This window comes from Mesorhizobium sp. B2-1-3, assembly GCF_006442495.1.
Taxonomy (GTDB): Bacteria; Pseudomonadota; Alphaproteobacteria; order Rhizobiales; family Rhizobiaceae; genus Mesorhizobium.
On record NZ_VFWL01000008.1, the window covers coordinates 168,196 to 225,866 of the forward strand.

The following is a 57,671-nucleotide window of genomic DNA, read 5'->3' on the forward strand; positions in this document are numbered from 1 at the left end:
GCCGCCGTCTGCAAGGATGCGGTCGCATCAGTGCGGGTCGTTGCGGGGGCCGCTACCGAAGGTTGTAGTATCGTGACCTTGTCAACCTCGAAGCCGAGTCCGCGCAGGGACTTGACGATGGCATCGCTATCAGAGGACAGCCGGTGGTAGGCGTCATGTGTTTGAGGCTTCAACTCAATCGAAAGTTGTTCTCCGGAGAGGCGAAGATTGGCGGTGACCATGCCAAGTTCGGCCGGATGAAGTTCGATCTTCAACACATGTGTCGCGGCGGCAACAGGGCCTGTCAGTTGCGCAGTTGCGGAGTGTGTCGAAAGCGTCGTTTTCGGGCCACCATCGGCTGTTATGGCGCCGATCACATTGAGGGCGGCCTGGCTCATCGGCGCCTGCGGCGGGGCAGGGAAGCTGCGCTCGGAAACCACGTCGATGCGTCCTGCCGCCGAAGGTTGTTTTCCGGGCTCGGACCGCAACGAGGACTGAACATCGGCGATGGACCTCAGCTGCGGTGCCGCGTGCTTCGGATCCACGCCCGGCACTTCGGCCGGCGCCGTCTGGGGCAGCGGCCCGGCCGCGATCGTATTATCGCGTTTTGGCGTGCCGGCGGCGTCGTTCACGGTCTGGCCATCGAGCTTGGTCAGCGCCCCATCGACGAGCGATGTCCGCTCGGGCTTCGACATCGGTTCGAGGTCATCATGCCCGGCGGCGGATTTCGGCCGGTAGGCCTTCGGCAGGAACTGCCCGTCGAGCGCCGGTTCCTGTCCGGTTTCGCTCGTATCGGCCGGTCTGGCCGATGTCGAGAAATGGCGCAGGTCATGGAACGCGATCAGCAACGGCAGATGGTCCTCGAGCGGCGTCGTACCTGTCTCGGCCGCTGCGCCATCGGCGTCCTTGTCCGTCTCGGCGGTCTTGTCGTCCCTGGCTGCTTTCGCGGCCAGCATTCCGCTGGATGGGATCCTTGCCTTGCCAGCCGGCAGTGGCTCGTCCTTCTGCCCGGCAGGACCGGCGGCAAGCCTGCTCCAGCGCTCATCGCGCGATTCGGCCCCGGCTGCCGGATGCTTGTCCGGGTGGGCCGGGCCGGCCTTGTCGTCCAGCATCTTGCCGAAACCCGTGTCGTCATTCTTTCCGGTCGCCGCCGGCTGTTCCGCCGTCGTGCGCGCGGTGGTGATTCCCGGCAGCGCCGGACCGAGGCTGGGGGTCATTTCGGAGCGGCTCCAAGCATCTGGTCGATCAGGTCGAGCTGTCGACGGGTTTTGACCATCGCGGCATCGGTCGGGTCTGACGTGTCGGTGCTGGCCGCGGCCGCCGGCGCCGATGCCGGCAGGACAGTTGCCGCATCGCCCGGAGCCGGCGGGTTCGGCGCAGCTGCCACTGTGTCGCCGGATGGCGCGACGGCCGGCTGTTCGGAGACAGCACCCTCGACGGGCGGCAATCCGGCGGCGTCGGTGGACTGCGCGGCGGCAGGCTCGGGCTCGTGCGATGGTATGACCTCTGCAGGTGCCGGGCTGGCGGTCGGAAGGGAAGCGGGCGGCGCCACCACTTCGCCGGCGATGGCCTCGGCGGCGTCGAGCAGCGCGCGGTCGCCGTCCGACAGCCGGCTGCGGTCGATCTTGCCCAGCTTGGCGCGCACGTCCTCGATGGTACCCGATGTCACGGTGGACAGGCTTGAGTAGAGCAGGGCGCGCGGATCGCCCTGATTGGTGTTGCCGTCGCGGCCTTGCTCGGCCCGCGCCGAGGCGAAGGCGGACAGTTCGTTCAGGCCGTCGATCGCGGCGCGGCGGGCGATGCGCAGATAAATGACCTTCTCGCGCTCGGGATCCATCATTGAGGTGATATCGGCCAATTTGTCCTGGCTGATCGACATGTGCAGCTCAATCACGCCCGAGACGAAGGAGTCGGCGAACTGGCTGGCATAGGGCGAATAGAGATAGCGCTCGACATATTGTGTGGAGGCAAGCGCAAAGCGCGCCGCGTCGCGCTGCGCGACCGCAATGCCGACCGAGCGGCGCAATGCCGCCTCCTCGACCAGTGTCCCGGGGCCGAGCAATTTCGCCTCGTCGAGCAGCACCAGCGCCGCGGCCGGCTGGTCGCTGGCGAGCAGCGAACCCTTGACCAGGGCAAGGAAGGCGGCGAGGTCGCTGGGCTCCGCCATCGGATCGACCGGCTTCAAGGCTTCGATGGCCTCGCCGGGGCGGCCGTTCAGGTAATCGATGACGCCCCTGGCAAGGGCTAGGTCCCGCGCATCGGCGGTGGCGCGCGACACGGCCGCCTCGACGGTCACCGGGTTGCCGCCGCTCATGCCGTAGACCAGCAGCGCGCGAAAATTCTTCGGATCCCTGAAATCGTCCTTGTCCGCCTCGCGCAAGCGCGTATCGATCATCTCCAGCAGCTTGGACTGCATCGGCAGCGCGGCGTGGTCGCCGACGGCGATACGGTCCTGAATAAGCTGCAGCGAGCGCACCAGCTGATAGGGTTGCAACGAATCCTGCGCGAGGGCGGCCGTAGGCTGGCCGGCCAACAGCAAAAGGCCCATCAAGCGGCTGGTGAAGACCGCCCGCCTCATCCGCCGGTCGCCATCAGTATCTCGATGCGGCGGTTCACCGCCGACAGCGGATCGGCGGGGTCCTTCGGCTGGCGGTCGGCGAAGCCGGCGACTTCGGTGATGCGGCGCTCGTCGACGCCGCCGCGCACCAGCATGTAGTACGCCGAATGCGCGCGCGCCGTCGACAGCCGCCAATTGTCGTAGCCGGCGCTGCGGAACGGCCGCGCGTCGGTGTGGCCGTTGATGCTGATCGTGCCCTTCTGGCTGTTGACGATGCGGCCGATCTTTTCCATCGCGAGCACCAGCTCACGGCGCGGCATCGCGGAGCCGACCTCGAACATGCCGAAGTCAAGCTGGTCGGTGATCGAGATGAGGACGCCCTTGTCGGTGGCTTCGACCGAGACGCCGTCGTGCAACTTGTCGCCAGGTTTGAAGGCCTCGGCCAGCTGCTGCCTGACATCGGCCGCAGCCTTAAGCGCGGCCGCGCCCGGCTTCTTTTCGCCGGCATCGGGCTTGGCCGCCTCGGCGACGGCGGCAACCTTGGCGTCCGCGAGCCCGGCAGCGCCGGCTTTCGCATCACCCGCCTCGGCGATTGCCGTTGTGGCCTTGCCGTCCTTTGCCAGAGGTTCAAGCGGCGCCGCGATGACCGGCGGCGCAGGCGGCACGGCCTTGACCTTGGCGACCTGCGCCTCGGCGGCCTTGTCGCCGGGCTTCACCGGATCACCTTCGATCCTGGCGCGCTGCGCGCTGGCCTCGGCGCCCGGCGAGGCCACCTGCTGAGACCAGAAATCAGGCTCGAACGGATCACGATAGGAGGCGCCGCCGGAAGCGCCCGTTGCCGGGCCGGCACTCTGCGCGCCGCCATCGCCCTTCTGGCTGACGTTCTGCATGATGCCGGTGTTGGTGGCGATTTCCGAAAGCACCGCGTAGGGATCGGCGAACAGGTGTTCGTCGGACTGCTCCGACTGCTGCGGCTCCTGCTTTTCCTTTTTGGGATCGGATGAACCCGCGCCGCCGGCTCCATCCTGTCCGGCCTTGGTGGCCGCCTCTTCCGGATTGTCGGCGGTCAGCCCGATGGCGCGCGGACCGTCGCCGAGATCCTCCAGGCCCTTGCGGCTCGAGGTGCGGTCGACCAGCTTGACCGGATTGAAATAGCTGGCGACCGCCGCCTTGGTCTGTTCGTTGGCGGCGTTGATCAGCCACATGACCAGGAAGAAGCACATCATGGCCGTCATGAAGTCGGCGAAGGCGATCTTCCAGACGCCACCGTGATGGCCCTCCTCGTGGTCGTCATGGCCGCGACGCACGATAATGATCTCGTGCCTAGCCTGATCGGCATCGGCGACGCTCATGCCAACACCTGAGAGAGCGTTGCCGACCATTCGGCCATGCGCGTCTCGAACACCGCTTCGTCGATGGAGACCGTGAGATCGAAGCCGGGAGCTTCGAGGAAGTCGAGATTGGCGGCGCGCGCTCCGAGCGACGCCTTCAGCGCTTCGAAAAGGGAAAGCGGGCCGCGAACGACTATGCGCACCGCTTCGCCATCGCCGACCGCTTCGCGGACCGCACCGGCAAGCGCTTCAAGCGAGCGCTTTTGCAGGTCGTCACTGACGATGCCGCCGATGATGCGGGCGACCGTGGCGGCGACGAGGTCCGTCACGCGCGCCTCCATGGCATCAATGCGCAGCGAGACCGCCTCGCCGACATCGCCGCCGAAGCTCTCGAGAAAGGCCTTCGCTTCCTCGGCATTCGCCCGGCGTTCAGCGTCCATCGCTGCTTCGTGGGCAGCCGAAAGCCGCTCGCCGAGCGCCGCCTCCGCCTGGGCGACCGCTTCGGCAATCAGCATGCCGATATCGGCCTGAGGCGCGGCTGCTTCCGGCTCGTGGTCGGCGGGAGCCTTCGGCTGGCTGACACGTTGCGGGCGCGTGCCGAAATCCGGCAGGAGATCGAAAAGGGCTAGGGAAGGCATGGACTACACCGCGATTTCCTGGGCCGCCCATTTGCGCAGGATCTGCGCTGTGCGCTCCTCGTTGAGGTCGACCATGCGGGCAAGCCGCTCCTGCGGCGCGGGCCTGATCTTCTGGCGCAGGTCGTCGAGCGGCGTGGAGCCGGCCCGCACGCCCGGCAAGGCGCCGACGGCCGAGCCGGCTTCGGCGGAAGCCGTGCCCTCCGGCGTCGGCAGCGAGCGCTGGACCTCGTCGAAATTGGGACCCGCTATGGACGGCGTCGCCTTTGCTGTCAGGGCCGCCGCCATCGGGCGCAGGCCGAAGAAGGCCACCAGGAACACGACGACGATGAAAGCGCCGGCATTGATCAGCGTGCCGGCGTGCTGGCCGACGGAATCGAGCATTCCGGCCTGCGGGATCGCCTCGCCGTCGAGCCCGTCGATGAACTCGACCGCCGAGACGTCGATGACATCGCCGCGCTTGTCGTCGAAGCCGGTGGCAGAGGTCACCATCTTCTGGATGTCGGCGACGCGCTTGGCGATCTGTTCGGGCGTGGCGTCCTTGCCCAGGATCGCCTTCAGCCGATCCTGGTTGACGACCACGGCGATAGACATCTTGGTGACGCTGTAGCCGTTGGAGACGGTGGCGATCTTCTTGGAGTTGATCTCGTAGTTGGTGATCTCTTCCCTGCGGTCGTTCTGCGAGGAGGATTGCGGACCCTCGGTGGCGGTCGTCTGCGTCTCGGGGAGGTTCTGCTCGACGCTGGCCGGGGTGGAGGCCTGCTTCTGGTTGTTGTTCTCGTTGGCGCGCACCGACTGCACCGAACGCTCGACGCGCGACTCCGGATCGAAGATCGTCTCCTCGGTTTGGCGGGTATCGGTGTTGACGTCGGCCTTGACGCTGGCGCGGAAATTGTCCGGGCCAAGATACGGGGTGAGGGCGCGCCGGATGTTGTCACCGATCTGCGCCTCGACGGTCTGCTCGACGCCCAGCGTGCGGGCGGCACTTGTGTTGGAGGGATCATCTCCCGCCGCCAGCAGATTGCCGTTGGAATCGAGCACCGTCACCTTGTCGGCCGACAGGCCGGGAACGGCGGCGGCGACGAGATGGCGGATCGACATGGCGCTTTTCTCGGCGTCGATGCCGGCGTAGCGGATGACGACCGACGCGGAGGGCTGCTGCTCGTCGCGGCGGAAATTGGCACGCTCGGACATAACGATATGGACGCGCGCAGCCTTGACGCCCGCGATCGACTGGATGGTGCGCGATATTTCGCCCTCCAGCGCGCGCACACGCGTGATCTGCTGCATGAAGGAGGTCAGGCCGAGCGAGCCGACATTGTCGAACAGTTCATAGCCGGCATTGGCGCTGGTCGGCAGGCCCTTTTCGGCAAGCAGCATGCGGGCCTGCGCGGTGGTGCCGGCCGGGACCAGGACCGAGGTTCCGTCGGAGCCGACGTCGAAGCCGATGCCGGCCTCGCCCAGCACGAGGCCGATCTGGTTCACGTCGGCGCGGTCGAGCCCGACATAGAGCGTGTCGTAGGCCGGACGGTTGAGATAGACGGAAGCGACACCGATGACGCTCATCACCAATGCGGCGATGCCCGCCAGCATGGCCAGGCGCTTCACGCCAAACCCGCGGAGATTCGCGATGATGCTCTGGATCTGTTCCGGCACGGTCGACTACTCCCAGCATGACTGTCCGCTGGAACACTAGCCCTCGAAGCTTGTGCGAAAATGAAATCGGGCCGCGCTCGGCGCGCGGCCCGTCAACCTTGAGGTGAAGACGTCGAGTGGGCGGTCAGCTCTTGAACAGCGACAGGATCGACTGCGAGGAACTGTTGGCGATCGACAGCGACTGGATGCCAAGCTGCTGCTGCACCTGGAGCGCCTGAAGGCGGGTCGATTCCTTGTTCATGTCGGCGTCGACGAGCTGGCCGACACCGCGGTCGATGGAGTCCATCAGGCTCTGCGTGAAGGTCTTCTGCAGGTCGATGCTGCTCTTGGCCGAACCGAGGATGGTGGCGGAATCGGTCAGCTGGCTCATGACGTTGTCGATCTTGGTGATCATCTGGGTGATGATGTCGTCGGTCACGCCTGCCGCAGTGATGTCGAGATTGTAGGCGGAAATATTGTCGACCTTGGTAACCGCCCCCGCCGCTGTCTGGCCGGCGGTGTTGGCTGCGATATCCGTTGATCCACCCGCGATCGATGCCGCATAGGCGGTGTCATACAGGGTCTGCGCGGCCGCGGTCGAATAGACCGATGTCTTGCGGTCGAGAATGCCCTGGTTCTTGACCTCGCCGGCAAGACCGGAATCGAAAAGCTTGGTGCTCTCGACATCGATGTCAATCGTCCCGAGCTGGACGGCGCCGGACGAGGTGCGGTTGAACGAGGACACGATCTTGGAGTCGGGCTGGACGCCGTCATTGGCGGCCGACACCTGCTTGGAGATCACCGACAGGAAATTCGAACCGGAGAAGGTGGCGGCGTCGGCAAAGGATTTCATCTGCGCCTGAAGCGCCGTGATTTCGGTCTGCGTCTTTGCCTTGGCGGCATCCGTCTGGCCGACGGTCGAAAGCAGCTTGGTTTTGATCTTGCCGATCGTGTCCAGCACATTGTTCATGCCGGTATAGGCGGTGTCGACCTTCGAGGCGCCGAGGCCGAGCGCATCCTGCACGGTCGAGAGCGCCTGGTTGTCGGAGCGCATGGTGGTGGCGATCGACCAGTAGGCGGCGTTGTCGGAGGCCTCGGAGACGCGATAGCCCGTCGAGACGCGGGCCTGTGTCTGCTCGAGCGACTTGTTGGTGGCGTTGAGGCTTTGAAGTGCAGTCAACGCCGCAGCGTTCGTCATGATGCTCGCCAAGAAACTCGCTCCTTCTCTAAGCCGGCATGCCCACAGGCCTGGTCGGCCTGCCCATCGGCTGCGATCGTGCCGGTCGGGCCGATTCGACAACCTGTCGTAAGCTATTGGTTAACCATAGCTAGCGCGATATGGTTAACGCCCTATTAAAAGTCAGCTTTCGACAGTTAAGGAACGAGGATTGCGCGGGGCTGGAGCAAACGCAATCGGGCCGCGCTTTTGGCGCGGCCCGATATCTTGGTGCTGTTCGTGGATGGTGAAGGCGATCAGCCGCGGAAGAGCGACAGGATCGACTGCGACGAACCGTTGGCGATCGACAGCGCCTGGATGCCGAGCTGCTGCTGAACCTGCAGGGCCTGGAGGCGGGTCGATTCCTTGTTCATGTCGGCATCGACGAGCTGGCCGACGCCGCGGTCGATGGAGTCCATCAGGCTCTGCGTGAAGGTCTTCTGCAGGTCGATGGAGCTCTTGGCGGCGCCGAGCGTGGTGGCGGCGTTCGTCATGTCCTTGAGCGCAGCGTCGACGACGTTCATCATCCCCGAGATCTGGTCGTCGCTGAAGCCCTTGCCCGTTGCGGAGTCGAAGATCTTCAGGCTGGCGACCGAATAGGTGTCGCCGGCCGCAACGGTAGCACCAGCAGCCGGAGTAGCCGCCGTGGCGGTGACGCTGCCGTCGGTGCCCAGACGCGCGGCGTCGAGGATGCCCTTCGCGGTGCCGGCCGTGGTACCCGCCTCGTACAGCTTGGTGCTTTCCACGTTGACGTCGATCGTCGAGATCGATACCGCGCCGGAAGCGTCACGGTTGAAGGCCGAAACGATCTTGATGTCCGCCACGGACGTGCCCGTGCCGCTGTCCACGGACAGCATGTTGGTGCCGGAGAAGCTGGCGCCATCGGCATAGGCCTTCAGTTGCTTCTGAAGGGCGGCGATTTCGGTCTGGGTCTTTTCCTTGTCGGCATCCGTCTGGCCGTAAGAGGCGGTCAGCTTGGTCTTGATCTGGTTGATGGTGTCGATCGCGCTGTTCATGCCGGTGTAAGCGGTATCGACCTTCGAGGCGCCGAGGCCGAGCGCGTCCGAAACGGTCGACATCTGCTGGTTGTCGGAACGCATCGTGGTGGCGATCGACCAGTAAGCGGCGTTGTCCGAAGCCTGGGAAACGCGATAGCCCGTCGAGATGCGGGCCTGGGTGGTTTCGAGGTTCTTGTTGGTGGCGTTCAAGCTCTGCAGCGCGGTCAGCGCCGAGGCATTGGTCATGATACTGGCCATGTCTACTCGTACCTTACTTTTTACAGGTGTTTTTTGACATACCGGATTGGCCGGTATGACGGAGCGGCATCATGCCAATGATCTGTCTGAGACCCGATCACCCGCCATCTGCGGGGAATATGGCGGCAAGTCCCTACCAAAGGACTAAACCGGACGGTTAATCGAAAAATATTGTCGAAAAAACGGGAGGGCGCGGTTCGGCGCCGGGCGCGATCAGTTGAAGGAGCGCACCAGGCTGCCGACAAGCAGGTTCCAGCCGTCGATCAGCACGAAGAACAGGATCTTGAACGGCAGCGACACCACCGTCGGCGGCAGCATCATCATGCCCATCGCCATGGTGATGGTGGCGACGATCAGGTCGATGACCAGGAACGGCAGCACGATCAGGAAGCCGATCTCGAAGCCGCGCCTGATCTCGGAGATCATGAAGGCGGGCACCAGGATGCGCAGGTCGACGGTTTCCTTCGCAACGGTCTGGCCGCGTTCGCGCGCGAGGTCGGCGAACAGGTCGAAGTCCTTGTCGCGCACATTGTGCAGCATGAAGGTGCGGAAGGGATCGGAAATCTTCTCGAAAGCCTCGGTTTGGCTGATCTGGTTGTCCATCAGCGGCTTGACGCCGGTATTCCAGGCCTGGTCGAAGGTCGGCGCCATGACATAGAAGGTCATGAACAGCGACAGCGAAATGAGGATAAGGTTCGCCGGCGTCGACTGCAGGCCGATGCCGGCGCGCAGGATCGAGAAGGCGATGACGAAACGGGTGAAGCTTGTCACCATGATCAGCAGGCCCGGCGCCACCGAAAGCACGGTGAGCAGGCCGAACATCTGGATGATGTAGCCAACGGTGGTGCCGTCGGCCTTGCCGATGCCGCCGAGGTCCAGTTGCTGGGCCGTCGCGATCGATGTGGCGGCGCCGAGCAGCGCCGCGGCGAGAAGAAATTTCTTCATTCGAGCAGCAACGTCCTGATGAGTACCTCCTTGGCATGCCCCTGGCTGCGGATCGAGGCGCGCTCCTCGATATCGGCCTTCAGGTGCTGATAGCCGCTGGCGCCTTCTATCTGGTGCATCTTCAGGGTGCGCACGAAGGCCAGAAGATCCTGATGGATCTCATCCGACATTGCCGGCGGCTGCGGCGCGTCGTAGACCACCGACACTTCCATCCTGATCCAGGTCTCGGCGGGCGAGGCGATGTTGGTGGTGATCGGCGCCAGCGCGACGAGTGACGGTCCCGTGCCGGGCTCTTGCGCGTCGGCGGGCTTGGGCACCTTGCCCTCGTTTTCCGGCGCGACGGGTACCGATGCCGGTGCCCCCACACCCTTGAGATAGCCGCCGGACAGCCAGCCCATGCCGATGGCGGCAGCCGTCACCAGGAGCAGCATGGCGCCCTGGACGGCAAGGGAAGGACCCTTGCGAGACGGAACCTGTTCGACGCTGGCCACGGTGCTGCGGTCTCCAATGCCCTAGAATGGAAGAACCTGGTCGAGGATCTGCTGGCCGTAGGCCGGCTGCTGGACCTCGCTGACGCGGCCGCGGCCGCCATAGGAGATGCGCGCCTCGGCGATGCGTTCATAGGAGATGGTGTTCTCCGCGCCGATATCCGACGGGCGCACCATGCCGGCGATGGTGAGCACCCTGAGCTCATAGTTAACACGCACTTCCTGCGAGCCCCTGATCATCAAATTGCCATTGGGCAGGACTTCGGTGACGACGGCAGCAACGTTGAGCTCCAGGTTCTCCGAGCGCTTGATCTCGCCGTCCGCATTGGTTTCGGTGCTGGAGCTCAGGCCGGCGTCGCCCTTGCCGCTCGTGCTCTTGTCTTCCCATCCGAGCGTGACGTCGTAACCCAGCTTGCGCGAGGCGGTGCGGCTCCTGTCGTTCTGGTTCTTGAAGTTGGCCTTGTCGTTGAGCTTGATCCTGACGGTGAGAATGTCGCCTTCGCGCAACGCCCTGGGGTCGGTGAACAGCCGGCTCTGGCGATCGTCCCACAGCGAGAATTTCTTGACCGGCGCGGCAGGCGGCTCAGGATAGCTGTAGGGCGAAGCTCCTTCACTGCCGATGCCGGAACCGACCGGCGACAGTGAAGGCTCCCTGCCGATCTCCTTGAGATTGGTGCCGCAGCCGGACAAAGCTGCGACCGCGCACAGGATGAGCGTTCTGCGGATCATGACGGATCTACCCTTCGGGCTGCGCTGGCCATGATGCCGGTGAGCGTCGCCGCCGCCTTCTGGTCCATTTCGTTGAGGATGACGCCGGCCTTGCGCGAATCCAGCTTCATCAGGATGGCCGCGGCGAGATCGGCATTGACGATGGCCAGGCGCTCGGCCGCCGCGTCGGGCTTCATGCCGGCATAGATCTTGACGACGCTGTCCTCGGCCCGGGCCAGGAACACCTCGCGCCGCTTCAGCCAGGTCTCGTATTCGGCCCGCTTTTCGTCCAGTGCCTTCATGCGTTGGTCGATGCCGGCCTGGAGCTGTTTCAACTCCTCCGCCTGCAACACGTAGCGGCGGTCGCGGGCGGCGTCGGCTATGTTGGAGCAGAAGCGCTCGATCTCGCTTTGGTCGGGAGCCTTCTCCCGGGCCAACAGCTGCGGCGCGGGTGCGGGCGGCGCCCCCGACAGGACCTGGCGGACGGCTTCCTCGGCATGCACGCCGCTGGAAAAGGCCGCCAGAGCGCAGGCCGCGAACAGGATCGCGGCGGGGCGGCATCCTTGATGGAATGAGGGGAAGAAGATCATCGGCATCGCCTATTGGAGAACCAGATCGGCTTGCAGGGCGCCGGCCGACTTGATGCCTTGCAGGATGGCAATGATGCCGTCGGGCTTCACGCCGAGGCGGTTGAGGCCGGAAACAAGGGTTTGCAGGTCCGGGCCGTCGAGCACGGCGACGCGCGCGTCGGGCCGGCTGGCGTCGATGGCGGTGAACGGCTCGACGGCGGTTTCGCCCTTGGAGAATGGTTCGGGCTGCACGACGCGCGGCGCTTCGGTGATGCGCACCGTCAGCGTGCCGTGGCTGATGGCCACGCGTGAGATCTTGACGTCGTTGCCGATGACTATGGTGCCGGTGCGCTCATCGATGACGACGCGGGCCGGCGTATCGGATTCGACCACGAGGTTCTCGATCTCGGCGTAGAAGCGGGCCGCCGATACGCTTTTCGGCCGTCTGATTTGCACGGTGCGGGAATCGCGCTCGGCCGCCACGCGCATGCCGAAGCGCTGGCTGGTGTAGTCATTGATCGCGTCGGCGATGCGAATGGCGGTCGAGAAATCGGGATTGCGCAGCTGCAGCGTCAGTATCGGCTGGTCATCGAACTCGGCCTTCACGGCACGCTCGATGATGGCGCCGTTCGGCACGCGGCCCGCGGTCGGGACGCCTTGCGTCAACTGCTCGGCCTGACCCTGGGCGGTGAAGCCCGAAACGATGACCGCGCCCTGGCCGACGGCATAGATTTCGCCGTCCGCCGCCTTCAGCGGCGTCATGATCAGCGTGCCGCCGGCGAGCGAGGTGGCGTCGCCCATCGAAGAAACGTCGATGTCGATGCGCGCGCCCGACTGCACGTAGGGCGGCATGTTGGCGGTGACGATGACGGCGGCGACGTTCTTGGCGCGCGCTCTGCCGCCTTCGGTGGCGATGCCGAGATTCTCCAGCATGGCGCGGATCGACTGTTCGGTGAACGGCGAGTTGCGCAAGCTGTCGCCTGATCCGGCGAGGCCGATGACCAAGCCGTAGCCGACGAGCTGGTTGTCGCGCGAACTCTGCAGCTGCGCGACGTCCTTGATGCGCGAGGCGACCTGGCCTGGCGGCAGCGAGCTTGGCCCGGGCGAGACGCGGAACATGCGCGTGGTGGTGGCCGGATCATATTCAGGATCGTCATAGACGCCGCCATTCCTGGCGGCGAGTTCGCGCTTGGCCTTGGGCGTGAGGCCGTCGGCCAAGGCAGGCTGCAGGCCGAGCGCGGCTGCAAGCAGAAGAGCAAGCGGACGCATCATGAAGCGCTGACCTGGATGGTTCCGTCGGCCATCACCGTGCCGGAGAGAATCTTGCCGCTGTCGCTGTTGCGAACCTTGATGAGATCGCCGGCCGAGCCCGGCTGCAAGGTCACGGCGGTGGCCGATATCGTCAATCCGCCGGCGATGAAGAAGACCTGCACGGCTGCGCCCTGCTCGACCAGCCAGGCGTCGCGAATGGCGGCGGCGGGGATGTAGCGGCCGGGCAGCAGCGTGCGCTTGGCGATCTTGCCCTGGAGTTCCTCGGCGACGGTCGTCACCGCGTCGGGCTTGTGCTTGCCTGGGATGAGGGTCACCTGCTTGAGGGCCGCGAGCTCGATGGTCTCGCCGGGATAAATGACCCGGTTTGGGATCAGCACGACCTCGCCGGCAAGCTGGCTGCTGGCGATCTGCGTTGCCGACCGCTTGGCCGCATCCTGCGCGAAAGCTGGCATGCCGCCGGTCATCAGCGCAAGGACGAGCGCGGTACGGCGGAACGCGGAGCACGAGACCGGAGCGGCCATTGTCGTTACCTGATGTTCTTGGAGACGACCGAGGCCATGTCGTCGGCGGCCTGGATGACCTTGGAATTCATCTCATAAGCGCGCTGCGCCGAGATCAGTTCGGTAATTTCCTTGACCGGGTCGACGTTGGAGGCCTCGAGATAGCCTTGCTGGATGGTGGCGAAGCCGGGATCGCCGGGCACGCCGGCATTGGCCGGGCCAGAGGCGGTCGTTTCCTGGAACAGATTGTCGCCGAGCGGCGCCAGTCCCGCTTCGTTGGCGAAGTTGACGATCTGGAGCTGGCCGAGATTCTGCAGGTCGGTCTGGCCATCGATGCGGGCGAAGACCTGGCCCGTCTTGTTGACGATGACCTCGACGGCGTCGACCGGGACGTTGATCGCTGGAATGACGCTGGCGCCGTCCACCGTCACCAGCTGGCCTGTGGCGTTGGTGTTGAAGGCGCCGGCGCGGGTGTAGAGCGTGCCGCCATCGGCGCCTTCGATCTGGAACCAGCCCCTGCCGGTGAGCGCCATGTCGAAACTGTTGCCGGTGCTGGTCAGTTCGCCCTGGGTGTGGACGTTGCGCACGGCGGTGGTCTTGACGCCGAGGCCGATCGAGACGCCCTCCGGCACCAGCGAGGCGTTGGAGCGGTTGGGCACGCCTTGCGTGCGGTCGACCTGGTAGAGCAGGTCGGAGAATTCGGCCCGCGCCCGCTTGTAGCCGGTGGTGTTGATGTTGGCGATATTGTTGGCGATGACTTCCAGATTGGTCTGCTGGGCGTTCATGCCGGTGGCGGCGATGGCGAGTGCTTTCATGGCCGAACTCCTCAAATGCCCATGCGGCTGACTTCGAGATAGGCCGAGACGACCTTGTCGCGGATGGCGACGGCGGTCTGCAGCGCCTGCTGGGCGCTCATCACGGCATCGACGACCTGGCGGGTGTCGGCGTCGCCCTTGAGCGCCTGGACCGAGACCTGCTCGGCGTTCTGCAGCGTGTTGACGGTCTTTGTGGCCGCCTGGCTCAGCGCCTCGGCGAAGGAGGTGCCGAGGTTGCCTGCGGTCGCGGGCGCAACGCCGCCCTGAAGCAGCTCAGTCGCCGTGTCGCCAAGTCCAGGCTTCAGGTTTAGCGCGCCGATGCCGTTCACGATCATTGGTTCCTCATCAGGTCGATGGTCATTGAAATGAGATCGCGCGCCTGCTTCACGACTTGCAGGTTGGCCTCGTAGGAGCGGTTGGCCTCGGTCATGTCGGCCATTTCGATCAGCACGTTGACGTTGGGCATCTTGACGTAGCCCTTGTCGTCGGCGGCCTCGTTGCCGGGCTGGAATTCCACGGGAAAATCGCTGGGATCGCGGTCGATCGAGTTCACTTCGACCGTTGAGCTGCCAGTGGTCCGGTCGAGCTCCGAGACGAAGCTGATGGTCTTGCGGCGATAGGGGTCGGAGCCGGGGGTGGTGCCGGTCGACTGGGCATTGGCGAGGTTTTCGGAAACCACGCGCAGCCGCTCCGACTGGGCGCCGAGGCCGGAGGCTGCTACTTTGAGGGCTGCTGTGAGCGCGTCCATGGTCAGCTCTTCACCGCCATCATCATCATCGAATGGAATGCCTTGACGATTGCCGTGTTGAGCTCGAAGGAGCGGCGCACCTCACCGGCCTTGAGAAGCTGGTCCTCGAGCACGACGGTGTTTTTGGACGGCATGACGACGCCGTCGTCTTCCTGTGGCTTGATCGCGAAACCGGCATTGGTCGCGGCGCTGCCGAGATGTCCGGCCTGTGTCGTCTGCAACGACACCGCCGCGCGGTCGAGCACCTTTTCGAACGGCTCGACATCGTTTGCCGTATAGCCCGGCGTGTTGGCGTTGGCGATGTTGCCGGCGACCGCCGACTGACGCACGGCCAGCCATTGCGCCTGCTTGGCGGCGAGATCGAAAAGAGAAACGGGCTCCATGGGAATCTCCGGGCGTGTGCCCAAAGACTAGGCCGCCAGTCTTGCGCGGACCTTGCGGGCGGACGCAACCGGCAAGCGCGGCGAACTTATCTGGAAAGCTCGATCACCTGGTTGGCGCTGGTGACCATCACCCATTTGCCGTTGCGTTGCTCGATCGACGACACCTTGTTGGAATCCGGCAGTATCGAGCCGCGCTGGACCATCCACAGCCCGGTGTCGTCCTCGATCATGGCGCGGCCATTGGCGACGTGGACCATGCGGAATTTGGTGACGTCGGCCGGAAAGGGCTGGTCATCTGGTGCCGGGGCGGCGCTGGGATCGTCCTGCACGGTTCCGGTGGCAAGCAGGTCGATATTGGCATTCGGAACGTCCTTGGCCGTCAGCGGCGCGCTGCGCTCGGCAACCACGCCGCCGCCCTCGCGTCCAGAATTGGTGCCGGTGCCGCCGAACTTGATTGCCTGGACGCCGAACTGTTCCTGATTGAAGAAGATATACCAGGGGAACAGCGCGCAGATCAGGCCGAGCGTGATGCCGAGCGCGGCGATGACGAAATCGCTGCGCCGGCCGGCCTTCTTGCCCAGCCTGGGAAACGCGGTCTTGGGCGGCTGCGGCCATTGCGGGGCGGCGAAGAGCCCGTCGATGGCCGAGTTGCGGCTGGCTTCGATCTCTTCTTCGGCTTTCGCCTCGGCGATCATTTCGCGCAGGATACGCTCGGTATGCTGGAGCTCAGTCCCCTTGTTCGGCATTCTGCTTTCCCTTGAGATGGCGGGCGAGATCGGAGAACGGATCAGCGGACGGGCGGTCCTTCGGCGATTGCATCAGCGCCTCGTAGATCAGGGGTACCTGGCGCACCGCCATATCGAGTTCCACGTCGGCGCCGCTCTGGTAGGCGCCGAGCAGGCGGATGTCGCGCGTGTCCTCGAAGCGGGAGATCATCGACTTCAGCCGCGTCACCAGCGCGCGCTGCTCGACGCTCCAGGCCTTGCCGGCCAGACGTGATATGGACGACAGCGGATTGACCGGCGGATAGCGGCCCTGTTCGGCGATCGCGCGGTCGAGCACGACATGGCCGTCAAGGATGCCGCGCACGGAATCGGCCACCGGATCGTTGTGGTCGTCGCCGTCGACCAGCACGGAAATGATCGCGGTGATCGATCCTTTCCCTTCCACTCCCGGCCCGGCGCGTTCGAGCAGCTTCGGCAGCTCGGTGAAAACCGAAGCCGGATAGCCGCGCGCGACCGGCGGCTCACCCGTTCCCGTCGCCACTTCGCGCAGGGCGTGGGCAAAGCGGGTGATCGAATCCAGCACCAGAAGCACGCGGTGGCCCTGGTCGCGAAAATGTTCGGCGACACGCATCGCGGTGTCCGGCGCCCGCCGGCGCATCATGGCGCTTTCGTCGCTGGTGGCGACGACGGCTACGGTCTTGGCCATGCTGTCGCCGATCGTGTCCTCGAGGAATTCGCGGACCTCGCGGCCGCGTTCGCCGATCAGCGCCACGACCACGGTGTCGAAGGCGTCTGCGCCGGCGAGCATGGCCAGCAGCGTCGACTTGCCGACACCGGAACCGGCAAAGACGCCCATGCGCTGGCCGAAACAGAGCGGCGTGAAAATGTCGATGATCTTGACCCCGGTCATGAAGGCGGTGCCGACGCGCTGGCGCGCCATGGCGCCGGGCGTGGCGGCCCCGGACATGCCGTCGCCCCTGATCAATGGCGGGCCACCGTCGATCGCCCGGGTGAGCGCGTCGATCGTGCGGCCGCGCCACGAGGCATGCGGCGCCACGGCGAGCGGACCGCGACGGAAAACGGCGTCGCCTATGCCGGCATCGGCACTGCGTTCGAAGGGGGCCACGACAATCTCGTCGCGGCTGATCTTGACGATCTCGCCGCGGCGCGTGCCGGCATGGCCGCGCTGTTCGACAAGATCGCCCAGCCTGGCGAAATCCGAAAGGCCGCGCACCTTGTAATGCGTCGATGTGACTTCGGTGACGAGGCCGCCGCGTTTGAGCAGTCCCTCGGCATCGCTGAAGCGCCGCCATATCCGCTCCAGCGCGGCAAGCCGGTCTTCCGGCGTTGGCTGGGGCAGTCTTTCGGGTGCGCGCAGGGTTGGCTGGTCGAGCGACATGCTACTTCGAGCCGAGCGTCTTGATCGCCTCGTCGGTGGAGGAATCAGTCTGCCGCATCAGGGCGGCGGTGTTCTCGAAAGCGCGCTGGACCATGATCAGCCGCGTCATCTCCAGCACCGGATTGACGTTGGATTCCTCGACGAAGCCCTGGGCGACGCCGATATCGGCGCGATCGGTCACCGGCTCGGGCGTGCGCGCCGGCACGATGCCGGAATTGCCGTAGCGCACGAAATTCTCACCCGGATCGAAATTGTACAGGCCGATGGAGCCTACCAGCTGATCGTTCTGGCGCAACGATCCGTCGGCTCCGGCCTTGGGCGGGCCGTTGCGGGGGTCGAGCTGGATCGGTGCGCCGCCGGCGTCGAGCACGGGATGGCCCTCGACCGACATCAGCTCGCCATTCTCGTTCATCGAGAAGCGGCCATCGCGGGTCATGACGGTGCCGACCGGCGTCTCGATGGCGAACCAGGCGTCGCCCTGTATTGCGAAATCGAACGGATTGCCGGTCTCGGTCAGGGAGCCATGGGCGCCGGAAAGGTAGGTCTTGCCCGAGGAGGCGAAGGACACGGATTTCGGCCCGGTGCCGGACACCACGTCCTCGAACTTCACGCCGGTGGCGCGAAAGCCGACGGTCGAGGCGTTGGCGACATTGTCGGCGATCGTGTCGAGCCGACGCTCGAGCGCGATCTGCGAGGAAAGGGCGACGTAGAGACTGTCCCGCATGGTCAGAACTTCAACTTCTGCATGGCCATCATCAGGTCGGTGGAGATCCCCGCCGTGACCGGCTTGGCGAAGAGCACGCTGATCGACGACACGGCTGACGAGGTCGGGTGGTTGATCTCGTACATGGAGGTGAAGCGGGTCAGGAACTTGCCGAGCTTTTCGGGGTCGGAGAAATCGGAAATGTCGAGCTTCTGCTCGAACAGCTGCGCCTGCTTGTCGACGTCGGCGGTGGCGAAGGAATCGGGCAAGCCGAGCACGGTGCGCACCACACTGGCAAGAGCGGTGTCGGCGAGCACATTATACCAGCTGGTGATATCGGGCGCCTTGCGCTGGAAATAGAGCGCCAGCCGTACGCCCTCGTTGGTTTGGCCGGCATCCTCCTCCAACGTCTGGCGCATGTATTTGTCGACGGTCGGCTGCTGTGCTGGATTGGTCGTGGTGGCCGCTTCGGCGTATTGTTCGAAGTTGAAGGAGGAGGCGAGCCCGGCATAGGCTTTGTTGGTCATCTTGTTGGCGACGCTGTCGGGGTCGCGGACGCCACCGGCCAGGACGCTGCGGATCAGGTCCTTGCTCTCTGTCGCCGGATCGAGCGCGTAGGCCGAGAGGGCATAATTGTACAAGCGGCTGTTGGCCATCAGATCGTCGATGGATTTCACGTTCGTGATGTTCGCCAGGTAATATGCGGTCTCCGACTTGATGTAGTCCGCATTCGGCTTGATCAGGCCAAGCGCCGACTCTGTCGTGTAGATTTTCGGCGTATCTTTCAGCACTGCGTCGCGCGAGGTTGTCTGATCGCCGTATTGGGCAAAATCGAAGGCCGTGACGAAGTTGGCGTATCGTTTATCGGTCAGCTTGTTTGCAGGGCTGTTGGGATCGCTCACGCCGCCCTCGAGCATGGCGCGGATCTGCCGCGGGGTTTCGGTTGACGCATCCAGTCCATAAGACGCCATGGCGAATGTAAGCAGGCGCTTGTCCGCCATGAGGTCGTCAATCGACTTCACCTTGGAAATGTTTGCCGCGTAGTAGTCGGCCTCGCCCTTGACGTACTGCGCGCTCGGCTTGATCAACGTCAGCCCGGCTCCGGCCATGTAGCCCTTAGGCACCGCCTGCTGGACGTTGTCGCGCGTGGTCGTCTGATCGCCATACTGGGCGAAGTCGAACGCCGAGACGAAGTTGGCGTAACTCTTGTCGGTCAGCTTGTTGGCGGGACTGTTGGTATCGCTGACGCCACCTTCGAGCATCGCCCTGACCGTTGCGGCCGGTTCGGTTTCGGCGTCGAGCCCGAATGCGGCCATCGCGTATGTCAGCAGGCGGCTGTCGCCCATCAGGTCGTCGATCGACTTAACCTTGGAGATGTTGGTGACATAATAGGCGGTTTCGCTCTGATAGTAAGAGAAGCCCGCCTGCGAGGCGCCGATCTGGACTTGCAGCGCATAGTTGCCGGTCACCAGCTGCTGCGCCTTGTTGTAAACCGTGGTATTGGCGCCGTTGGCTGCGAAGTTGAAGGCGCTGACAAATTGGGCGTAGCGCTTGTCGGTCAGCTTGTTGGCGAAACTGTCGGGGTCGGAAACGCCTTCCTTGAGCGCCTTGACCATGAACGCCTTGGCGTAAGCCATGTCCTCCAGGCCGTAGGCCTTCATGGCATATTTGAACAAACGGTCATTGTTGACGAAATCGTCGATCGATTTCACCTTGGTGATGTTGTCCAGATAATATTTGGTGTCGCGATCGACCGTCGGCTGCTTTTCGATGCGGTCGATCGACTTGTCGATGTCCCTGGTGATCAACTGGTAGCTGGTATAGGTACTGAGCAAGGACGCGCCTCCGGCCGAAGCTATGCCAGCACAATAGACTCACTTCCTTGCGCGAAACTGAATCGCGCCGATCGGCTCGATGCCGCTCCGATTCAAGCCTCACACAAGGCACGGGGACTATCCCTTGCAGCTGACTTGAAATGCGGAAGGACCTCTCGTGGGCATTCTGATTGGACTGGTGGTGACGCTCGGCTGCGTCCTTGGCGGCTTCATGGCCATGGGCGGGCATCTGCATGTGCTGATGCAGCCCTGGGAAGCGGTGGTCATCTGCGGCGCCGCACTCGGCACCTTCCTCGTCGCCAATCCGATGAAAACGGTCAAGGACACCGGCAGGGGCATCCTCGAAGCCTTCAAGCAGGCCGTGCCGAAGGAGCAGGATTATCTGGAAACGCTCGGCGTGCTGCACAGCCTGATGCGTGAACTGCGTTCGAAGTCGCGCAGCGAGGTCGAGGCGCATATCGACAATCCCGAGGAATCGGCGATCTTCCAGGCATTCCCCACCGTGCTGAAGAACCACGACCTGACGCATTTCATCTGCGACTATTGCCGGATCATCATCATCGGCAACGCCCGTTCGCACGAGATCGAGGCGCTGATGGATGAGGAAATCCAGACCATCAAGTCCGACAAGATGAAAGCCTACCACGCGCTGGTGGCGGTCGGCGACGGCCTGCCGGCGCTCGGGATCGTCGCCGCCGTGCTCGGCGTGGTCAAGGCGATGGGCGCGCTCGACCAGTCGCCGGAAATCCTTGGCGGCCTGATCGGCGCCGCCCTCGTCGGTACCTTCCTCGGCATCTTCCTGTCTTACGCGGTGGTCGGGCCCGTCGCCACCAAGATCAAGACGGTGCGCGAGAAGAAGAACCGGCTCTACATCATCGTCAAGCAGACGTTGCTCGCCTACATGAACGGCGCCCTGCCGCAGGTGGCGATCGAGTTCGGCCGCAAGACCATATCGTCCTATGAACGGCCGACCATCGACGCCGTCGAGCAGAGCACGATGAACACCGGCTCCGCCGAGAAAAGGGCCGCCTGAGCGATGCGCGACAGATCGGTGCCGACATTGTCATGACCAGTCCCGGCAGTCCCTCACAAGCGCGCTCGCTGATCATCGAGCGCCTAGTCGGCGACAGCGGCGAGGCCGCCCAGGTCATCGGCACCGGCCGGGGCATGGCAGAGCGCGCTGCGCCGCTGCTGCAGAAGAGCCTGACCAGTGAGCTTGGAGTTCCTGTCACCGTCGATCTCAGGGGCGTCGAGGTCAGCCGCGTCGCGGAGGCCCGCTCCCGTGCCGGCGATACGTTTGCCATGACCATCGTTGCGTCAGCCACGTCCTCTGATGCCATGACCCTGGTGATCGATGCGCCGGCGATCGCGGTCACGCTTTGCACGCTGTTCGGCGGCGACCCGGAGATGCCGGCATCGCCGATAGAGCGTGATCTGTCGCAGATCGAGGTCGATGTTTCGACCATGATGTTCCAGCAGGTCGCGCAGGCACTGAACGGATCGGGACGACGGTCGCTCGACCTGCGCCTGCCAGTGCCGCGGGCGATGTCGGGCACCGAAGCCAAACGACACGTGTTGCGCGATGGCGCTGCAATCCGCATCGTCTTCGGCATCTCGACGCCGGCCGACAGCGGCACCGTCACGGTTACGATGCCGCAGCGTGTCGTGCTGGCCAGCCGGGACAGCGCTGCTGCCGGCGGCGAGAACGATCAGGGCGCCAGCTGGCGCGCGCGCTTTTCGGAAGAAGTGATGCGCTCCACGGTAGCGCTCGAGGCGACCATGCCGCTGGCCCGACTGACGCTCGGCGATCTTGCCGATTTCGAAATTGGCCAGATCATCGAATTCGAGGAAACGGCGCAATCGCAAGCGCGTATCGGCGCGCGCGGCAAGACGCTGTTCGTATGCGAGTTCGGCAAGCTGGGACAGAATTACACCGTCCGGATCAAGCATCCCTATGATGCCGGACAGGATTTTATCGACGGGCTCATGCCGGCTGGTGCCGGGCACGCCTGAGCTTTTGGAGACGATGCATGGCCAAGACCAAGGCAGAAGCCGAAATCGACCAGCCGGACGAGCAGCTCGACCGCGCCATCGAGGAATTGCGCGGGGTTCTGCATGAAGAGGAACAGCGCCCCGATATTGCGTTCAAGGCCGCGTCCGCTGCCAATTCGAGCGTCATCATGAACATCCCCGTCGACGTCCAGATCATCCTCGGCAGCACCGAGATGCCGGTGTCCGACCTGATGGCGCTGCAGAAGGGCTCCACGGTGGCGCTCAACCGCCGCATCGGCGAACCGGTCGACGTGGTGGTCAACGGCCGCAGAATAGCGCGCGGCGAGATCACCGTGCTCGAAAGCGACCCGTCGCGCTTCGGCATCAGGCTGACCGAAATCATCGCCGGCACGAAGGGCGCGTGAAGATGCGTCGCGGGTCTTGCCGGCGGCAGCGGGAGCGAAAGGCATGACGACGTCCCTTTCCCTGACGCGTCCGCAGAAGGCGGCCGCCATACTGGTGGCGATGGGCAAGCCGTCGGCCAGCCGCCTCTTGAAATTCTTCAAGCAGGAGGAATTGAAGGCGCTCATCGAGGGCGCCCGGCTGCTCAGGACCATTCCGCAAGGCGATCTCGAGCGCATCGTCGCCGAGTTCGAGGCGGAGTTCACCGAAGGGGCGGGACTGCTCGATTCCGCCGACAGGATGGACACCATCCTCAATGAATCGCTGTCACCCGAAGAGATGAGCGCGATCATGGGTGACAAGAAATTCGAGGTTGCGCCGGAAGGTCCGCCGCCGATCTGGCCCGAGCTCGAGAAGCTCGAGCCGGTGCGGCTTGGTACTTTCCTGGCCGGTGAACATCCGCAGACTGCGGCCATGGTGCTGTCGAAGCTGGCGCCGCAGGCGGCGGCGAGCGTGCTGTTGACGTTGAGCAAGCCGACGCGCGGCGAGATCATCAAGCGCATGGTGACGATGGCCAATGTTCCCGACGCCGCCAGCAGGATCGTCGAAAACCGGCTGCGCACCAGCGTGCTGGCGGAAACCGCGACCAAGGATACATCGGCCGGACAGGCGCGCGTCGCCAGCGTTCTCAACGAATTGGACAAGCCGCTGCTCGAGGAGGTCATGCAGGACCTGGAGGCCGCCGGCACGCCCGATCTCGACGGCGTCCGGGCTCGGCTGTTCTCCTTCGACGATTTGCCGCTGCTTACCCAGAAAGCGCGCGTGCTTCTATTCGACGGGCTGTCGACCGAACTGGTCACGCTGGCGCTGCGCGGCACTTCGGCGATCCTTGCCGAAGCGGCGCTGTCGGCGATCGGCGCGCGCTCGCGGCGCATGATCGAAGCCGAACTCGGACAAGGATCCGAAGGGGTTCCCCTCGCCGACATCATGGCGGCGCGCAAGACGATCGTGACGACGACAATCCGGCTGGCGCGCGAAGGCGCGTTCGAGCTTCCCGCGACCCAGAACGCCGCCGCCTAAGGCCGGATCATGGCAGAGGCGGTCGACAAGGATTCCAAAACCGAAGAAGCGACGGAAAAGAAGATCCGCGACACCATCGAACAGGGCAAGCTGCCCCATTCGAGGGAGACCGCGCTCCTGGCCTCCTTCGTCGCCATACTGGTGTTCACCGTCTTCTACGCCAAGGATGCCATTGTCGATCTCGGCATGTTCCTGTCGATGTTCCTGGAGAAGCCGGAAGCCTGGCCGATGGACACCGAGACCGACGTCATCGCGCTCTACAAGATCGTCATGCTGGAGGTGGGCCGTGCCATCCTCAGCCTGCTGGTGCTCCTGACCATCGCCGGCATCGGCGCCTCGGTGTTCCAGAACATGCCGCAGTTCGTCGGCGAACGCATCAGGCCGCAGCTGTCGCGCATCTCGATCGTCAAGGGCTGGAACAGGCTGTTCGGGGTGCAGGGCTGGGTCGAGTTCCTGAAGGCGCTCGGCAAGGTGGGCTTCGCCATCGTCGTGCTCGCCCTCACGCTGTCCGAGGATCACCGCAAGCTGCTCGCCGGCATGATCACCAATCCCGTCGCCTTCGGCCTCGTCATCCGCGGCATCGCGGTCGACATACTGGTGGCGATCGTCTTCGTCATGGGCCTGATCGCGGCGATCGACATCGTCTGGTCGCGCTTCCACTGGAAGCAGGACCTGCGCATGAGCAAGCAGGAGGTCAAGGACGAGTTCAAGCAGTCCGAGGGTGACCCGATCGTTAAGTCGCGGCTGCGCTCGCTGGCGCGCGACCGCGCTCGCAAGCGGATGATGACGGCGGTGCCGCGCGCGACGTTGATCATCGCCAACCCGACGCACTTCTCGATCGCGCTTAAATATGTGCGCGACGAGGATTCGGCACCGCTGGTGCTGGCCAAGGGGCAGGATCTGGTGGCGCTCAAGATCCGCGAAATCGCGCGCGAGCACAACATCCCGATCTTCGAGGACGTGGCGCTCGCCCGCTCCATGTACAAGCAAGTTTCGGTCGATAGTGTGATCCCGTCGCAATTCTACCAGGCCGTCGCCGAACTGGTGCGGATCGTCTACTCGAAAAAGGCTGAGCGCAGACAGATTTCATGAACCGCCAACCGCACGCCAACTCCCGCGAGATCATCGTCGCCAGCGCCATCGAGCAAGTCGTGGCGGAGCTCAGGCTGATCGATGTCGCCGATTATATCGCCTTCATCCGGCTGGAGCATTTCGCCTGCCTGTCGGACCTGGTCGATTCCGCGGCGGAACTGTTCTTCAAGCCGGGCACGCTGAGGCTCGGCCATGGCGGCGAGGCGCATGTCGACTGGAGCGGCAGCCCGCGCATCGTGCTCGATCTCGAGCTTCGGCCGCCCGGCGTCACGGTCTATTTCCAGCTGACGCTGAGCGAAAAAGGCGCCTCGGTCGCGGTCAACTACGTGTCGTTCGAAAAGCCCGGCGAGGACCCCGAGCACAACACCGCCCTGCTCGAGGCGGTGGTCGAACAGGCGCGTATCCGCAAGGTCGAGCCGCTGGCGTTCTAACTATTCGATCAGGCCGAGCCGCAGCGCCTTGGCGACCGCCTGGTTGCGGTTGACGGCGTTGAGCTTCTGGGTCGACTGGGTGAGATACTGGTTGGCGGTATGCACCGACAGTTTCAGCAGCCGCGCTATCTCCTCGCTGGTATTGCCGTTGGCGGTCAGCTTCAGGCATTCGAGCTCGCGCTTGGAGATCGCGCGCGTCTTGCCGACATCGCCCGGACGCATGCGGGCGACAGCGGCGAACAGCGAAAAGCAACGGGCGTGGATTTCATAGAGCGCGTCCTGCGGCAGGGCGATCTCCGAGCCGAGGAAGACGACGAGGCCGCACTGGCCGCGATCGGCGTGGACGGGAAAGGCGATGCCGCTGCTGCCGGGCGCCAGCGGCGCCATCTGCTCGGTCCAGGCAAGGCCGCCGAACATCTCGCTCATGGCCGCCACACCGTCATCCGTCCACCAGCGCGGTTCGGTCGAGATCCTGCTATGGCGCACGATCTCCTCGCCATTGGCGCCCGAGATGAACTTGGTCGCCACCGATATGCCGGGATAGTCGGAATCGAAGCACGGCACCAGCCGCGCCCGCTCGAGCGACGGGCTGACGAAGAACAGGCCGAAGGCCGAGGCATTGATGTCGACGGCGATCCAACGGCAGCGCCGCACAGCATCGGGAATGGTCACGGCGTGATGCGTTTCGGAGCCGAGCGAGAAGGCACCGAACGGATTGCGCTGGTCGTTAAAAAGGGCCTCGGCGGCCTGCTTGACGTCGGCCTGTTTCAAATGATGCCGCTCCTGATCGCCGTGGCGATGGCCATCGCGCGGTTGCTGGCCGCGAATTTCTGGATGGCGTGGGTGATGTAGCTGTTGACGGTGTTGGAGGACACGCCAAGGATGACGGCAACCTCGTCCGTGGTCTTGCCTTCCGAGACCCAGAACAGGCATTCGCGCTCGCGGTCCGACAGCGGATCCTGCATGGCGGCGGCGGCGATCAGTTGCGGAATATGCGAGAGCGCGTAGCAGCACTTCAGCTGCGCCTTCATCAGCGCCGGTTGGTCGATCCGACCGGCGGCTGCCGCCGAGAACAGCGCGAACAGGCGTTGGCGGCCGACATTCAGCCTGAGCGAATAGATCTCGGCGTGGCCGAGCACGTCGAGCAGACGTGCCTCTTCGCCGGAGACCAGCCCCTCGGCCTGTGGTGCCTGCGCCGACACCAGCGGCCTTGGACGCATGCCCGGCGCAACGGTGAGCGCGCCCTGGGCAAGGCCAGCGATCAGCCGCTTGCCGATCAGTTCGATGGCGTCGAAAATCCAGTTGGACGAGACGATGCGCGCGTCGTTGCGGTCCTGATCGTGGACGATGGCGACCAGCATATAGCTGTCGGCACCGATCTCGGCGGTCAACTCCATGAAAAAGCTGGTGAGATCGCCGCGCGACGTCAGGCGCGAGCCCAATGTGTCGGATTGAAGAAGCGCGGCGGGACTGCTCATTGCTGTTTTTGGCCGGAATCGATGCTGATGTCCGGATGCTGGAGAGCCAGCCGCCGAACCTGAAAACGCGTTACATTTACGAGACACACACAAGCGCGGGGTCGCGCCCGATCAGACGGAATCCATTCAGGGAACGCGAAGCCGTCCGCGTCTGGCGCCAGAAAATTCCGGCACTTGAGACTTTGGGTGGTCGCCGCGCCCCCCGAGGACCGGCTGATTCGGGTCTAATCTACCCGTAGATGAATCTGACATCAAACGCGATTTGACAAAATCGAATCGAGTGGACTCAAGCTGCGACTCAGGGGCCGATTTTCGCGCGTTTCGGTGCGTGAAAATGTTCGAGCCGTGCAAGCCAGTCTTGTCGGCCGGGGCTGTTTCGGTCGCGCCCACCAAGGGGCTAGAGGATGTCAAAGAGCGGCTGACGCCGCCCTTTTTCGTGGTTTCCCTGAGAGCTGCCGCGCTTCGGGCAGCCGGTGTCACCGGCCCTCGAAGCCGGTCAGCACGCCGACGGCATTGATGCCGATTTCCTCGACGGCGTAGCCGCCTTCCATGACGAACAGCGTCGGCAGGCCGAGCCTGGCGATGCGGCGGCCGATCATGGGATAGTCCGACGACTTCAGCTTGAACTGGCTGATAGGATCCTTCTCGAACGTGTCGACGCCGAGCGAGACGATGACGACGTCTGGCGCGTAGGCGGCGAGCCTGGCGCAGGCGTCTTCCAGCGAGGCGCTCCAGGCGTCCCAGCCGGTGCCGAACGGCATGGGATAGTTGATGTTGAAACCTTCGCCCGCGCCGGCGCCACGCTCGTCGGCATGGCCGAGGAAGAACGGATATTCGACCATCGGGTCGCCGTGCAAATTGAGGACCTGCACGTCGGCGCGGTCGTAGAAGATCTCCTGTGTGCCGTTGCCGTGATGATAGTCGACATCGAGGATCGAGATGCGGCTGGCCCCCTGGTCGCGGAACCACTGCGCGGCAACGGCCGCGTTGTTGATGTAGCAATAGCCGCCCATGAAGCCGGCTCCGGCATGGTGGCCGGGCGGACGGCAGAGCGCGAAGGCGGAGGCTTCGCCGGCCTTGACCAGGCCCGCGGCGGTCAGCGCGACGTCGTAGGAGGACTTGATCGCATCCCATGTTCCTTCGACGAAGGTGGCGCCGCCGTCGAAGGAATAATAGCCGAGCAGGGCGTCGACGCGCTTGGGCGGCACGTCGCCGCGCAGGCCGCGTGTCGGCCAGGTGAAGGGCATGGCTGTGCCTGTGTGGCCCTCGGCGATCCATTGCGGCCAGACCGTCGGCAGGAAATCGACGTAGTCGGCCCTGTGGATGCGCTTGGCGGCGGCAAGATCATGCTCGGCCGGCGCGATGATCGGCCCGAGTTTCTCGCTGTCGACCCGCGCCTTGATGAACTCGGCGCGCGAGGGTTTTTCGAAACCCGGCACGATCGCCGATGTGACCAGTTCCATCTGGCCGGCGTGGCCGGCGTGAAGCGGCGAATAGACAGTCTTCATAAAATTCCTCTCGAAATGCGAAATCAGTCAAGGTTGAGGTAGGGGGTCACCAGAGCGAGCCACATGGTTTCGACATCGTCCTCGATGAGGTCGTATGTCCGGCGATCCCTTTTCAGGCCGACAAGACGGCAGGCGTGTCCGACCTCCATCATCAGCACGCCGAGCCGGTTGGCGACCTTGTCTTCGAGAGCCGGGTTCACGTGCCGCAGCCACGCCGCATAGAGGGCGATGATCTGGTCGTCATACTCGTTCTGGATCGGTCTCAGATCGGCGTTGCCTGAAATCGCCTCGATCACCGGCATCAGGCTGGCATTGTCGAGATAAAGCCTGGAGGTATCGGTGAAGAGCCTGCGCACCTCCCGCCGAAACTCCTCGCGGTTGGTGGGCGGATCGACCCTGATGCGCCTCGCGATCACTTCGGGAAAGGATGACAGCCAGCGCCGGGCGAGGTCCAGGAGAATGGCTTCCTTGTTGGGAAAGTATTGGTAGACCGAACCGACCGACAGGCCCGCGCGCTGCGCTATGGCGAGCGTCGTCGGCGTCCTTGTCCCTTGCTCGCGGGTCAGGATCAGCGCCGCGTCGAGAATCCGGTCCACCACCTTGCTCGACCGTTGTTGGCGCGGCTGCTTGCGCGGTTCGAGCGCTATCCTGGTTTTGCGATCGAGACTGCGCTTCACGGCTTGACGTCCTCGTTCCCCGCCCAGTCCCAACATCGGCGCAGAGTGTTGTCCACAATACATTGCAAATTCCGCATGTTGACAAACGCGAATGATTAGTCGCATTCTTTTATCCACGCTGCCTTGGGGATAACAAGGGGAATTTCGAAGACAGCGCGCCGGCATCATCTTTCCCCATCGCCCCTCCCGCGGAGCGGCAGCTCGTGGGCAGTGGTTGTCGGTCTCAGTCAAAAGCGCGGAGTCGCGATGTCGGTCACGGGTGCGGGTCACAAGGCGGATCTGATCGTCATCAATGGTCGTGTGTTGACCATGGACGATGACAATCCGACCGCCGAAGCCGTTGCCGTCAAGGATGGCGCCATCGTCGCTCTCGGCAGCCACGCCTCCATCGAAGAGTTCAAGGGGCCGGCCACCAGGGTCATCGACGCCAGGGGCGGTTCGGTGATCCCGGGTTTCATCGAAGCCCACATGCATCTGTTTTCAGGCGCGGCCGAGCTTGCCCATCTCCAGTTGTCGGGCGTCCACGGTTTCGAGGCGCTGCAAAAGGCGATCCGCGACTACGCGTCGACGCACCCCGATGCCAAGATGCTGGTCGGACAGGGCGTCGACTACACCGTGCTCGACGACGAGCGAGTGACGCGCCATCATCTCGATGCGATCCTGCCGGACCGGCCCTTCGTCATGGCCGCGCCCGACCACCATACGATGTGGGCCAACACCAAGGCGCTGGACTTGGCTGGCATCCTGAATGGGCGCACGCTTGGCCCCGGCAATGAGATCGTCATGGGCGACGACGGCCTGGCCAATGGCGAACTGCGCGAGGGCGAGGCTTTCGGCCCGGTGCTCGATCTTGCCGGCGAGGGCCGGGTGCGGCTCGGGCTGGCGACGGGCGGCGAGCCAGACCCGATGCCATCGGCGGAAGAACGCGCCGCCGACCGCGACATCATGCGGCGCGGGCTCGCCTGGTGCGCGCGCCACGGCATCACCTCGATCCAGAACATGGACGGCAATCTCTACCAGCTCGAATTGCTGGCCGAGATCGAGGCCGAGGAGGGTCTGTCCTGCCGGGTGCAGATACCCTTCCACTACAAGAATTTCATGACGCTCGACATGCTCGACAAGGCCTCGGCGATGGCCGAGCGCTACAATGGCGAGTGGCTGTCGTCAGGCATGGTCAAGGTGTTCTACGACGGCGTGCTCGATTCCTGGACGGCCGTCATGATCGAGCCCTATGCCGACCGTCCCGACTGGGTGGGCGAACCCCTGTTCACGCCCCAGCAATTCATCGATCTCGCCGTCGCCGTCGACAGGCGCGGCCTGCAGATCGCCGTGCATTCGATCGGCGACGGCGCCGTGCGCGCCGTGCTCGACGGCTACGAGGCGGCGCAAAAGGCCAATGGCAAGCGCGACAGCCGGCATCGTGTCGAACATCTAGAGGTTATCGCCGCATCTGAGGTGCCGCGTTTCGCGGAACTCGGCGTCATCGCCTCGATGCAGCCGCCGCATCCGCCCGGCGCCATGGATTTTCCGCTGGAGCCGACCGTGTCGCGCATCGGACCGGCGCGCTGGCCGCTAAGCTATGCCTGGCGCACCCTGAAGAATGCCGGCGCGCATGTCGTGTTCGCGTCGGACTGGCCGGTGTCGCCGATCGATCCGATCCTGGGCATCCAGGCGGCAGTAATGCGCAAACCCTGGGCATCAAGCGATCCGGACCAGAGCTTCTCGCTGCGTGAATCGCTTGCCGCCTACACGGTCGAGGGCGCCTATGCCGAATTCGCCGAGCACCGCAAGGGCACGCTGAAGCCGGGCTATATGGCCGATCTGGTGGTTTTGTCGGCCGACATCGAAAAGACTATGCCGGCCGACCTGCACAAGGTGCGCCCGGTAACAACGATCTGCGGCGGCAAAGTCACCTACCAGGCCTGACATGGCATGCGGCTTGCCTGCTGAAATGGCGGACTGAAATGACCGACTGAACTGTGATTCAATGCCGGACTTGCCAACCCACCGGCCATGTGGTCACATCCAATAGGGGAAAAGCTCCGCCAGCAAGAGCGGGGTCAACAGTGAGGCGTAATCGTGCCGGACAAACCGGATCGGAATGCGATTGAAGTAGTAAACGTCAGCAAAATTTTCGGATCGGGTGAGGGGCAGGTCGCTGCCCTCGACACAGTCTCGGTATCCATCCGCGAAAACGAATTCTTCACACTGCTGGGACCATCCGGCTGCGGCAAGACCACCTTGCTGCGGCTGATCGCCGGCTTCGACTTTCCAACCGCCGGCGAAATCCTGCTTTACGGCCAGGACATCGCGCCATTGCCGCCCTTCAAGCGGCCGGTCAACACCGTCTTCCAGTCCTATGCGCTGTTCCCTCACATGACGGTGGCAGACAATATCGGCTTCGGCCTGGAGATGCTGGGCAAGCCCAAGGCGCAGATCAAGGCGCGCGTTGCCGAGATGCTGAAGCTGGTCAAGATGGAGGCGCTGGCGGGCCGGCGCACCGGCCAGATTTCCGGCGGCCAGCAGCAGCGCGTGGCGCTGGCCCGGGCGCTCGCGCCGCAGCCGAAAGTGCTGTTGCTCGACGAGCCGCTCTCGGCGCTCGACTACAAGCTGCGCAAGGAGATGCAGATCGAGTTGAAGCGGCTGCAGCACGAGACCGGCATAACCTTCATCTTCGTCACCCATGACCAGGAAGAGGCGCTGACGATGTCGGACCGCATCGCGGTGATGTCGTCGGGCAAGATCCTGCAGGTCGGCTCGCCCTGGGATATCTACGACAAGCCTGCCGAACGCTTCGTCGCCGACTTCATCGGCGAGACCAACTTTCTCACCGCGGCCATATCGGGCACCGGCAACGGCAAGGCGCGCGCGACGCTCAAATCCGGCACCACCATCGAGGCGACCGTCGCCGAAGGTTTCCAGCCGAAGGACAACGCCACCGTGGTGGTGAGGCCGGAGCATGCCAAGCTGACCAAGAGCAAGGGCGACCTGGCGGGCACGGTCGACAACATCGTCTATTTCGGCACCGACACGCATATCCATGTCCAGCTCGACAGCGGCGAAGCCTTCACCGTGCGCCAGCAGAACACGCGCAGCGCCGGCTGCGGTTTCGAGCGCGGCGACAAGGTCGGCATCCTGATCGGCAACGACGCCGCGCAAGTGCTGAGGGACTGATGGCCACCGCCGAAGAAGTCGCCAAGGCAGCGGAGCGGCGCGACGTCCGCGACCGCTGGTTGCTGTCAGCGCCGGCGCTGCTGGTCATTCTGCTCGCCGCGACCGGCCCGTTGCTGATCGTGCTCGTCTATTCGTTCCTGACGCCCGGCGCCTATGGCGACGTGAAGTGGCAATTTTCGCCGGAAGCCTGGGTGTCGGTGTTCATGGAACGCGACATTTTCGACGACACGCTGTCGCTGGCGGCCGCCCACGTCACCATCTTCCTGCGCTCGATCAAGCTCGCGGTGGTGACGACGCTGGCGACTTTGGCGCTCGGCTTCCCGACCGCCTATTTCATGGCGACGCGCAGTGAAAAGACCAGAGATCTCTGGCTGTTCCTGATCACCATCCCGTTCTGGACTAACCTTCTGATCCGCACTTTCGCTGTTCTGCAGATCATCCGCAACGAAGGCATCGTCAATACCATCCTTCTGAAGCTCGGCATCGTCTCGGCGCCGGTGCAGATCCTCTACACCGACACGGCGATCCTGATCGGCATGGCCTATGTCTACCTGCCGCTGATGGTGCTGCCGATCTATGCCAGCATGGAAAAACTCGATTTCCGGCTGGTCGAGGCCGGCTACGATCTCTACGCGACACGCTTCAAGGTGCTGCGCAAGATCATTTTCCCGCTGGTCAAACCCGGCGTCATCGCCGGCTCCATCCTGGTCTTCATTCCGGCCCTCGGCGCCTATGTGACGCCGAGCGTGCTTGGCGGCGGCAAGAACATGATGCTGTCCAACCTGATCGAATTGCAGTTCGGACAGGGCCGCAACTGGCCGCTTGGCTCGGCGCTGTCGATCACGGTCATGATCATCGTCATGGTGGCGCTGCTGGCCTATGTGCGCAACGCCGGCAAGTCAGGGGTGCGTCATGGCTAGCAACTTCTCCATCAAGCACCAGCCGGGCTTCACCGCGATCGCGGCGACCTGTTTCGTGGTGCTCTATCTGCCGATCATCGTGCTGGTCATCTACGCCTTCAACGCGGCGAGCTCGACCTCGGAATGGGGCGGGTTTTCGCTCAAATGGTTCCAGTCGGCCTGGCAGAACACGCAGGTCATCGATGCGACGATGCGTTCCTTCCAGATCGGCGCCATAGCGGCGGCCCTTGCCACCATCTTCGCCACAATGGCCGCGCTCGCCACCACGCGCACACCGCCCTATCCCGGGCTGACCTTCAAATACGCGGCCATCAACCAGCCGCTGATGGTGCCCGAAATCGTCACCGGCGTGGCGCTGCTGATCTTCTTCTCGCGCATCAAGATCTTCACCGGCTATTCCGGCCTTGGCTACCTGATCGCCGCGCATACGGCGTTCTGCATCCCGTTTGCCTACCTGCCGATCCGGGCGCGGCTGGAGAATATGGACCTGACGCTGGAACGCGCCGCTGCCGACCTCTATGCGACGCCGTGGAAGACCTTCCGCCGCATCACGCTGCCGCTTTTGTGGCCCGGCATCCTCGCCGGCCTGATGCTGGCTTTCGTCATCTCGCTCGATGACGTCGTCATCACCGAATTCGTCAAGTCGGGCGGCCAGGACACGCTGCCCACCTACATGCTCGGCCAGATCCGCCGCGGCATCACACCCGAGATCAACGCGATATCGACCGCCTTCCTGCTGCTTTCGGTCGCGATCGTCACGTTGTTTTTCTTTGTCAGCAGGAAACGAGACTGAAACCGATAATGGGAGTTAAAACGATGAACTGGAAGACAACGGCGTCCGCCATGGGGTTGGCGTTGCTCGCTTCGACGGGCCTTGCCCGCGCCGACGGCGTGCTCAACATCTACAATTGGGGCAATTACACCAGCCCCGACGTGATCAAGAAGTTCGAAGCCAAATACAACGTCAAGGTGACCATCACCGACTACGATTCCAACGATACCGCGCTTGCCAAGGTGCGCCAGGGCGGCACCGGTTTCGACATTGCCGTGCCTTCGCAGACCTATGTACCGATCTGGATCAAGGAAGGCCTCGTTCAGGAAACCGATCCGGGCAAGATGGAGAACTTCAAAAACGTGGCGCCGGAATGGGCCAATCCTGAGTTCGATCCGGGCCGCAAATACACGGTTCCGTGGGCCTGGGGCACGATCGGCGTCGTCGTCAACACCGACGCCTACAAGGGCCCGGCCAACACGTGGGGCATCATCTTCAACACGCCCGACGAGTTGAAGGGTAAGGTCAACGTCGTACCGGAGATGGGCGACGTGATGTTCGCCGCGATCAAATATGTCGGCGGCCAGCAATGCACCAACGACAAGACGGTGCTGAAGAAAGTACGTGACCTGCTGGTGGCGGCGAAGCCGAACTGGATCGCCATGGAATACAACACCATAGAGAAGATGGGCGCCGGCGACTTCAAGGCAACCAGCGACTGGAATGGCTCGGCTTTGCGTCAGCGCCTCGCCAACCCGGCCATCCACTTCAATTATCCGAAGGAAGGCTATGGCCTGTGGAGCGACAACGTCGTCGTCCTGAAAGAGGCCAAGAATGTCGAGAACGCCAAGCTGTTCCAGAACTTCATCATGGATCCGGAAAACGCGGCCGGCCTCTCGGCCTTCCATCGTTACGCCAATGCCATCGCCGGTTCGGACAAATACATGCCGGCCGACATGAAGGACGCGCCGGAAGTCGTCATTCCGGCCGACGCCAAGCCGCTTGGCGAACTGCAGCAGATGTGCGCACCAGAGACGCAGGAACTCTACACCAAGATCTGGACCGAACTGCAGAAGTAATCGCCGCATGACGGACCCGGCGGCACATGCCGCCGGGTCTTTTCCGTTTCCGGGAATGGCTTTCATGGACTCCTATCGCAACAGCGATCCGCGGCCGCCGATCATGCAGGGCTCGCCGCCCGCCATGGTGTCACCAAGGCTCGACTGGGACAGGCCGCCCTGGAACCGCTGGGCTTTCCAGCACATCAGGGAAATTCTGCCGACCGTCGAAGTCTGGCGCGGCAATGGCCACCGTCACCGCCTCGAACGCGCCGAGGTCGATCTCGACGGGCTGCCGGTCGAGGACAGCGATGGCAAGGCCTCGACGCTCGCGGGCCTGCTCGACGAGACCTACACGGATGGTTTCCTGGTGCTCAAGGACGGTAACATAGCCTATGAACGCTACTTCAACGGCATGGACGAGCGCACGCTGCATCTGTCGCAGTCCATGGCCAAATCGGTCACCGGCTCGGTGTTCGGCATACTGGCCGGGCGCGGGCTGGTCGATCCGACAAAACCGCTTGCCGACTACCTGCCGGAGCTGAAGGCAACCGGGTGGGCCGGCGCCAGCGTCCAGCACGTGCTCGACATGACGAGCGGAGTGCGCTTTTCCGAGGAATATACCGATCGCTATTCCGATATCGGCCAGGTCGATGTCGCCACCGGCTGGAAGCCGGTGCCGCCGGGCAGCGACCCGGACTTTCGCTGGCCCGCGCACATGTTCGAGCTGATCCTAGGCTTGAAGGACATTGTTCGGCCACATGGGGCGGCATTCGAGTACCGCTCGGTCGAAACCGATGTGCTCGCGTTCATCCTGGAGCGGGTGACCGGCAAGCGGCTGGCGCAACTGGTCTCGGAAGAACTCTGGCAAAAGCTCGGCGCCGATGAAAGCGCCTGCTTCACCGTCGACAGCGCCGGCTACGCGCTGGCCGATGGCGGCTTCAACGCGACGCTGCGCGATTATGCCCGCTTCGGCCAGCTGATCCTCGACAATGGCGGTGGCATCGTGCCTGCCGATTGGATCGAGGCGACGCGCAGCGGCAGCCACGGGCCGGGCTTCAGTCCGAGCCTGCCAGAGGGCAGCTATCGCAACCAGTTCTGGATCGAGGATCCGCATTCGCGGGCGCTGATGTGCCGGGGCGTGTTCGGGCAGATGATCCACATCGACTGGAATACGCGGATGGTCGTGGTCAAGCTTTCGAGCTGGCCGGATTTCAGCAATGTCGCCTATTCCATGGCGACGCTGAAGGCCGTGCATGCCATCGCCGCCGCGCTGAGCTGAACCCCCCACAAGAAACGACCTGGAAGGAAATGCTATGACCGGCAAGACCGCGTTCGAGAGCAAATACGGCTTCCGCCGCAACCAGGTGCTGCTCGGCAATTGGCGCGAAAACCCGTTCAACCGATGGTCGTTCCAGAACGTCGGCGAGCTGGTGCCGAGCGCGCGTGTCGCCGCCCTGCCGGTCAACGAGGCGCCGGCCGAGGATTTCGGCGGATTGCTTGACGAAAAGGTCGCGCTGGCAAGCACGCCGGAAACCGTCGCCGCTTTTCTCACCCGCTCGCACACGGACGCGCTGACCGTCATGAAAGGCGGCAGGATCGTCGGCGACTGGTTTGCGCCGCATATGGATTTCGGCGCCCGCCACATCATCTTTTCGATCAGCAAGTCGGTGACCGCGATCATGGCCGGCATATTGGAAGGCGAGGGCGTGTTCGATCCGGAAGCGCCGGTGACGGCCTACATGCCGGAAGCCGGCGGTTCGGCCTATGGCGAGGCTACCGTGCGGCATGTGCTCGATATGAGTGTCAGCCTCGATTTCGAAGAAGCCTATCTCGATCCCGAAAGCGCCTTTGCCCGCTACCGGCGCGCCACCTTGTGGAACCCCGGCGGCGGCACGGAAAGCCTGCGTGAATTCCTCCTGACGCTGCAGCGTCTCGCCGAGCCGCATGGCCAGACCTTCCGTTACCGGTCGCCCAATTCCGACCTGCTTGGCCTGCTGCTCGAACGGGCGTCCGGCCAGCGCTTCGCCGACCTGATGCACGAGAAACTGTGGCTGCCGCTGGGCGCCGCCAGCGAAGCTTCGGTGGCGGTCGACATGGAGGGCACGGCGCGCACTGCCGGCGGCATCTCGGTGACGCCGCGCGATCTGGCGCGCGTCGGCGATATGATGCGGCAAGGAGGCACTGCGAATGGCCGCCGCATCGTGCCCGAGGCCTGGGTGCGCGACACCACGGTAACCGGCGGCAGTTCTGAAGCCTGGCAGCGTGGCGCCATGCTGCCGCTGTTTCCCAAGGGCCGCTACCGCAACAAATGGTACCAGACAGGACATGAGAACGGGGCCTATTGCGGCATCGGGATCCATGGCCAGTGGCTCTATGTCGACCCCCGGACGGAAGTGGTGATCGCCAAGATGTCGTCGCAGCCCGAGCCGGTCGACGATCCGCTCGATCTCGAGATCGTCGCATTCTTCGAAGCGCTGAGCCGGATGGTCTGAGCGGCCGCAACATTAGGGCGCGCTTTCCTGTGGACCTCTGTCGCCGGCGAAACCGCGAAGGTTGGCGGGCAGGATATCTGCGCCTATGGTCGCCGCTCTTTTCGAGAAGAGCAGGAACGGCATGGCATCCGACATCAAGCGCATCGCAGCCATTATCGCGACCGAGATTACAGCGCGGCCCGAACAGGCTGCCGCTGCCATCGGGCTGCTCGACGAAGGCGCGACCGTGCCGTTCGTGGCGCGCTACCGCAAAGAGGTGACGGGCGGGCTCGACGACACGCAACTGCGCCTGCTGTCGGAGCGTCTTGCCTATCTGCGCGAGCTCGACGCGCGGCGTGACACCATCCTTGGCTCGATCCGGGAGCAGGGCAAGCTGACCGACGAGCTTGAAACCAAGCTCGCCGCCGCCGTCACCAAGGCCGAGCTGGAGGACATCTACCTGCCCTACAAGCCCAAGCGCCGCACCAGGGCGGAGATCGCCCGGGAGCGTGGGCTGGGACCGCTGGCGGAAGCCATCCTGGCCGACCGTTCGCTGGTGCCGGCGGAACTCGCACTGGCCTATCTGACCGAGGACGTGGCCGACGCCAAGGCGGCACTTGAGGGCGCGCGCGACATAGTGTCGGAGCAGTTCGCCGAGAATGCCGACCTGGTCGGCAAGCTGCGAAGCTACATGAAGGAACGCGCCTTCATGCGCGCCAGGGTGGTCGACGGCAAGCAGGAGGCGGGTGCGAAATTCTCCGATTATTTCGACCATGTCGAGCGCTGGGCCACCGTGCCGAGTCACCGCGCGCTGGCGATGCTGCGCGGCCGCAACGAGGAGGTGCTGTCGCTCGACATCGAGGTCGATGCCGACGACTCTTCACCGGTGAAGCCGGTAGAGCGGATGATCGCCAATGCCTACGCCATCGGCGGCAGCCTGCCGGGCGATCGCTGGCTGATGGAGGTCGCAGGCTGGACCTGGCGCATAAAACTATCCCTGCACCTGACGCTCGATCTAATGCGCGACCTGCGCGAACGGGCCGAGGAAGAGGCGATCCACGTCTTCGCCCGCAATTTGAAGGATCTGCTGCTCGCCGCCCCCGCCGGATCGCGGCCGACGATGGGGCTCGACCCTGGCATCCGCACCGGCGTCAAGGTCGCGGTGGTCGACGGCACCGGCAAGCTGGTGGCGACGACAACGGTCTATCCGTTCCCGCCCAGGAACGATGTGCGTGGCACGCAGGCGGAGCTCGCCAAGCTCGTTCGCCTGCACAAGGTCGAGCTGATCTCGATCGGCAATGGCACCGGCAGCCGCGAAACCGAGAAGCTGGTGGCCGACATGCTGTCCGACATGCCTTCCGACGGCGGGCCGAAGCCGCTCAAGGTGATCGTCAGCGAGGCCGGCGCTTCGGTCTATTCGGCTTCGGCGACGGCGGCGGCGGAATTCCCCGGTCTCGACGTATCATTGCGCGGTGCGGTGTCGATCGCGCGCCGCTTGCAGGATCCGCTGGCCGAACTGGTCAAGATCGAGCCGAAATCGATCGGCGTCGGCCAGTATCAGCACGATGTCGACCAGTACCGGCTTGGCCGCTCGCTGGAGGCGGTGGTCGAGGACGCCGTCAACGCGGTTGGCGTCGATCTCAACACGGCTTCGGCGCCGCTTCTGGCGCGCGTTTCAGGGCTCGGGGCGTCGCTCGCAGACGCCATCGTCGCGCATCGCGATGCCACCGGCCCGTTCGCCAGCCGCAAGGATTTGCTCAAGGTCTCCCGCCTTGGGCCGCGTGCGTTCGAGCAATGCGCCGGCTTCCTGCGCATCCCGAACGGCTCCGAGCCGCTCGACGCCTCGGCCGTGCATCCGGAAGCCTACGGCGTGGCCAAAAAGATCGTCGCCGCCTGCGGGCGCGATGTGCGTTCGCTGATGGGCGACAGTGCGGCGCTGAAGGCGCTCGATCCGCGCGTTTTCGTCGACGAGCGGTTCGGCCTGCCGACGGTGCGCGACATTTTGACCGAACTGGAAAAGCCCGGCCGCGATCCGCGCCCCGGCTTCAAGACGGCAACCTTCGCCGATGGCATCGATGACATCAAGGATCTGAAGCCCGGCATGCTGCTGGAAGGCACCGTCACCAATGTCGCCGCCTTCGGCGCCTTCGTCGACATCGGCGTCCACCAGGACGGGCTGGTGCACGTTTCGCAACTGGCCGACCGTTTCATCAAGGACGCGCATGAGGTGGTCAAGGCCGGCGACGTGGTCAAGGTGCGGGTCGTCGACGTCGACATCAAGCGCAAGCGGATCGCGCTTTCCATGCGCAGGGATGGTGGCGAGGGCGGCGCATCGCGCGGCCCGCGCGACAATGGCGGCGGCAGGCCGGCGCCACGCTCGCCAGCGCCGCAGCGCCAGCCGGAGCGACCGGCGCAGCAAGGTGCGTTCGGCGCGGCGTTGGCGGATGCGCTGAAACGGAAATAGCTACCACGCCAGAACAGCCGGGTCCTTTTCAACCTGGCTCGTCAGCCAATCTCGAAAACTCGCGACCGGCGGATGGCCGCGCTTGTCGTGCGGGACGACTAGATAATAGGCGCTGCGGCTGTGCATAGGCTGGCCGGGCGCGGGCACCAGCTGGCCGCGCTGCAACTCGCCTAAGATGAGGATTTGCGGCAGCAGAGCCACGCCCAGACCCGCCATGCAGGCCTGGGCGGCGGTGCCGAACTGTTCGAACTGCATACCCGGTCCGGTCGGCGCGCTCAGGCCCTGATGCTCAAACCATTCTGTCCAGGCGCCAGGCCGCGTCGCCATGTGCAGCAGCGGCAGACGGCCGATGTCGGCCGGCGTGGCGATGGAGCGCTCGGCGAGAAATTCGGGCGACACCACCGGGGCCACCACCTCCCGCACCAGCAGCGTCGAGTCTGCCTCGGGCCAGTCCGGCAGGCCATAATGGATGGCGGCGTCCAGCCGCTCTCTGGCGAAGTCGAAGCGGCCGACGCGGGTGACGAAGTTGATGGTGATGTCGGGATTGTTGTCGACGAAGTCTGGGATCATCGGCATCAGCCAGCGCGTGCCGAAGGTCGGCAGGATTGCGAGGTTCAGGATGCCGCTATGCCGATTACTCATCAATCCAAGCGCTGCGTCGCGCAATTGCCCAAGTGCCGAACGGACCACTTCGGCGTAGGTTTCGCCCGCCGCCGACAGCCGGACATTGCGGCTGTCGCGCTCGAACAGCCGGCGGCCAAACTGATCCTCGATCAGCCTGATCTGCCGACTGACGGCGCCCTGGGTTAAATCCAGCTCCTGGGCTGCAGCGGTGAAACTGCCAAGCCGGGCCACCGCTTCGAAGGCGGCAAGCGCGTTGATGTTAGGCAAAAGACGACGTTGGACGCTCATGATCTATTCCTAACGCTCATTGATCGGTGAAGCAATTTCGTTTGATTTTTTCAGGCCGTGGGCCGATAAGCCGGGCTTCACCCGTTTTTAAGGATCGAGACGCCATGGCTGCCGACAAGAATGCATTCGTCTGGGAAGACCCGTTCCTGATCGAGGACCAGCTTTCGGAAGACGAGCGCATGGTGCGGGACGGGGCGGCGGCCTTCGCCGCCGACAAGCTCGCGCCGCGCATCGAGGAGGCCTATCTCAACGAAACCTTCGACACGGCGATTTTTCGCGAGATGGGCGAGGCCGGCCTGCTCGGCATCAACATTCCGGAAGAATTCGGCGGCCTCGGCGCCAACTATGTCACCTACGGCCTGGTCGCCCGCGAAGTGGAGCGCGTCGATTCCGGCTATCGTTCGATGATGTCGGTGCAGTCGTCGCTGGTGATGTATCCCATTTATGCCTATGGCTCGGACGAACAGCGCAGGAAGTATCTACCCAAGCTCGCCAGCGGCGAGTGGATAGGCTGTTTCGGCCTGACCGAACCGGATGCCGGCTCCGACCCCGGCGGCATGAAGACGCGCGCCGAGAAGACCGCCAATGGTTACAAGCTTACCGGCTCCAAGATGTGGATCTCCAATGCGCCCGTCGCCGACGTGTTCGTCGTCTGGGCGAAGCTGAAGGGCGAGAACGGCAAGGATGAGATCCGTGGCTTCATCCTGGAAAAGGGCATGAAGGGGCTTTCGGCGCCGAAGATCGGCGGCAAGCTGTCGCTGCGGGCGTCGATCACCGGCGAGGTGGTTATGGAAGGCGTCGAGGTCGGCGAGGATGCTCTGCTGCCCAACGTGTCGGGGCTGAAGGGGCCGTTCGGCTGCCTCAACCGGGCTCGCTACGGCATTTCCTGGGGCTCGATGGGCGCGGCCGAAGATTGCTGGCATCGCGCGCGCCAGTATGGCCTCGACCGCAAGCAGTTCGGCAAGCCGCTGGCCAGCACGCAGCTCTACCAGAAGAAGCTCGCCGACATGCAGACCGAGATCGCGCTCGGGCTGCAGGCCTCGTTGCGCGTCGGGCGGCTGCTCGACGAAGGCAAGATGGCGCCGGAGATGATCTCGATCGTCAAGCGCAACAATTGCGGCAAGGCGCTCGACATCGCCCGCCAGGCGCGCGACATGCATGGCGGCAACGGCATCCAGATCGGCTATCACGTGATGCGCCATGCGCAGAATCTGGAGACGGTCAACACCTATGAGGGCACGCATGACGTGCACGCGCTGATCCTGGGACGGGCGCAGACGGGGATCCAAGCGTTTTTCTGAGGTTCGGTAGCCGTTTAAGTTAGGTGCAGCGCAACATCCGCTTGGAGAATGACGGCCAGATGTGTCAGGGTTCGGCCAGCTAAACGCCGATCTTCCGGGGCTCCATGGCAATTCTGGCCGCCGTCTATCACCTGACCCATTACAAATACGACCGGCCGGTGGTTCTTGGTCCCCAGGTGATCAGGCTCCAGCCGGCGCCACATTCGCGCACCAAAGTGCTCAGCCATTCGTTGAAGGTCGAGCCGGCGAACCACTTCGTCAATCTCCAGCAGGACCCCTACGGCAATTTCCTCGCCCGTTTCGTCTTTCCCGACCCGGTGAGCGAACTCAAGATCGAGGTCGACCTCGTCGCCGACATGACGGTCTACAACCCGTTCGATTTCTTCGTCGAGGAGACGGCGGAAAATTTCCCGTTCGAGTATCCGGAAGAGACACGCAACGACCTCGCCATCTATCGCACACCGGAACCGGCAGGCCCGCTGCTGTCGGCGTTCCTGAAAACCATCGATACCAGCCCGAAAAACACGGTCAATTTTCTCGTCGACCTCAATGCCCGGCTGCAGCGCGAAATCGCCTATATCGTGCGTATGGAGACCGGCGTGTTCTCGCCGGAGGAAACGCTGGCGGCCGCCAAAGGGTCGTGCCGCGATTCGAGCTGGCTGCTGGTGCAGATCCTGCGCAATCTAGGCATCGCCGCGCGCTTTGTCTCGGGCTATCTGATCCAGCTCAAGCCCGACCTCGTCGCGCTCGATGGGCCGGCCGGTACATCAGTGGATTTCACTGACCTGCACGCCTGGTGCGAGGTCTATCTTCCCGGCGCTGGCTGGATCGGTTTCGACCCGACTTCGGGCCTGCTTACGGGCGAGAGCCATGTACCGCTTGCCGCCACCCCGCATTTTCGCAATGCAGCGCCCATTTCCGGCATGGCGAGCTTTGCCAATGTCGAGTTCGGCTTCGACATGCGGGTCGACCGCATCGCGGAGCATCCGCGCATCACCAAGCCGTTCTCGGATGAAAGCTGGCATGCGCTTGATGCGCTCGGCAACAAGGTCGATGCGGCGCTGGCGGACGGGGATGTACGGCTGACCATGGGCGGCGAGCCGACCTTCGTGTCGATCGACGATTTCGAGTCCGCCGAGTGGAACACCGCCGCCGTCGGCCCGACAAAACGCGAAAAGGCCGATGCGCTGATCCGGAGGCTGCGCGAGCGCTTCGCGCCTGGCGGCTTCCTCCATTATGGCCAAGGCAAATGGTACCCCGGCGAAAGCTTACCGCGCTGGACCTTTTCGCTCTACTGGCGCACCGACGGCCAGCCGGTGTGGAGCGACCCGTCGCTGATCGCGCGGAGAAAAGCGAAGCCGATATCGGTCCGAAGCAGGCCGAGAGCCTGCTGACCGCGATCGCCGGCGAGCTCGGCATCGAAACGTCCATGGTCAGCGAAGCCTATGAGGATCCGGCCGAGTGGCTGCTCAAGGAAGGCAAGCTGCCGGAGAATGTCGATCCGTCCAATTCGAAGCTGGAGGATCCCGAAGAGCGCAGCCGCATGGCGACGGTGTTCGAACGCGGGCTAACCAAGCCGTCGGGCTATGTGCTGCCGGTGCAGCGCTGGAACAGCCAGGCGTCGGGCCAGCGCTGGCGCTCGGAAAAATGGACGACGCGGCGCGGGCGGCTGTTCCTGGTGCCGGGCGATTCACCGGTCGGCTACCGCCTGCCGCTCGGCACGCTGCCTCACGTGCCGCCGGAGCAGTTTCCCTATATCGTTCCGGTCGATCCGTCGCAGCCGCGCGGTGCGCTGCCCGTGCGGGAGGCGATCTTGCCCATGGCGGCTCCGGCCGATCCTCAGGGCGCCGATGAAATGGCACGCCGCCAGCAGGCGGCATCGTTCACGGCCGCGACCGCCCAGCAGGACCGGGTCGAGCAGGAGATCACCGAGATCGGCGGCGCGGTGCGTACCGCGCTTTCGGTCGAGCCGCGCGAGGGACGGCTCTGCGTGTTCATGCCGCCGGTCGAGGCGCTGGAAGATTATCTTGAGCTGGTGGCAGCAGCCGAGAACGCGGCCAAGGCGATCAGGTTGCCAGTGCACATCGAGGGCTACGGCCCGCCGCATGATCCGCGCCTCAACGTCATCCGCGTCGCGCCGGACCCTGGCGTCATCGAGGTCAACATCCACCCGGCTGCCAACTGGCAGGACTGCGTGGCGACGACCACGGCGATCTACGAGGAGGCGCGGCAAACGCGGCTTGGCGCGGATAAATTCATGATCGACGGCCGCCACACCGGCACCGGCGGCGGCAACCATGTTGTGGTCGGCGGCGCGACCCCCAATGACAGCCCGTTTCTGCGCCGCCCCGATCTTTTGAAGAGCCTGGTGCTGCAATGGCAGCGGCATCCCTCGCTGTCTTATCTCTTCTCCGGCCTGTTCATCGGCCCGACCAGCCAGGCGCCGCGCTTCGACGAGGCGCGCCACGATTCGCTCTACGAGCTTGAAATCGCCATGGCGCAGGTGCCGCGTCCGGACCAGGGCAGCCTGCCTTTGCCATGGCTGGTCGACCGGCTGTTCCGCAACCTTTTGACCGACGTCACAGGGAACACGCATCGCTCGGAAATCTGCATCGACAAGCTGTTTTCGCCTGATGGACCGACCGGACGGCTGGGCCTGGTGGAATTCCGCGGCTTCGAGATGCCGCCCAATGCGCGCATGAGCCTGGCGCAGCAACTGCTGGTCAGGGCGATCATCGCCCGTGCCTGGAAGAACCCGCTCGACGGCCGTTTCGTGCGCTGGGGCACGTCGCTGCACGACCGCTTCATGCTGCCGCATCATGTCTGGGCGGATTTTCTCGGCGTTCTCGACGACCTCAAGCTCAACGGTTTCACGTTCCGCCCCGAATGGTTCGACGCGCAGCTCGAGTTCCGCTTTCCCTTCTGCGGCGAGGTCCAATATGCGGGCGTCAAGCTGGAACTGCGGCAGGCCCTGGAGCCGTGGCATGTCATGGGCGAGCAGGGGGCCATCGGCGGCACCGTGCGCTTCGTCGATTCCTCGGTCGAAAGGTTGCAGGTCAAGACCGAAGGGCTCAATCCGGAGCGCCATGCCGTCGTCTGCAACGGCCGCATCGTGCCGATGAAGGTTACCGACAACAGGGAGGTCGCGGTGGCGGGCGTGCGCTTCAAGGCGTGGCAGCCCGCTTCGGGCCTGCATCCGGCACTGCCGGTCAATACGCCGCTGGTGTTCGATATCTACGACCGTTGGTCGGGTCGGGCGGTTGGCGGCTGCGTCTATCATGTCGCGCATCCGGGCGGGCGCAGCTACGACACTTTTCCGGTCAACGGCAACGAGGCGGAAGCGCGCCGGCTCGCCCGCTTCGAGGCGCGCGGCCACACGCCGTCGGCCTATGTGTTGCGCGAGGAACAACCCACGGAAGATTTCCCCATGACGCTTGACCTTCGGCGTCCACCAAGATTCTGATCTGACATGGCAAAGGGGAATCACAAGCGGGTACGCGGCAAGGCGCAGATCCATCGCCTGCTGGAGCACTACCAGCCGATCGACGGCGTCGTCGACGAGATGGTCGACGCTTCGGGCAATCCCCGTCCGGCCTGGAAGCATTTCATCGAGGCGCTCGACGATCTCGGCGCCGAAGAACTCGCCCAGCGTTTTGCCCGTGCCGACCAGTATCTGCGCGACGCCGGCGTCTATTACCGCGTCTACGACAAGGCCGGCGCCAACGAGCGCGAATGGCCGCTGGCGCATGTCCCGGTGCTCATCGAGGACGCCGAGTGGGCAGTGATCAGCGCCGGCCTGGTGCAGCGCGCCGAGCTGTTCGAGGAGATCATCGCCGATATATACGGGCCGAACCGGCTGGTCGAAAAGGGCATCCTGCCGGCCGGTCTGATCGCGGCAAGCCCCGAATATTTGCGGCCGGTGGTCGGCACCAGGCCGGCCGACGGCCATTTCCTGCATTTCTGCGCCTTCGAACTCGGCCGCGGGCCGGACGGCCGCTGGTGGGTGCTGGGCGACCGCACTCAGGCACCATCCGGCGCCGGTTTCGCGCTGGAGAACCGCGTCGCCACCACACGCGCGCTGTCGGACATCTATGGCGAGATGCATGTGCACCGGCTTGCCGGCTTCTTCCGGCGTTTCCGCGACGCGCTGATCGGCATGGCCAGGGAAGCCGACGGCCGCGTCGCCATTCTGACGCCTGGACCGCTCAACGAAACCTATTACGAACACGCCTATATCGCCCGCTATCTCGGCATCATGCTGCTCGAAGGCGAGGACCTGACCGTTTCCGGGGGCCGGCTGATGGTGCGCACCGTTTCCGGGCTGATGCCGATCAGCGTGCTGTGGCGGCGGCTGGACGCGGCGTTCGCCGATCCGTTGGAACTGCGCTCGGAGTCGCAGATCGGTACGCCGGGCCTGATCGAGGCGATCCGGCAAGGCAGCGTGTCCACCGTCAATGCGCTCGGCTCGGGCCTGATGGAAACGCGCGCGCTGCTTGCCTTCCTGCCCAAGATCGCGCGCGAATTGCGGGGCGAGGAACTCGAGCTGCCCACCGTCGCGACATGGTGGTGCGGTCAGGCATCCGACCGAGCGCATGTGCTCGCCAATATCGACCGCATGGTGATTGGGCCGGCGCTGTCGACGAGGCTGGCCTTCGAGGACGACGACCAGACCAAGCTCGGCGCGGCGCTGTCGGCCGGGGAGCGGGCCGACCTGGTGGCGCGCATCGAGCGCGACGGCGACGCTTTCGTCGGCCAGGAAGCGGTGACGCTTTCGACGACGCCCGTCTATGTGGGCGGATGGCTGGAGCCGCGGCCGGCGAGCCTGCGTGTCTACCTGGCGCGCACGCCCGAGGGCTGGACGGTGATGCCGGGCGGGTTCGCCCGCGTCGGCCTGTCGCTCGATCCGACGGCGATCGCCATGCAGCGCGGCGGCCAGGCGGCCGACGTATGGGTAGTCAGCGACCGGCCGGTGGAGCGCGAGACGCTGCTGCCACAAGAGGGTGACAGCTTCAGCCGCACCAGGCCGGGCAGCCTGCCCAGCCGCGCAGCGGAAAACCTGACCTGGCTCGGCCGCTACATCGAACGCTCGGAAGACACGGTGCGCATCCTGCGCGCCTATCATGTGCGGCTCGCCGAAACTTCCGATCCGGATATGCCGCTGCTGGCCGACATCAGGGATCATCTCGAACCGCTCGGCATCGATGTCGAAACAGCGATCCCATCGGGGCTGATCGGCACGCTGGACAGCGCGGTCTACAGCGCCGGCCAGATCCGCGACCGTTTCTCGCCGGACGGCTGGCTGGCGCTCAAGGACTTGTCGAAGACCATCCATCAGTTCGCGACGACGGTGGCGCCGGGGGATGACGCGACGCGGGCGATGACCGTCATCCTGCGCAAGCTCGCCGGTTTTTCCGGCCTGCTGCACGAGAACATGTACCGCTTCGCGGGCTGGCGCTTCCTGGAGATCGGCCGGCGGCTGGAGCGCGGCATACAGATCGCCAGCACGCTCGCCCGGCTGACCAGTGACAAGGCGCCGGACGGCGCGCTCGACATGATGCTGGAGATCGGCGACAGCGTCATGACGCACCGGCGGCAGTACCCTGTGCAAGCCGGCCGCCGCACGGTGATCGACCTTCTTGCGCTCGATCCGCTCAACCCGCGTTCCATCCTGTTCCAGCTCGAACGGCTGAAGGCCGAGATCGGACTGCTGCCGGCGATCGGTGGCGAGGGGCACATGTCGCCTGCTGCCAAGGAAATCCTGCAGCTCAACACAGCCATCGCCATCAAGGAGCCAGCGGACATGACGGTGAAGGCGCTGAACGATCTCGCCGGCGAGATAGGCGGGCTCTACAGCAGCCTAGCCAAGGCCTATTTCGGATAAGGCGGCGCTCCGGCATGCTCTACGACATCAGGCTTCACCTTCACTATGACTACGCCGCCGTCGCCGGCGGCGGCCGTCACCAGGTGCGCGTGTTGCCGCCGACCATCGACGGCGTGCAGCGCGTCGTCGCAGCGTCGCTATCCTTCGCGCCGGCGCCAAACGAACGCTCGGATTTTTCCGATTTCTTCGGCAACAACGTCACCTCGATCGCCTTCCGCGACGCGCATGACGCGCTCGACATCAGGATGAGCGCGCGCGTGGCGGTGTCGCGACCGGAACTCGGGCTCGACGTGTCGCCCGATCTTAGCCGGCTGCGTCAGGAGCTCGCCGCCATGCGCTCCCTGGCGCCGGATACACCGCACCATTTCCTGGCCGCCAGCGGTCACGCCGGCATCGATGCGGCGATCACCGCCTATGCGCGCGATAGCGTCGGCGGCTCGGCCGCCGGTACGGCGATGAACCTCTGCAATCGCATCCACCGCGATTTCACCTATGATGGCGAGGCGACAACCGTGCGGACCCTGGCTGGCGACGCATTCCGGCTGAAGCGCGGGGTGTGCCAGGATTTCTCGCATATCATGATCGCCGGCCTGCGCGGGCTTGGCATACCGGCCGGCTATGTCAGCGGCTTCCTGCGCACCATTCCGCCCAAGGGCAAGGCCAGGCTGGAGGGCGCCGACGCCATGCATGCATGGGTCAAGGTGTGGTGCGGGCGCGATGCCGGCTGGCAGGAGTTCGACCCGACCAACGGCATGCGGGCCTCCAACGATCACATCACCGTCGGCTATGGCCGTGACTATTCGGATGTCGCGCCGATCGTCGGCGTTCTCAAGACCACCGGCGGACAGGTCGGAGAGCAAGCCGTCGACGTTATTCCGGTGGTGCTGGAGAAGACCTGACGTCAGGCCTGCTTGCGCAAAGCGCCTTGCAGGGTTCCGCCCGACGTGGGTGGCCGCCGACTTTTCGGACAGGAATGGAACCAGTGCTCGGCCCAGAGGCTTATCTACGGGTGTTTCCGTGGGGCCAGCATGCTGCAGAAATCCGGATTGACTATCGACGGCGAGGCCGCACCAAAGAACGGCGCTCAGATCTCTGCCGAGGATGCCGCACTGATCTATGTCAGCGATACCGAGCCCGGTATCCGCCGACTGAAAGCGGGCAAGGGATTTTCCTACAGGGGACCTGACGGAAGGCCGGTCTCGGATGCCACCCGAGCGCGCATCGAGGCGATCGTTATCCCGCCGGCCTGGACGGATGTGTGGATCTCGCCCGAGGCGGACGGCCATATCCAGGCAACCGGCAGGGATCAGCGCGGGCGCAAGCAATATCGCTACCATCCGCGTTGGGCCGAGGAACGCGACAGCGCCAAATATTCGAGCCTTGTCGCTTTCGCCGAAAGCCTGCCGGAGCTTCGGCGCAGGATCGACAGCGACCTGCGCCGCCATGGCCTGCCGCTCGAACGCGTCGTCGCCGCGATCGTCTGGCTGCTCGACAACACCATGATCCGAGTCGGCAACGCCGCTTACGCCCGCGACAACAAGAGCTTCGGCCTGACGACGCTGCGGGACCGCCATGTCGACATCAAGGGATCGAGCCTGCGGTTCGCCTTCAAGGGCAAATCGGGCAAGGAATGGAAATTGAAGCTGGTCGATCGCCGCATCGCGCGAATCGTGCGGGGCGCGCAGGACCTGCCGGGCCAAAAGCTGTTCCAGTATCTCGATGAGGACGGCAACAGACACCCGGTGCGCTCCGAGGACGTCAACCGCTACATCCGCGAGGCCATCGGCGATGCATTCAGCTCGAAACATTTCCGTACATGGGGCGGCACCATTCACGCCGCGTCGCTGTTCGCGCAAACGGTGCTGCCCGACAGCCAGGCACAGCAGAAACGGGCGATGAACAGCGTCATCGACAGGGTCGCCGAGCGGCTGGGCAACACGCGCGCCGTCTGCCGCCAATGCTATATCCATCCGCAAGTCTTCGAAGCATGGCTGCAGGGACGGCTGCTTGCCGAAACGGCGGAAGCCAACAAGCGCAAACGGTCGATAGACGGTCTCGATGACGAGGAAGCGCTCGTGCTGCGATGGCTGAAGACGCACGAAAGCGGACCCGCGGCAACCACCGGCCGCTGAATCCACGGCTCCTCGATTTTTTTATCGACGCCGTGTCGGGATCGGTCCTAGTGTTTCGTCCTTTGACACAGAAGAGGACAAACCATGCTCTACGCGATCTTGTGCTATGCTTCCGAAGACGTCGTCTGCTCCTGGAGCAAGGAGCAGGATGACAAGGTCATGGCCAACATCCTCGATGTCCAGCAGAAATACGCGGACGCCGGCCGGCTTGGCCCGGTGGCGCGGCTTTTGCCGACGACGGCGGCGACGACGCTGAGGAAGGTCAAGGGCGAATCGATCGTCATCGACGGGCCGTTCGCCGAGACCAAGGAACAGTTCCTCGGCTTCTACACGCTCGAATGCGCCGATCTCGACGAGGCGGTGGAGTTCGCGCGCGAACTTTCCGAGGTCAATCCGAGCGGCGGCTCCTACGAAATCCGGCCGGTATCCATCTTCAATCCCACTAGGGTCGCCGTATGACCGAACTTGCCTGGATCAGCTCAGCGATCAGCGCCGCTCGCCCGCAGGCGATGGGTGCGCTGCTGCGCTATTTCCGCGACCTCGATACGGCGGAGGAAGCTTTCCAGGACGCTTGCCTCAGGGCGCTGAAGAACTGGCCGCAGAACGGTCCGCCGCGCGATCCGGCGGCCTGGCTGATCTTCGTCGGACGCAACAGCGGCATCGACGCGGTGCGCAAGCGCGCCAAGCAGGCGCCGATGCCGGAAGAGGACCAGATATCTGATCTCGAGGACGCAGAGAGCGACATCGCCGAGCGGCTCGATGGCGCGCACTACCGCGACGACATATTGCGGCTGCTATTCATCTGCTGCCATCCCGACCTGCCGGCAACGCAGCAGATCGCGGTGGCGCTGCGCATCGTCTCCGGCCTTACGGTCAAGCAGATCGCGCGCGCCTTCCTGGTCGGCGAAAGCGCCATGGAGCAGCGCATCACCCGCGCCAAGGCACGTATCGCCGACGCAGGCGTGCCGTTCGAGACGCCGGGCGCGGTGGAGCGCTCGGAGCGGCTCGCCGCGGTCGCGGCCATGGTCTACCTGATCTTCAACGAGGGCTATTCGACCAACAGCGGCGAGGCGCCGGCCCGCGCGCCGCTGTGCGAAGAGGCGATCCGGCTGGCCCGGCTGCTGCTCAGGCTGTTCCAGACCGAGCCGGAGATCATGGGGCTGACGGCGCTGCTGCTGCTCCAGCATGCACGCGCACCGGCTCGTTTCGATGCGGACGGCGAGATCGTGCTGCTCGAGGATCAGGACCGCAGCCTGTGGAGCCGCAAGATGATCGACGAGGGGCTGGCGCTGGTCGACAAGGCACTGCGCCACCGCAAGCCCGGCCCTTACCAGGTGCAGGCGGCGATTGCCGCGCTGCATGCGCGGGCCGCGAAGGCCGAGGACACGGACTGGGTGGAGATCGACCTGCTCTACGGCCTGCTCGAACAGATGCAGCCGTCGCCCGTCGTCACCCTCAACCGTGCGGTCGCGGCCTCCAAGGTGCGTGGCCCGGAGGCCGCGCTCGCCATGATCGAGCCGCTGGAGCAGAGGCTTTCCGGCTATTTTCATTTCTTCGGCCTCAAGGGCGGGCTTTTGATGCAGCTCGACCGGGGCGAGGAGGCGCGGGTGGCCTTCGACCGCGCCATCGCGCTTGCCAACACGGCGGCGGAAGCGGCCCATATACGCATGCATATCGACCGGCTGATGAAGGACAGCGCAGCGCGCACCGCAAGCTGACGCTGGTTCAATGGTCTGGCCCGGGCTTGGACCATGCCGGGGTGGCGATTTTTTCCTGAAACCGCTATTGGCACGCCAAGACAGCGCCACCCTGCGCCTCATCGCATAGGGAACGCACGGCGCAATGCTTTGACCACGCCACATGAATGGCGGGATCTGAAAGGGACAGACATGACGATAGCGAAGGAAACCGCCGAGCTGCTGGCGAAACTGGGTGTTGCCAAGGAGGTGCTTGCCGGCGGCGACCTGATCGTGCGCAGCCCGGTGACGGGCGAGCAGATCGCGGCATTGAGCACGATCTCACAGGCCGATGCGGCCAGGACCATCGATGCCGCGCACAAGGCGTTCCAGGCCTGGCGGCTGGTACCGGGCCCGAAGCGCGGCGAGCTGGTGCGGCTGCTCGGCGAAGAATTGCGCGCGCACAAGGCCGAACTTGGCCGGCTGGTGTCGATCGAGGTCGGCAAGATCCCCTCGGAAGGGCTCGGCGAAGTGCAGGAGATGATCGACATCTGCGACTTCGCCGTCGGTCTTTCCAGGCAATTGTACGGGCTGACCATCGCCACCGAGCGTCCGGGACATCGCATGATGGAAACCTGGCATCCGCTCGGCGTGGTCGGCGTCATCTCCGCCTTCAACTTCCCGGTCGCGGTGTGGTCGTGGAATGCGGCGCTGGCGCTGGTCTGCGGCGACGCGGTGGTATGGAAGCCTTCCGAAAAAACGCCGCTGACGGCGCTTGCCTGCGAGGCGATCTTCAAGCGCGCCGTCAAGCGCTTCGGCACTGATGCGCCGGAAGGGCTAGCGTCGGTGCTGATCGGCGACCGCGCCGTCGGCGAGATCCTGGTCGATCATCCCAAGGTGCCGCTGGTCTCCGCCACCGGCTCGACCCGCATGGGCCGCGACGTCGGCCCGCGCCTGGCCAAGCGTTTTGCACGCGCGGTGCTGGAGCTCGGCGGCAACAATGCCGGCATCGTCTGCCCGACCGCCGATCTCGACATGGCGTTGCGCGCGATTGCCTTTGGCGCGATGGGCACGGCGGGCCAGCGCTGCACGACGCTGAGGCGCCTGTTCGTGCATGACAGCGTCTACGACGCCTTGGTACCGCGGCTGAAGAAGGCCTATCAGAGCGTCTCTGTCGGCAATCCGCTGGAGACGTCGGCGCTCGTTGGGCCGCTGATCGACAAGGCAGCCTACGAAGCCATGCAGAAGGCGCTGCAGGAAGCGTCCGCCCACGGCGGCAAGGTGACCGGCGGCACGCGGGTCGAGAATGGCCATCCGGACGCCTACTACGTGCATCCGGCGCTAGTCGAAATGCCCAGCCAAGTGTCGCCGGTGACCGAAGAGACGTTCGCGCCGATCCTCTATGTGATGAAGTATTCCGATTTCGACGCCGTGCTTGACGAGCACAATGCGGTGGGAGCGGGGCTGTCGTCGTCGATCTTCACCCGTGACCTGCAGGAGTCCGAGCGCTTTCTCGGCGTCGACGGCTCGGACTGCGGCATCGCCAATGTCAATATCGGCACGTCGGGCGCCGAGATCGGCGGCGCCTTCGGTGGTGAAAAGGAAACCGGCGGCGGCCGCGAGAGCGGCTCCGATGCGTGGAAAGCCTATATGCGCCGCGCCACCAACACGGTGAACTATTCCAAGGCGCTGCCGCTCGCCCAGGGTGTCTCCTTCGACATCGAGTGACATTGCGGGTTCCAGCTCGGGTGACCTTGCGCACCCGGGCCGTTCTGCGGCCTGAGGTTCACTGCTGAGGGCAGTTATGCTGTCATTCTTCGTATGGTGCTGACGTCCCGCCGCCGAGGCGGCTTTTTTGTTTCGAGGATACGCAGCGGCACGGACCGCCTTCATAGCCTGGGCAGCGGCGAGTCTCTCAGTGGTCGGTGGAAAAGCATGCTGCGAAGGCGGCATCCACGATGGCCAGCTTGGCGGCCTGGACGGTCATGTATTCCTGAAAGAAGCGGTGCGAGACCCACATCACGGAATTGCCGCGCTGGCCCAGCCAGCCGATGCTGCCGAGCGCCTCGGCATCGCGTAGTTTTCGGGCGAGGTGGGTGCGCGACAGTTTGAGCCAACTGGCGAATTCCGCCACCGAGACCACGCTGGTCGGAATCCGATCTAGGCCGGCATGGTCGGGGTCGATGCCGGACATGAGCCGATCCATGACGATGCCGCCATTGTTGAGCCAGATGAACAGGGAAAAGGTCTGGTTGGGTTCGCGCACCGGTTTGGACGAAAGCAGGCCGTCGGCCACGAGGGGCTGCAGGGCGGCGAGCATATCGGGCCGCTCCAGGTATTTCGCCAGCCTGTCCGCGCCGTCGAGTCGGTCAAGGGTGCTTAGATGTGCGTGCACCCATCCGGTGAATGTCCGCACCGTGTCCGCTGTCGGCTGCAACGGGTGGGTGCGCCCGTCTCCGCCCGCGACGTATTCGGCGATGCGGTAATTCAGCATCTCCTTGATGAAAGCGTCGGCGGTGTTGCGGCTGGCGACCTTGTGCTGATGCACGAACTCGATGAAGCGCGACACCGTCAACGCGGTGCGACGGTCGCCCGGGTCGCGCCTGAAATGCATGGCAAGGCCGACATGGCCCATCAGCCAGCGCTGCTGCGTGGCGAATATGGAAGCAAGCCGCGGGCTGGCTTCGTAGATGTGGATCAGCGCCAGCGACTGCTCCTGGACGTGGCGGTGCAGATCCGGATGAGCGGCTATGTCCTCGATGTCCAGCATCCGCCTCCTTCTGGTTGGCCAAGCTTACTGCGCTCCAAGAGCGGGTCGCGTCGAAGCGGATTCATGCGACGCGCTTTTGGCTTTTTTCGTGCATGTCGTCCTCCCAAAACCGAGGTTACTTTTGGGCGACATGCATTAAGACATTTTCAGCCTTGCGCTTTTGTGTCCAGATGAGACAGCTCGGACTAAAGTCCAGTTCTGTAGCCAATGATGGCGGCGAGACGTCGGCGGCAACCCACACGGCGGCAAGTACGGCGCGCTTAGCGATCTGGACAACCGCAGCTACGCCCCGGGTGTCGTCCTGCCGCCCGGCTATGATGGGCTGACGCGGGGTCCGCCGGCGCATACGCATCGGGAGGCCGCCGATGGCGGGTTCTGCCGCCTACTCGGCCGCCTGAACGCGATGTGCCTGGATGATGGCGCGGATCTCAGAGCGGCAGGAGCCGCAATTGGTGCCTGCCTTCAGCGCGGCGCCGATGGCTTCCACGTTCGTGCAGCCGGAAGCCACCGCCGCCGTGATCTGCTTGATCCCGACGTTGAAACAGGAGCAGACGGTCGCGCCGGCATCGGGCCGTTCGGCGCCGGCGCGGCCGGCGACGATGCGGAAGCGCTCGCGTTGGCTGGCATGGGCCTCTTCGAGCTGCTGCGTTGCCCATCCGCGCGACACGGCGACCGGGCCGGGAGCGACGAACAGGGCGCCCGCGAGCTGTACGCCATCGAAGGCGGCGATGCGATGCTGGCCGGCATCGCGGTCGTGATAGGCGAGTATTTCGGCATCGGTCGAGGCGCCGAACAGGGATTGGGCAAAAGTCGTCCAGTCGATTTTGTCGTCTGCAAAGGCGAGCTCGACCCGCCAGCCATCCCTGCAGCGGGCCACGGCCCAATAGTCGCCGGCGATCGCTTCGGGCCTTTGTCGGGTCACGGCGAAGCCGAACGCCATCGCGGCGAATTTCTCGATGTGCACCGCGACGTGCTTCAGTGCCGGCTGGCCGGAAACTGGGTCGGTGAGTGGCGCGGTGAGCGTGTCGAGCCGGCCCTTGGCGGTGAACTGGTCCGTCCAGTGCATCGGCGCGAAGATGCTGCCCCGGCGCTGGCGGGACGTGATCAGCGCGCGCACGAGCACGGCGCCGCGCGGGCTGGAAACGCGCGCGATGTCGGCGTCGCCGATGCCGTATCGCGCGGCGTCGTCGGGATGAATCTCGACGAAGGGTTCGGCGATGTGCTGCGACAGACGCGGGCTTTTGCCGGTGCGTGTCATGGTGTGCCAATGGTCGCGGACACGGCCGGTGTTGAGGATGAGGGGGAATTTCTCGTCCGTGCGGGTTTCCGTGACAGGGCGGACGGCGATGAAGCGCGCCTTGCGGTCGGGCGTGTAGAAATTGCCGTCGGCGAAGAAGCGGGTGTTCGGTGGCCCTGCTTTATCGTTCTCCGGTTGGGGCTCAGCTTGAACGTTCCCCTCCGAGAGATGTCGAGCCCAGGCGCCCCCCTCTGTCCTGCCGGACATCTCCCCCTCTAGGGGGGAGATCGGCAGTTTTGTCGACGGCGCTCGTCCTGCGGTATCGGCGATTGGCGAAGGCCGTCGTGGCATCCAATCTCCCCCCTTGAGGGGGAGATGGCCGGCAGGCCAGAGGGGGGCGCCTGGGCTCGGCGCCGGCCATTGGAATGGCGCAAGCGCTTCGTAAGCTTTCTCATCGACACCGGCATACCAACCAATATCGAAATCGCGCGCGCCATCATTCTCGAAGCCCGACAGCGCCGCGTGCTCGGCGAATATCCCGGCCGGCGCGTCATAGGAAAACGCCTCGCCAAACCCCATCCGCCGCGCCACTTCCGCAATGATCCACCAATCTGGCCGCGCCTCGCCGGGCGCGGCCAGGAACGGGCGCTGGCGCGAGATGCGGCGCTCGGAATTGGTAACGGTGCCGTCCTTCTCGCCCCAGGCGGTGGCCGGCAGCCGGACATGGGCATGGCGCACCGTGTCTGTGTCGGCCTGCACGTCCGACACCACCACAAACGGGCAGGCCTTGATCGCTGCTTCGACGGCGTCGGCATCGGGCATCGAATCGACAGGATTGGTGGCGAGGATCCACAGCGCCTTGATCCGCCCGTCGGCGACCGCCCGGAACATGTCGACCGCTTTCAGGCCGGGCTTTTGCGCGATGTCAGGTGCATTCCAGAAGCGCTTCACGCGTTCGCGATGCCCCGAATTTTCAATCTCCATATGCGCGGCCAGCATGTTGGCCATGCCGCCGACCTCGCGTCCGCCCATGGCGTTGGGCTGGCCGGTGACCGAGAACGGCCCGGCGCCGGGCCTGCCGATGCGACCGGTGGCGAGGTGGCAGTTGGTGATGGCGTTGACCTTGTCGGTGCCAGACGACGACTGGTTGACGCCTTGGCTATAGACCGTGACGGTCTTGGCGGTCGCGGCGAACAGGCCGTAGAAGCGGGCGAGCTCGTCCTCGCTCAGGCCCGTGGCGGCAGCGATGCCGGCAAGGTCGAGTGCCGAGGCGGCGAAAAGGGCTTGTCCGAAGCCGGTCGTGTGCGCCGTGATGTAGGCGCGGTCGAGCGCATTGTGCTGGCCGAGCCAAGCGAGCAGGCCGGTGAACAGGGCGACGTCGCCATCGGGCGCGATCGCCAGGTGCATGTCGGCGATATCGGATGTCATGGTGCGGCGCGGGTCCACCAGCACGATTTTCATCTCCGAGCGCTTCTCACGCGCGGCAGCTATGCGCTGGTAGAGCACGGGATGGCACCAGGCGAGATTCGAGCCGACCAGCACGATGAGATCGGCAAGCTCCAGATCCTCGTAGGTTCCGGGCACCGTGTCGGAGCCGAAGGCGCGGCGATGGCCGGCGACCGAGGAGGCCATGCAGAGGCGCGAATTGGTGTCGATATTGGCCGAGCCGATGAACCCCTTCATCAATTTGTTGGCGAGATAATAGTCCTCGGTCAGCAACTGGCCGGAGAGATAGAAGGCGACCGCATCCGGCCCCTGTTCGGCAATGGTTTGCGAGAAGGTCGACGCGACAAGATCGAGTGCCTCATTCCAGGAGGCGCGGCGGCCGTGGATCTCGGGGTGGAGCAGCCTGCCGTCGAGGCCGATGGTCTCGGCAAGAGCAGAGCCCTTGGAGCAGAGCCGGCCGAGATTCGCGGGATGGTCGGGGTCGCCGCGGACCGACACCTGTCCGTCCGCGGCGACCTTCGCCAGCACGCCGCAGCCTACCCCGCAATAGGGGCAAGTGGTCCTCACCTCGCGTGCTTCGCCAATCTGCATGGGTCAGGCCGCACGGCTTGCCAGCGCTTCGAGCGCGATGAACAAACGCTCGCCCTCGATCTTCACCGGAATGGTGCGCACCGCGCCCTCGTCGGCGCCGAGCGCCTTGCCGGTCTCCAGCGAGATGACCCAATTGTGCAGGGGGCAGGTGACCGCCGCGCCATGGACGATGCCCTGGCTCAGCGGCCCGCCTCTGTGCGGGCAATGATCGTCGATGGCGAAGACCTGGTCCTCGGCGGTGCGGAAGATAGCGATCTTGCCCTGCGGCGTGGCAACACAGCGCGCGCCCCGGCGGGGGATGTCGGACAGGGAGCCGATCGGTGTCCAGGTCATTGGGTCGCCTTTATTTGATACGAATGCGCCCAGGCGCCCCCCTCTGTCCTGCCGGACATCTCCCCCTCAAGGGGGGAGATCGGTAGTTTTGCTGATGGCGTCCGTCCTGCGAAGTTGGCGATTGGCAAAGGCCGTTGTGGCATCCAATCTCCCCCCTTGAGGGGGAGATTG

General features: G+C 64.6%; 50 protein-coding genes and 1 pseudogene (1 of these 51 running past the window's edge). 22 read left to right on the forward strand and 29 right to left on the reverse strand.

The genetic code is table 11. The features are described 5' to 3' along the window. The 21 genes from FJ973_RS15720 to FJ973_RS15820 all read right to left on the reverse strand — a co-directional run. A protein-coding gene (locus tag FJ973_RS15720; RefSeq protein ID WP_246674986.1) for a flagellar hook-length control protein FliK crosses the window boundary here: on the reverse strand, nt 1–827 show its 5' portion. The gene continues 172 nt to the left of window position 1, outside the view; the window shows 827 of its 999 coding nt (coding positions 1–827); the start codon lies at nt 825–827; the stop codon falls past the left edge of the window. Between the two features lie 365 nt (nt 828–1,192). Further along, on the reverse strand, nt 1,193–2,557 hold the full coding sequence (locus FJ973_RS15725) for a chemotaxis protein MotC (protein ID WP_140556607.1): 1,365 nt from the start codon (nt 2,555–2,557) through the stop codon (nt 1,193–1,195). Then, nucleotides 2,554–3,888: a MotB family protein gene (locus tag FJ973_RS15730; RefSeq protein WP_140556609.1), complete on the reverse strand. Its 1,335-nt coding sequence runs from the start codon at nt 3,886–3,888 to the stop codon at nt 2,554–2,556. Before FJ973_RS15730 ends, FJ973_RS15725 begins: the two co-directional genes overlap by 4 nt. Further along, nucleotides 3,885–4,505, reverse strand: coding sequence for a hypothetical protein (locus tag FJ973_RS15735; RefSeq protein WP_140556610.1), 621 nt, complete (start codon nt 4,503–4,505; stop codon nt 3,885–3,887). The genes FJ973_RS15730 and FJ973_RS15735 overlap by 4 nt, the downstream gene beginning before the upstream one ends. A gap of 3 nt (nt 4,506–4,508) precedes the next feature. Beyond that, the gene (gene fliF / locus FJ973_RS15740) at nt 4,509–6,158 is read right to left on the reverse strand and encodes a flagellar basal-body MS-ring/collar protein FliF (RefSeq protein ID WP_140556612.1); all 1,650 of its coding nucleotides are present in this window, start codon (nt 6,156–6,158) and stop codon (nt 4,509–4,511) included. Nucleotides 6,159–6,282: 124 nt separating this feature from the next. Then, nucleotides 6,283–7,347: a flagellin gene (locus FJ973_RS15745; protein ID WP_140513641.1), complete on the reverse strand. Its 1,065-nt coding sequence runs from the start codon at nt 7,345–7,347 to the stop codon at nt 6,283–6,285. Between the two features lie 263 nt (nt 7,348–7,610). Continuing rightward, nucleotides 7,611–8,609 carry a flagellin gene (locus FJ973_RS15750; RefSeq protein WP_140496221.1) on the reverse strand — a complete coding sequence of 333 codons (999 nt, stop codon included), beginning with the start codon at nt 8,607–8,609 and terminating at the stop codon, nt 7,611–7,613. A 213-nt stretch (nt 8,610–8,822) separates the two neighbouring features. After that, nucleotides 8,823–9,554: a flagellar type III secretion system pore protein FliP gene (gene fliP / locus FJ973_RS15755; protein ID WP_140513640.1), complete on the reverse strand. Its 732-nt coding sequence runs from the start codon at nt 9,552–9,554 to the stop codon at nt 8,823–8,825. Next, complete coding sequence (locus FJ973_RS15760) at nt 9,551–10,045, reverse strand: flagellar basal body-associated FliL family protein (protein ID WP_140556614.1); 495 nt, start codon at nt 10,043–10,045, stop codon at nt 9,551–9,553. The genes fliP and FJ973_RS15760 overlap by 4 nt, the downstream gene beginning before the upstream one ends. Nucleotides 10,046–10,066: 21 nt before the next feature. After that, nucleotides 10,067–10,771 carry a flagellar basal body L-ring protein FlgH gene (flgH, locus tag FJ973_RS15765; RefSeq protein WP_140513639.1) on the reverse strand — a complete coding sequence of 235 codons (705 nt, stop codon included), beginning with the start codon at nt 10,769–10,771 and terminating at the stop codon, nt 10,067–10,069. Continuing rightward, entirely contained in the window at nt 10,768–11,346 is a 579-nt protein-coding gene (locus FJ973_RS15770; RefSeq protein ID WP_181170915.1) for a MotE family protein, read from the reverse strand. The genes flgH and FJ973_RS15770 overlap by 4 nt, the downstream gene beginning before the upstream one ends. Before the next feature lie 3 nt (nt 11,347–11,349). After that, nucleotides 11,350–12,591, reverse strand: a complete 1,242-nt coding sequence (locus FJ973_RS15775) for a flagellar basal body P-ring protein FlgI (RefSeq protein ID WP_140556617.1) — start codon at nt 12,589–12,591, stop codon at nt 11,350–11,352. Next, nucleotides 12,588–13,112, reverse strand: coding sequence for a flagellar basal body P-ring formation chaperone FlgA (flgA, locus tag FJ973_RS15780; protein ID WP_140556619.1), 525 nt, complete (start codon nt 13,110–13,112; stop codon nt 12,588–12,590). Before flgA ends, FJ973_RS15775 begins: the two co-directional genes overlap by 4 nt. A gap of 5 nt (nt 13,113–13,117) precedes the next feature. Continuing rightward, a complete protein-coding gene (gene flgG, locus FJ973_RS15785; protein ID WP_140513636.1) occupies nt 13,118–13,906 on the reverse strand; it encodes a flagellar basal-body rod protein FlgG in 789 nt (262 codons plus the stop codon). Between the two features lie 11 nt (nt 13,907–13,917). Continuing rightward, complete coding sequence (locus FJ973_RS15790; RefSeq protein ID WP_181168599.1) at nt 13,918–14,241, reverse strand: flagellar hook-basal body complex protein FliE; 324 nt, start codon at nt 14,239–14,241, stop codon at nt 13,918–13,920. Further along, nucleotides 14,238–14,654 (reverse strand): flagellar basal body rod protein FlgC, encoded by a 417-nt coding sequence (flgC, locus tag FJ973_RS15795; RefSeq protein ID WP_140496213.1) that lies wholly within the window; start codon nt 14,652–14,654, stop codon nt 14,238–14,240. Before flgC ends, FJ973_RS15790 begins: the two co-directional genes overlap by 4 nt. Before the next feature lie 2 nt (nt 14,655–14,656). Further along, on the reverse strand, nt 14,657–15,037 hold the full coding sequence (gene flgB / locus FJ973_RS15800) for a flagellar basal body rod protein FlgB (RefSeq protein WP_140496212.1): 381 nt from the start codon (nt 15,035–15,037) through the stop codon (nt 14,657–14,659). Between the two features lie 86 nt (nt 15,038–15,123). Beyond that, entirely contained in the window at nt 15,124–15,783 is a 660-nt protein-coding gene (locus FJ973_RS15805; protein ID WP_140522320.1) for a hypothetical protein, read from the reverse strand. Then, nucleotides 15,764–17,161 (reverse strand): flagellar protein export ATPase FliI, encoded by a 1,398-nt coding sequence (fliI, locus tag FJ973_RS15810; protein WP_140556621.1) that lies wholly within the window; start codon nt 17,159–17,161, stop codon nt 15,764–15,766. Before fliI ends, FJ973_RS15805 begins: the two co-directional genes overlap by 20 nt. Nucleotide 17,162: 1 nt before the next feature. Continuing rightward, nucleotides 17,163–17,885 (reverse strand): flagellar basal-body rod protein FlgF, encoded by a 723-nt coding sequence (gene flgF, locus FJ973_RS15815; protein ID WP_140513633.1) that lies wholly within the window; start codon nt 17,883–17,885, stop codon nt 17,163–17,165. Nucleotides 17,886–17,887: 2 nt separating this feature from the next. After that, on the reverse strand, nt 17,888–19,699 hold the full coding sequence (locus FJ973_RS15820) for a DUF1217 domain-containing protein (RefSeq protein WP_140556623.1): 1,812 nt from the start codon (nt 19,697–19,699) through the stop codon (nt 17,888–17,890). A 157-nt stretch (nt 19,700–19,856) separates the two neighbouring features. Here FJ973_RS15820 and motA point away from each other — a divergent pair, with 157 nt between their 5' ends. The 6 genes from motA to FJ973_RS15850 are packed head-to-tail and all read left to right on the forward strand — an operon-like array spanning nt 19,857 to nt 24,696. Further along, nucleotides 19,857–20,732, forward strand: a complete 876-nt coding sequence (gene motA, locus FJ973_RS15825) for a flagellar motor stator protein MotA (RefSeq protein ID WP_140496207.1) — start codon at nt 19,857–19,859, stop codon at nt 20,730–20,732. A gap of 32 nt (nt 20,733–20,764) precedes the next feature. Beyond that, the gene (locus tag FJ973_RS15830) at nt 20,765–21,712 is read left to right on the forward strand and encodes a FliM/FliN family flagellar motor switch protein (protein ID WP_140556625.1); all 948 of its coding nucleotides are present in this window, start codon (nt 20,765–20,767) and stop codon (nt 21,710–21,712) included. 17 nt (nt 21,713–21,729) lie between these two features. Beyond that, nucleotides 21,730–22,116, forward strand: coding sequence for a flagellar motor switch protein FliN (gene fliN / locus FJ973_RS15835; protein ID WP_140496205.1), 387 nt, complete (start codon nt 21,730–21,732; stop codon nt 22,114–22,116). Between the two features lie 43 nt (nt 22,117–22,159). After that, nucleotides 22,160–23,173 carry a flagellar motor switch protein FliG gene (locus FJ973_RS15840; RefSeq protein WP_140513630.1) on the forward strand — a complete coding sequence of 338 codons (1,014 nt, stop codon included), beginning with the start codon at nt 22,160–22,162 and terminating at the stop codon, nt 23,171–23,173. Between the two features lie 9 nt (nt 23,174–23,182). Further along, complete coding sequence (gene flhB, locus FJ973_RS15845; RefSeq protein ID WP_140556627.1) at nt 23,183–24,265, forward strand: flagellar biosynthesis protein FlhB; 1,083 nt, start codon at nt 23,183–23,185, stop codon at nt 24,263–24,265. Next, on the forward strand, nt 24,262–24,696 hold the full coding sequence (locus FJ973_RS15850) for a hypothetical protein (protein ID WP_140496202.1): 435 nt from the start codon (nt 24,262–24,264) through the stop codon (nt 24,694–24,696). Before flhB ends, FJ973_RS15850 begins: the two co-directional genes overlap by 4 nt. Here the strand turns inward: FJ973_RS15850 and FJ973_RS15855 are convergent, their stop codons facing one another. The 4 genes from FJ973_RS15855 to FJ973_RS15870 form a co-directional block, all read right to left on the reverse strand. Beyond that, complete coding sequence (locus FJ973_RS15855) at nt 24,697–25,467, reverse strand: helix-turn-helix transcriptional regulator (RefSeq protein WP_140513628.1); 771 nt, start codon at nt 25,465–25,467, stop codon at nt 24,697–24,699. It abuts the gene before it with no gap. Next, complete coding sequence (locus FJ973_RS15860; protein WP_140496200.1) at nt 25,464–26,174, reverse strand: helix-turn-helix transcriptional regulator; 711 nt, start codon at nt 26,172–26,174, stop codon at nt 25,464–25,466. The genes FJ973_RS15855 and FJ973_RS15860 overlap by 4 nt, the downstream gene beginning before the upstream one ends. 476 nt (nt 26,175–26,650) lie before the next feature. Further along, nucleotides 26,651–27,682 (reverse strand): histone deacetylase family protein, encoded by a 1,032-nt coding sequence (locus FJ973_RS15865; protein WP_140513627.1) that lies wholly within the window; start codon nt 27,680–27,682, stop codon nt 26,651–26,653. 23 nt (nt 27,683–27,705) lie between these two features. After that, on the reverse strand, nt 27,706–28,359 hold the full coding sequence (locus FJ973_RS15870; RefSeq protein ID WP_140496198.1) for a TetR/AcrR family transcriptional regulator: 654 nt from the start codon (nt 28,357–28,359) through the stop codon (nt 27,706–27,708). A gap of 246 nt (nt 28,360–28,605) precedes the next feature. Here FJ973_RS15870 and FJ973_RS15875 point away from each other — a divergent pair, with 246 nt between their 5' ends. The 8 genes from FJ973_RS15875 to FJ973_RS15910 all read left to right on the forward strand — a co-directional run bounded on the left by FJ973_RS15875 (nt 28,606) and on the right by FJ973_RS15910 (nt 39,221). Further along, on the forward strand, nt 28,606–30,285 hold the full coding sequence (locus tag FJ973_RS15875; protein ID WP_140556629.1) for an amidohydrolase: 1,680 nt from the start codon (nt 28,606–28,608) through the stop codon (nt 30,283–30,285). A 153-nt stretch (nt 30,286–30,438) separates the two neighbouring features. After that, nucleotides 30,439–31,533, forward strand: coding sequence for an ABC transporter ATP-binding protein (locus FJ973_RS15880; RefSeq protein ID WP_140522308.1), 1,095 nt, complete (start codon nt 30,439–30,441; stop codon nt 31,531–31,533). Beyond that, a complete protein-coding gene (locus tag FJ973_RS15885; protein ID WP_140496195.1) occupies nt 31,533–32,453 on the forward strand; it encodes an ABC transporter permease in 921 nt (306 codons plus the stop codon). The genes FJ973_RS15880 and FJ973_RS15885 overlap by 1 nt, the downstream gene beginning before the upstream one ends. Further along, the gene (locus FJ973_RS15890; RefSeq protein ID WP_140496194.1) at nt 32,446–33,246 is read left to right on the forward strand and encodes an ABC transporter permease; all 801 of its coding nucleotides are present in this window, start codon (nt 32,446–32,448) and stop codon (nt 33,244–33,246) included. Before FJ973_RS15885 ends, FJ973_RS15890 begins: the two co-directional genes overlap by 8 nt. A gap of 23 nt (nt 33,247–33,269) precedes the next feature. Then, nucleotides 33,270–34,304, forward strand: a complete 1,035-nt coding sequence (locus tag FJ973_RS15895; RefSeq protein WP_140496193.1) for an extracellular solute-binding protein — start codon at nt 33,270–33,272, stop codon at nt 34,302–34,304. Nucleotides 34,305–34,368: 64 nt separating this feature from the next. Beyond that, a complete protein-coding gene (locus tag FJ973_RS15900) occupies nt 34,369–35,565 on the forward strand; it encodes a serine hydrolase (RefSeq protein WP_140556631.1) in 1,197 nt (398 codons plus the stop codon). A 34-nt stretch (nt 35,566–35,599) separates the two neighbouring features. After that, the gene (locus FJ973_RS15905; protein ID WP_140556633.1) at nt 35,600–36,778 is read left to right on the forward strand and encodes a serine hydrolase; all 1,179 of its coding nucleotides are present in this window, start codon (nt 35,600–35,602) and stop codon (nt 36,776–36,778) included. 121 nt (nt 36,779–36,899) lie between these two features. Further along, nucleotides 36,900–39,221, forward strand: coding sequence for a Tex family protein (locus tag FJ973_RS15910; protein WP_140556702.1), 2,322 nt, complete (start codon nt 36,900–36,902; stop codon nt 39,219–39,221). On the opposite strand, the gene FJ973_RS15915 is transcribed toward FJ973_RS15910, so the two are convergent. Continuing rightward, nucleotides 39,222–40,133 carry a LysR family transcriptional regulator gene (locus tag FJ973_RS15915; RefSeq protein WP_140556635.1) on the reverse strand — a complete coding sequence of 304 codons (912 nt, stop codon included), beginning with the start codon at nt 40,131–40,133 and terminating at the stop codon, nt 39,222–39,224. Between the two features lie 104 nt (nt 40,134–40,237). Between FJ973_RS15915 and FJ973_RS15920 the strand changes: the two genes are divergently transcribed. The 8 genes and pseudogenes from FJ973_RS15920 to FJ973_RS15955 all read left to right on the forward strand — a co-directional run bounded on the left by FJ973_RS15920 (nt 40,238) and on the right by FJ973_RS15955 (nt 52,851). Further along, nucleotides 40,238–41,434: an acyl-CoA dehydrogenase gene (locus FJ973_RS15920; RefSeq protein WP_140556637.1), complete on the forward strand. Its 1,197-nt coding sequence runs from the start codon at nt 40,238–40,240 to the stop codon at nt 41,432–41,434. Between the two features lie 104 nt (nt 41,435–41,538). Continuing rightward, nucleotides 41,539–44,897, forward strand: a pseudogene (locus FJ973_RS15925) (transglutaminase family protein). A 6-nt stretch (nt 44,898–44,903) separates the two neighbouring features. Next, nucleotides 44,904–47,315 carry a circularly permuted type 2 ATP-grasp protein gene (locus FJ973_RS15930; RefSeq protein ID WP_140556638.1) on the forward strand — a complete coding sequence of 804 codons (2,412 nt, stop codon included), beginning with the start codon at nt 44,904–44,906 and terminating at the stop codon, nt 47,313–47,315. A gap of 14 nt (nt 47,316–47,329) precedes the next feature. After that, complete coding sequence (locus tag FJ973_RS15935; RefSeq protein ID WP_140522300.1) at nt 47,330–48,214, forward strand: transglutaminase family protein; 885 nt, start codon at nt 47,330–47,332, stop codon at nt 48,212–48,214. A 129-nt stretch (nt 48,215–48,343) separates the two neighbouring features. Further along, the gene (locus tag FJ973_RS15940) at nt 48,344–49,447 is read left to right on the forward strand and encodes a DNA topoisomerase IB (RefSeq protein WP_140556640.1); all 1,104 of its coding nucleotides are present in this window, start codon (nt 48,344–48,346) and stop codon (nt 49,445–49,447) included. A gap of 84 nt (nt 49,448–49,531) precedes the next feature. Next, complete coding sequence (locus tag FJ973_RS15945; protein ID WP_140496184.1) at nt 49,532–49,906, forward strand: YciI family protein; 375 nt, start codon at nt 49,532–49,534, stop codon at nt 49,904–49,906. Beyond that, complete coding sequence (locus FJ973_RS15950) at nt 49,903–51,165, forward strand: RNA polymerase sigma factor (protein WP_140556641.1); 1,263 nt, start codon at nt 49,903–49,905, stop codon at nt 51,163–51,165. Before FJ973_RS15945 ends, FJ973_RS15950 begins: the two co-directional genes overlap by 4 nt. Nucleotides 51,166–51,336: 171 nt before the next feature. Continuing rightward, nucleotides 51,337–52,851 carry an aldehyde dehydrogenase family protein gene (locus FJ973_RS15955; protein WP_140556643.1) on the forward strand — a complete coding sequence of 505 codons (1,515 nt, stop codon included), beginning with the start codon at nt 51,337–51,339 and terminating at the stop codon, nt 52,849–52,851. A 187-nt stretch (nt 52,852–53,038) separates the two neighbouring features. Here the strand turns inward: FJ973_RS15955 and FJ973_RS15960 are convergent, their stop codons facing one another. The 3 genes from FJ973_RS15960 to nirD all read right to left on the reverse strand — a co-directional run bounded on the left by FJ973_RS15960 (nt 53,039) and on the right by nirD (nt 57,500). Then, the gene (locus FJ973_RS15960) at nt 53,039–53,893 is read right to left on the reverse strand and encodes a hypothetical protein (RefSeq protein ID WP_140556645.1); all 855 of its coding nucleotides are present in this window, start codon (nt 53,891–53,893) and stop codon (nt 53,039–53,041) included. 382 nt (nt 53,894–54,275) lie between these two features. Beyond that, nucleotides 54,276–57,167, reverse strand: coding sequence for a nitrate reductase (locus FJ973_RS15965; RefSeq protein ID WP_140556646.1), 2,892 nt, complete (start codon nt 57,165–57,167; stop codon nt 54,276–54,278). Between the two features lie 3 nt (nt 57,168–57,170). Further along, nucleotides 57,171–57,500, reverse strand: coding sequence for a nitrite reductase small subunit NirD (gene nirD / locus FJ973_RS15970; protein ID WP_140522291.1), 330 nt, complete (start codon nt 57,498–57,500; stop codon nt 57,171–57,173). Between the last annotated feature and the right edge of the window lie 171 nt (nt 57,501–57,671).

Coding starts and splice junctions, on each gene's coding strand:
- flgF (WP_140513633.1), bottom strand. CDS start 17,885: ATGCGGGACAGTCTCTACGTCGCCCTTTCCTCGCAGATCGCGCTCGAG.
- FJ973_RS15950 (WP_140556641.1), top strand. CDS start 49,903: ATGACCGAACTTGCCTGGATCAGCTCAGCGATCAGCGCCGCTCGCCCG.
- fliI (WP_140556621.1), bottom strand. CDS start 17,161: ATGTCGCTCGACCAGCCAACCCTGCGCGCACCCGAAAGACTGCCCCAG.
- nirD (WP_140522291.1), bottom strand. CDS start 57,500: ATGACCTGGACACCGATCGGCTCCCTGTCCGACATCCCCCGCCGGGGC.
- FJ973_RS15935 (WP_140522300.1), top strand. CDS start 47,330: ATGCTCTACGACATCAGGCTTCACCTTCACTATGACTACGCCGCCGTC.
- fliP (WP_140513640.1), bottom strand. CDS start 9,554: ATGAAGAAATTTCTTCTCGCCGCGGCGCTGCTCGGCGCCGCCACATCG.
- FJ973_RS15735 (WP_140556610.1), bottom strand. CDS start 4,505: ATGCCTTCCCTAGCCCTTTTCGATCTCCTGCCGGATTTCGGCACGCGC.
- flhB (WP_140556627.1), top strand. CDS start 23,183: ATGGCAGAGGCGGTCGACAAGGATTCCAAAACCGAAGAAGCGACGGAA.
- FJ973_RS15725 (WP_140556607.1), bottom strand. CDS start 2,557: ATGAGGCGGGCGGTCTTCACCAGCCGCTTGATGGGCCTTTTGCTGTTG.
- FJ973_RS15915 (WP_140556635.1), bottom strand. CDS start 40,133: ATGAGCGTCCAACGTCGTCTTTTGCCTAACATCAACGCGCTTGCCGCC.
- FJ973_RS15750 (WP_140496221.1), bottom strand. CDS start 8,609: ATGGCCAGTATCATGACCAATGCCTCGGCGCTGACCGCGCTGCAGAGC.
- FJ973_RS15775 (WP_140556617.1), bottom strand. CDS start 12,591: ATGATGCGTCCGCTTGCTCTTCTGCTTGCAGCCGCGCTCGGCCTGCAG.
- flgC (WP_140496213.1), bottom strand. CDS start 14,654: ATGGACGCGCTCACAGCAGCCCTCAAAGTAGCAGCCTCCGGCCTCGGC.
- FJ973_RS15910 (WP_140556702.1), top strand. CDS start 36,900: ATGGCATCCGACATCAAGCGCATCGCAGCCATTATCGCGACCGAGATT.
- FJ973_RS15830 (WP_140556625.1), top strand. CDS start 20,765: ATGACCAGTCCCGGCAGTCCCTCACAAGCGCGCTCGCTGATCATCGAG.
- FJ973_RS15730 (WP_140556609.1), bottom strand. CDS start 3,888: ATGAGCGTCGCCGATGCCGATCAGGCTAGGCACGAGATCATTATCGTG.
- flgH (WP_140513639.1), bottom strand. CDS start 10,771: ATGATCCGCAGAACGCTCATCCTGTGCGCGGTCGCAGCTTTGTCCGGC.
- FJ973_RS15885 (WP_140496195.1), top strand. CDS start 31,533: ATGGCCACCGCCGAAGAAGTCGCCAAGGCAGCGGAGCGGCGCGACGTC.
- flgB (WP_140496212.1), bottom strand. CDS start 15,037: ATGGAGCCCGTTTCTCTTTTCGATCTCGCCGCCAAGCAGGCGCAATGG.
- FJ973_RS15850 (WP_140496202.1), top strand. CDS start 24,262: ATGAACCGCCAACCGCACGCCAACTCCCGCGAGATCATCGTCGCCAGC.
- FJ973_RS15940 (WP_140556640.1), top strand. CDS start 48,344: ATGCTGCAGAAATCCGGATTGACTATCGACGGCGAGGCCGCACCAAAG.
- flgA (WP_140556619.1), bottom strand. CDS start 13,112: ATGGCCGCTCCGGTCTCGTGCTCCGCGTTCCGCCGTACCGCGCTCGTC.
- FJ973_RS15860 (WP_140496200.1), bottom strand. CDS start 26,174: ATGAGCAGTCCCGCCGCGCTTCTTCAATCCGACACATTGGGCTCGCGC.
- FJ973_RS15840 (WP_140513630.1), top strand. CDS start 22,160: ATGACGACGTCCCTTTCCCTGACGCGTCCGCAGAAGGCGGCCGCCATA.
- FJ973_RS15920 (WP_140556637.1), top strand. CDS start 40,238: ATGGCTGCCGACAAGAATGCATTCGTCTGGGAAGACCCGTTCCTGATC.
- fliN (WP_140496205.1), top strand. CDS start 21,730: ATGGCCAAGACCAAGGCAGAAGCCGAAATCGACCAGCCGGACGAGCAG.
- FJ973_RS15945 (WP_140496184.1), top strand. CDS start 49,532: ATGCTCTACGCGATCTTGTGCTATGCTTCCGAAGACGTCGTCTGCTCC.
- flgG (WP_140513636.1), bottom strand. CDS start 13,906: ATGAAAGCACTCGCCATCGCCGCCACCGGCATGAACGCCCAGCAGACC.
- FJ973_RS15790 (WP_181168599.1), bottom strand. CDS start 14,241: ATGATCGTGAACGGCATCGGCGCGCTAAACCTGAAGCCTGGACTTGGC.
- FJ973_RS15875 (WP_140556629.1), top strand. CDS start 28,606: ATGTCGGTCACGGGTGCGGGTCACAAGGCGGATCTGATCGTCATCAAT.
- FJ973_RS15890 (WP_140496194.1), top strand. CDS start 32,446: ATGGCTAGCAACTTCTCCATCAAGCACCAGCCGGGCTTCACCGCGATC.
- FJ973_RS15955 (WP_140556643.1), top strand. CDS start 51,337: ATGACGATAGCGAAGGAAACCGCCGAGCTGCTGGCGAAACTGGGTGTT.
- FJ973_RS15960 (WP_140556645.1), bottom strand. CDS start 53,893: ATGCTGGACATCGAGGACATAGCCGCTCATCCGGATCTGCACCGCCAC.
- FJ973_RS15895 (WP_140496193.1), top strand. CDS start 33,270: ATGAACTGGAAGACAACGGCGTCCGCCATGGGGTTGGCGTTGCTCGCT.
- FJ973_RS15965 (WP_140556646.1), bottom strand. CDS start 57,167: ATGCAGATTGGCGAAGCACGCGAGGTGAGGACCACTTGCCCCTATTGC.
- FJ973_RS15930 (WP_140556638.1), top strand. CDS start 44,904: ATGGCAAAGGGGAATCACAAGCGGGTACGCGGCAAGGCGCAGATCCAT.
- FJ973_RS15805 (WP_140522320.1), bottom strand. CDS start 15,783: ATGCCGAACAAGGGGACTGAGCTCCAGCATACCGAGCGTATCCTGCGC.
- FJ973_RS15905 (WP_140556633.1), top strand. CDS start 35,600: ATGACCGGCAAGACCGCGTTCGAGAGCAAATACGGCTTCCGCCGCAAC.
- FJ973_RS15900 (WP_140556631.1), top strand. CDS start 34,369: ATGGACTCCTATCGCAACAGCGATCCGCGGCCGCCGATCATGCAGGGC.
- FJ973_RS15865 (WP_140513627.1), bottom strand. CDS start 27,682: ATGAAGACTGTCTATTCGCCGCTTCACGCCGGCCACGCCGGCCAGATG.
- FJ973_RS15770 (WP_181170915.1), bottom strand. CDS start 11,346: ATGCCGATGATCTTCTTCCCCTCATTCCATCAAGGATGCCGCCCCGCC.